This is a genomic window from Neobacillus notoginsengisoli (assembly GCF_003515685.1).
GTDB lineage: Bacteria > Bacillota > Bacilli > Bacillales > Cytobacillaceae > Bacillus_D > Bacillus_D notoginsengisoli.
Window position 1 is genome coordinate 1 of the sequence record NZ_QWEG01000001.1, and the last position, 57,671, is coordinate 57,671.

Sequence of the window (57,671 nt, forward strand, 5' to 3'; positions counted from 1 at the left end):
TATCGTATGCATGAATGATTTTGATTTTATCTTGGAGGGAAAGTGCCCTTTTTGACATAATAAAAACTCCCCTTAAAGTAAACAGATTTTTATTTTTTAATCTGTCTACCTTAAGGGGAGCATATCATTTTCTTCAAGCGTTTTTTCTTTACATTTGATTCTCTTTTGAAAACTGCACAAGTTCATCCTTCTAGTACGTCAGCGCAGCCCGGCAATGCAAGTATTGATCACTTTCTAGTTGTTTGCATGCGAAGTCGGCAGTGTCGTAGATTGAGATGGAAGATGGATTTTCCGGCAGCATATTCCGGCCGACCCGGTAGGTGCCAAGCCGTTCGCCGACCGGCAGGTAAGTCGGGCAGACAGCCGTCCAATCAAGGCCGGACTCTTTGAGGATTAGCCAGGCCTTTAAATGCTCCTCCGCATCCTTCGTCGTTTTCCTGCGAGATTCGGCGGATTGGAACCGGTAAAGCTCCGGTTCTGATCTTGCCTGGGTAATCCCGGCTGTGCTGATGAGAATGATCCGGCGGATGCTGTTTTCCTTCATTGCGTGAATGATATGCGGCATCGAATCGGAAAGTGTTGTTCCGCCTCCCGTATTCAGGGTGCTGATGACGGCATCACAGCCTTTAACTGTAGCACGCACATCGTGTTCATTTATTGCATCACCGTGGAAAATTTTCAGGCGCGGGTTTTTCAACTCCAGTTTATCGGGACTCCGGACAAGCGCGTGAACCCCATGGCCATCCCGAAGATAGTTTTCCAGAATAACTGAGCCAACTCTACCAGTGGCGCCAAACAGACATATTTTCACGAAACGTTCACCTTTCTGTCACGAAAATGAGATATTCCCCCGCTTTTTTCATGGTACTTTTGAAATGAAACACATTTAGAAAAATAGGGGTGTTGGGGATGTTTTCAGTTACACTAACGATTGGCAGTGTCATGATTCTCGTTTATTTTATCGGATATATAATTGCGAAACCATGAATCTGCGGGCAGTTGCCTGCAGGTTTTTATTTTGTCGACTAAACGAACGTATATTCCTATCATCGCCTAAAGAGAAATATTTTGCAAAAGAAAGCCGTGTGGTATTATTTAGAAACAATTGTGGAAGTCAGGGGATGGTAAGAGTGGGTATTAAAATCAGGCAGGAAGTTGCAGAAGATATTCAAGCTGTAGAAGAAGTCATCAAAAGGGCCTTTGCCAACGTCGAAATGAGTGATCAAACAGAACACGAACTTGTTGCGAGATTAAGGAATTCGGAAGCCTTCGTTCCGGAACTCTCGCTAGTCGCGGTCAAAGGTGAGGCTGGCGAAGTTATTGGTCACATCCTGTTTTCAAAAGCAACAATCGGACAGTCGGAAACACTGGCCCTCGCGCCTGTATCCGTTTTGCCGGAGTACCAGAATCAGGGGATTGGCGGGCAATTAATAAACGAAGGGCTGAAGTGGGCAAAAAAAATCGGCTACGGTTCAGTCATCGTCCTCGGCCATCCAGAATACTATCCGAAATTCGGCTTTAAAAAGGCTTCATTATGGGGAGTTAAGGCGCCGTGGGATGTACCCGATGAGGCTTTTATGGCGTTGGAATTGACACCGGCCGCGCTAGAAGGAGTTTTCGGAGTGGTACGCTACTCAGACGCGTTTTAAGTTTTGTTGGAAAGAGGCTAGGTCGTTTATGAGACCCAGCCTCTTTTGGCTGTAATGGCGATTAAAGTGAGATCTAGCGGACAATATGCGTAAAAAAGTAGTCCGTTAAACAACTCAAAGGTTAATCATATTCACTTTTTTCGAATAATCTTATCAATAATCCCATACTCCAAAGCTTCTTCGGCGCTCATAAAATAATCCCGGTCAGTGTCCTTTGCGATTTTTTCGACTGGCTGGCCGGTTCGCTCGGATATGATTTTATTGACATGTTCGCGCAGTTTCAGGATTCTGCGCGCCGAGATTTCGATTTCCGTTGCCTGGCCGCGGGCTCCGCCTAAAGGCTGGTGGATCATGATTTCGCTGTTTGGAAGAGCATATCTTTTTCCCTTTGTTCCCGCCAGCAAAAGCATTGCGCCAAATGAGGCAGCCATCCCGATGCAAATCGTGCTGATGTCGGGTTTGATTAATTGCATCGTGTCAAAAATAGCGAAGCCCGCCGTCGTTGATCCCCCGGGGCTGTTAATATAAATGGAAATATCCTTCTCCGGATTGTCCGCCTCCAAAAAAAGCAGCTGGGCAATGATGCTGTTCGCCACTTGGTCGTTGATTTCATCACCAATCATCACAATCCGGTCCTTCAGAAGCCGTGAATAAATATCATAAGATCGCTCGCCGAGGTTCGATTGTTCAATCACATAAGGCACTGTCGCCATAAAAAGTTCCTCCCTTTGTTAAGCTGCCATGCAGCGATAGCCGAGAGGTGTGCCGGAGTGGTTCGGAAGCGCCAGCTTTGTAACTTTAACCAGAGAGTGAATCCTGTGAACGTTTGAGATTAGCACGGCGGGATCATCTTCCAATAATGCCTCAACCATTAATTCAGACAACAGCTGCCGCTCCTCTTCCTGCCACTCGGCATCCACCGAATGGAGGCGCCGCTCGTTTTCCAACCGTCCCTTTGCCCGGTGGAGAAGCGATTTTACCGAGGTTTCCGTCATCGTAAGCAGCTCTGCTATTTCCTTCGCCTGATAGTTGAATCCTTCTTTCAAAAGGAAAATCACCGCCTGCTTTGGCGTAGTTCTTTCAAGCAAAAGCTTAACAGCATCAAGCCTGCCCTCAACCGAAGAAGAATCAAGCTGGACTGTCTCTTCCGGAAAACCTACAATTTCACGCTTTGCTTTCCGGGCCATGTCAATCCATTGATGGTAGGCTATTTTTTTCAAAAGGGCAGGGCTGATGTCTGCTGGTGCATAATTCTGCAATCCTTTCAGCACAGCGGATTGAAAAAGGTCTTCAGACTCCCAATCGTTTTTCGTCAGGAAGCGGCAATACTTCCGAAGAGAATCAAAGTGCTTTTGCTCCAGTTCAGGCTCGGGCTGTTCACATTTCAAGGCAGGCGGATTCTTGCTGGCTGGCATCTTCGTCACTCCTTTTTCACCACTCTGCCTCTATAACGAAAAACAGGCTGGGAAAGATACGGCAGAGTTCAATTAATTTAATTTATTTTACCACGTATCGCTTTGACAGCCTAAAGTTGGGAACTAAGCCAAGGAGGTTCAGGCTGGCTCTTTTTGCAAAAGAAAAACCTGACAAATAGGCTTGCCTAAGAAAAATAGGGGAAAATGAACAAAGGATGAAGCAAAAGCAGGTCCCGGAATGAGAAATGCTTTTGCCAAAATAAACCCGCCATAAGGGCGGTAAGAATCGGGAGGGGAACGATGGACTACCGGATTGAAAGGGATACACTTGGTGAGGTGAAGGTTCCATTAGACAAGTATTGGGGGGCGCAAACGCAGCGAAGCCTTGAAAATTTCAAAATCAGTACAGAAAAAATGCCGCTTGACTTGATTTACAGCCTAGTAACTGTCAAGCTTGCTGCGGCTATTGCCAACAACGCTTCGGGAAAGCTTGCGGATGAGAAGAAGGATGCGATTGTTCACGTATGCGCGGAAATTCTTGAAGGGAAATACGACGGGCATTTTCCGCTGGTCGTATGGCAGACCGGGAGCGGCACGCAGACAAATATGAATGTAAATGAGGTCATCGCCAACCGCGCGAATGCATTATTGAAAAGTGAGGGCAGCAGCATAACCATTCATCCCAATGATGATGTCAATATGTCGCAAAGCTCGAATGACACTTTTCCGACCGCGATGCATATTGCCGCATACGGAAAAGTCGTGTCAACTTTGCTGCCGGCGCTAGAAAAATTGACCGAAACGTTCCAGCAGAAGGAAAAAGATTATGAAAAACTCATTAAAATCGGCCGGACTCATCTTCAAGATGCAACGCCGCTTACGTTCGGCCAGGAAATCAGCGGCTGGCGGACGATGCTTGAAAAGAGCGGAAGCATGATTAGGGAATCGAGTAAGAGCCTGCTCGATTTGGCGATAGGAGGGACGGCGGTCGGAACAGGGATCAATGCTGATCCCGATTTTGGCGACCAGGTTGCCGAGGTAATTGCCGGGGTGACGGGCCATCCGTTCCGCTCGTCGGACAATAAATTCCATGCGCTCACAAGCCATGATGAAATTGTTTATGTCCACGGCGCATTAAAGGCGCTGGCGGCGGACTTGATGAAGATTGCCAATGATATCCGATGGCTTGCTAGCGGCCCGAGGAGCGGCATTGGTGAAATCACCATCCCGGCGAATGAACCGGGCAGCTCGATCATGCCGGGCAAAGTCAACCCGACCCAAATCGAGGCGCTGACGATGGCGGTATGCCAGGTGTTTGGAAACGACGCAACAATTGGCTTTGCCGCAAGCCAAGGGAATTTCGAATTGAACGTCTTCAAGCCGGTCATCATCGACAATTTCCTACAGTCCGTAAGGCTGCTCGCGGATGGGATGAAGTCGTTCAACAAGAATTGCGCAGTTGGCATCACGGCAAACGAAACGGCCATAAAAGCACAGATGGAGAAGTCTCTCATGCTCGTCACGGCACTTAACCCGCACATCGGGTATGAAAAATCGGCCCAGATCGCCAAACTCGCCTTCAATGAGAACTTGAGCCTGAAGGAAGCGGCTGTCCGGACAGGCTACCTGACCGAGAGAGAATTCGATGAGTGGGTCCGGCCGGAAAACATGGTTTAGGAACTCTCCGGCTTTGCTCCATCCTTGCATGCAAAAATGCCTCCTCGAAACGAGAAGGCATCTTGCTGGTTGGCTGGGCTGGCCGGAATTGCACCGGCGCGCCGGGACAAACGAATGTGCCCAGACTCTAGGAGCCCAATGATCTGTCTTGGCGGACTTGCGAGAGGAAATTGCTACGTAAGTTCGCCAACATTAATGTATTTCAGAGCGTAACATATAAGCGGTTTCTATGCGACATGATTCCGTACCAGCACGGCAATTTTGTCGCATAAGCGGTTTCTATGCGACAGGCTTCCGTACCAGCGCGGCAATGTTGTCGCATAAGCGGTTTCTATGCGACATGCTTCCGTACCAGCACGGCAATTTTGTCGCATAAGCGGTTTCTATGCGACAGGCTTCCGTACCAGCGCGGCAATTTTGTCGCATAAGCGGTTTCTATGCGACAGGCTTCCGTACCAGCACGGCAATTTTGTCGCATAAGCGGTTTCTATGCGACACGATTCCGTACCAGCGCGGCGATGTTGTCGCATAAGCGGTCTCTATGCGACAGGAATCCGTACCAGCGCGGCAATTTTGTCGCATAAGCGGTTTCTATGCGACAGGCTTCCGTAGCAGCGCGGCGATGTTGTCGCATAAGCGGTCTCTATGCGACAGGAATCCGTACCAGCGCGGCAATTTTGTCGCATAAGCGGTTTCTATGCGACAGGAATCCGTACCAGCGCGGCAATTTTGTCGCATAAGCGGTTTCTATGCGACACGATTCCGTACCAGCGCGGCGATGTTGTCGCATAAGCGGTCTCTATGCGACAGGAATCCGTACCAGCGCGGCGATGCTGTCGCATAAGCGCTTGCTATGCGACAACATTCCGTTCCACAGTGACAATATAGTCGCATAAGCGGTTATACATTATTAGTTTGTTCATCAACGCCAACCTTATACGGAAAGCCGGAGGGGAATTTTTGCATAGAAATACCTACTCGGCAAAAACTAACTAAAAAAGGAGGGAATCGGATATGGGCGTCTGTTCGGTCTGCAACGGCCTAAGAAAATTTGAAATAAACTGCGACAACTGTAATGAATTATTGGAAGAGAAGGGGCGGTATATGGACTACTTCGACGACTACAGCCCCTACATGCCCATCGATCAGATGAAACTCGAAGACGGCATACCCGATGACTATAAAAACCGCCAATGCCCCCACCTCTACCGCTGTTCGTCATGCGGAACCGATAGAGTCATCCTTATCAGCGAATAACCTTTTTGACAAAATGAACCATGCCTGCGGTTTCCGGGAGCTCAACTCAGTAGAAAGGGAGAGGTTGCAGTTACCGCATCATTTTTACCAGAATATCGGACCAAAGATAAATAAATATGGTAAAATTATCAAAAGGGGGAGGGGAAATGTCTGAAAAAAATCAAACAAATACTAATGCGGTAATTTCCTTAACGGTTGGTATTCTGTCATTGTTCATACCTTTTATTGGCGTGATTTTGGGGGTTATTGGAATAGTTTGTTCAAGGAAAGCTGTAAAACAAATGAATCAAACAAATGAAAATGGTAGAGGGTTAGCAACAGCTGGATTCATTTGTAGTATTGTTGGAATAATTCTTCAGCTTTTTGTGGTACTTAGTTATGTGGCCTTTTTCTCAGTAACTACTATCAGTGGTTAAATAATAAAAGCAAAAAAAGAGCACGTTGATACCGACCCCCGAAAGTTAGATTTATTACTCTAACTTTCGGGGGTCGGTATCGTTTTGTGCTCTTTTTTAAAGTAAGGTTTCTAAAATTACTTATCCCCAGCTGGGCGGATGCGCTGCTCTGTTTCCACATCGAAGAAATGGACTTTGTTCATGTCAAATGCAAGCTCAAGCTTATCATTTGGATGAATGTCAGAGCGGGAATCTAGGCGCGCGACGAAATCCTGGCCGGCGAGGCTGGAATAAACCATTGTTTCAGCACCTGTCAGCTCGGCAACATCGACAAGCGCATCTATTTTCGAACCGGAAGAAGCATCGATGAAGACTGGCTCATCATGGATGTCTTCAGGACGGACGCCAAGAATAACAGGCTTGCCAACATAGCTCTGCTCGCGAAGGGTTTTCATTTTGCCCTCAGGAACTGCAATCGTGATATCTCCGGCTACGAACTTTCCATCCTCAAGCGAGCCGCGGAAGAAGTTCATCGCTGGTGAACCGATAAAGCCTCCAACGAAAACATTCTCAGGGTTTTCGTATACTTCTTTCGGTGTCCCAACCTGCTGGATCAGCCCGTCCTTCATGACGACAAGGCGGGACGCCATTGTCATCGCTTCCGTCTGGTCGTGCGTTACGTAAATTGTCGTTGTATCAAGGCGGCGGTGCAACTTTGCAATTTCCGCGCGCATCTGGACGCGGAGCTTCGCATCAAGGTTGGAAAGCGGCTCGTCCATGAGGAAGACTTTCGCATCACGGACAATTGCGCGGCCAAGGGCAACACGCTGGCGCTGACCACCGGACAATGCCTTTGGCTTTCGGCTCAGATACGTTTCAAGGCCAAGGATCTTGGCAGCATCTTTTACCTTCTTGTCGATTTCAGCCTTCGGTATCTTGCGGAGCTTCAAGCCGAACGCCATGTTATCGTAAACTGTCATGTGCGGATAAAGGGCGTAGTTCTGGAAAACCATCGCGATATCGCGATCTTTCGGCGCTACATCGTTTACCCTTTTGCCATCAATGTAGAAATCACCCTTTGTGATTTCCTCAAGGCCGGCAATCATCCGAAGAGTCGTAGACTTACCGCAGCCGGACGGACCGACAAACACGATAAACTCCTTATCCTTTATATGAAGATTAAAATCTTCAACAGCCGTAACCTTATTATCATAAACCTTATAAATATGATCCAACTTCAACTCAGCCATTTATAAAAACCTCCCACAAAAAATCTCCTCGCCTTAAGTGTACGCAAAACTAGGCGAAAACGATATGGACAGCCTGCCCAAACATCACCTATCGATTTTTGGGCACACTGCATGGAAAGGCTTTCAATCCCTTTGTTATTCCCTTTTCCGGTCCCGTTCATAGAGCAGGCAGGCGAGGTAGACGGTGAACGCTGAATGGAAATCCTTCAGGCTGACGCCTGTCCTGTCCGTGAATTTATCGATCCGGTACTGGAGAGTATTTCGGTGAATGTACAATTTTTTTGCAGCAAGGCTTGCATTTGAACCGTTCTCAAGAAAGCCTTTTACGGTCAAATACATTTCGTCATCGCTCCTGAATGCTTCCGCAAACTCCCTGTTCAAGGCATCAGCGAGCAGTTCGGGGAGCTCCGATGCAACGTAGGCGGGAAACACCTTTTCAAAGGAATAAAAACCTATTGGACCAATGGCTCTTTTGGCAAAATCAAAATGACGCCGTTCCTCTTGAAAATAATCGGGGAAGCCGGCAGTAACAGGCAGCTGCCTGCCGATATAAGCAGCAGTTTTAAGAAAAAAGTCATTTTCGAAAACATCGGCCATCGATGCGAGATCATTCTCATCGAGCGTGATTTTATCGTGTTCAATGGTTATAGCCCTTGAAGGCCCTTCCCAAACAACAAGAACGTCATCAGGAAAAAAACCTTTAATGGCGGCCTCTAGTTCTTCCCGTTCATAATTGTCCCCGTAAAATTGAACCTGAATAATCCGGACTGCGGAATCTTCCGTCCCGAGCGGCAATGCCCCTTCATGGAAAAGGTAATCCCTCCATTGCTCTAGGAGGGGTGAAAGATTTTCTGCCGGCTCCTCAATCCTTTTGAATAGCGAAGTCAAAAGGTCGACTTCCCTTTCGCTAATCGCCCCAACGGGTATGGCTATCCACTCAGTGGACGTTTCATTTTGAAATAGATAGTATTTGTTATCATCAAGGGCTGGCGGATAATCCGAAATCCACGCCCCTGGATAAAGTTTCATTAAATTCGTGAACATAACCGGTTAGCTCCCACATGAAAAATTTGTCTACCCCAATTATATCAATGAACACCCTGATTGGAAAAAGTGCCAGACACAGCCGGCACTAGCGGTCATACACATGAAAAAGCATGAGTTCGTGAACCATTTTTTCCAGCGCTTTCCGATCAAGTTCAGCGGGCGGGTTCGTCACCCATTCAATCTTTCCGTCTTGAAGGTAATGCCCTGACCGTTTCAGCTTTTTGAAAAAGAACGAAAACTCCCAGCCGGGAAGTTCGGCATTCTTAAATAAAGACTTATATTGGAAATGTGTAAGCATCGCAATTCCCCCTCACTTTATTGTACCCTATAGAGGAAAAGGGGACGAATTCTTAGTGCATCACAGGGCCCAGTTGCCGAAAGATGAAGGCAAAGAGCCAAAGGAGAACGAAAACCGCGGTAACCAGTGAAACCAGCATTTTTACAGGGGCGGCCTTCCAAGCGGAGCGCAATCCTGGCAGGGCTTGCAGTGAAAAGGTTGCCAGAAACACGGCGAAAGGAATCCAGTCCAAAAACGATTTCCGGTGCGAGCCGTCGAGCGCATTGGAAATGGTCCAAGAAAAAAAGGTGAAAAATGCAATAGCATGGATAGCGCAAATGAAGATGAACAGCAGCCATGTCTGTCTTTTCAAAAACATATGAAAAACTCCCTTTGTTTAGTTGTTCTATTATTATGTGAAGAATGGCGTATTGGACAGCGAAAACCTACGATTTTTCCGATATAATAAAAAATAAAGACATGTATAGAAAGAAGGGTTATGTTTGTTGCAAAAAGCGAATGACCTTTTGAAAACATATTTTGGCTACCCTGCCTTCCGGGAAGGGCAGGAGAGCGCGATTTCAGCAGTGCTTGAAAGAAAAAACACGCTTTGTGTCATGCCGACTGGCGGCGGGAAGTCTGTCTGCTACCAGATTCCGGCGCTGATGCTTCCGGGGACGACCGTCGTCATTTCCCCGCTTATTTCATTAATGAAGGACCAAGTAGATTCACTTGTCCAATTGGGCATTGATGCTACTTATATTAATAGTTCGCTTACCAACCAAGAGGCGAGTGAACGGATGGAGGATGCCGCCGCCGGAAGGTACAAGCTCCTTTATATTGCTCCGGAACGTCTCGAGTCTCCTTATTTTACTGGCCAGCTAGGTAAAATGGACATCCCCCTCATCGCCGTCGATGAAGCACACTGTATTTCACAGTGGGGCCATGATTTCCGGCCGAGCTACCGCCATATTACAAAAATGGTCGACGGCCTGGCAGGGGAGCCGGTCATGCTGGCCTTGACCGCAACCGCCACGCCAATGGTCAGGGAAGATATATGCAGTTCGCTCGGAATCCGAAAAGACCATGAGGTGATTACAGGTTTTGAACGAAAAAACCTTTCCTTCTCAGTTGTAAAAGGGCAGGACCGGGGGAAGTACCTAAAGAACTTTTTGAAGCAAAACAAAAGTGAGACGGGGATCATTTACGCCGCCACAAGGAAAACGGTTGACCAGCTGTATGAAAACTTGAAAAAAGGCGGACTTTCGGTTTCCCGTTATCACGCCGGGATGAGCGATGCCGATAGATACAGTGAACAAGACCGCTTCCTTCGCGATGAATCCGCTGTAATGGTCGCGACGTCAGCATTCGGAATGGGCATTGATAAAAGCAATATCCGCTATGTCATTCATTATCAGCTGCCGCGGAATATGGAGAGCTACTATCAGGAAGCGGGCCGTGCCGGACGGGATGGACTGCCGAGCTCCTGCACTGTCCTCTATTCACCGCAGGATATCCAGGTCCAGCGCTTTTTGATCGAGCAGTCAATCGAGCCCAACAGGGCGGCGGCCGAGCTTGAAAAGCTGCAAGGAATGGCGGACTACTGCCATACCGAAAGCTGTCTCCAGGAAACCATCCTTCGCTATTTCGGAGAGACGGAAACAGAACCGTGCGGCCGTTGCGGCAATTGCACCGACACAAGGGAAAGCGAGGATGTAACGAAGGAAGCGCAAATGGTCCTGTCGTGCATCATCCGGATGGGCCAGCGATTTGGCAAGGCGATTACTGCCCAGGTATTGACCGGTTCGCAAAATAAAAAGATCCTTGAATTCGGCTTCGATAAACTTTCGACTTACGGGATTATGGAAAACTGGTCGGCCAAGGATGCGGGAAGTTTAATAGAATTCCTCATTTCTGAAGACATGATTGGTGTGGAGCATGGAACGTTTCCGACGATCTATGTCGCAGCGAAAGGGAAGGAAGTGTTAAAAGGCCTCCGGCAGGTTCACAGAAAGGCTGCCGTCCGTTCCGCGGAAATATCTACAAAGGATCCGCTTTTCGAGGAACTGCGGGCGTTACGGAAACAGCTTGCCGATGAGGCGAGCGTCCCGCCATTTGTCATTTTCTCGGACGCCTCTTTAAAAGACATGTGCCTGAAGCTGCCGCAAGCAAATGACGAATTCCTTGATGTCAGCGGGGTTGGCGCAGCAAAGCTTGAGAAATTTGGAGACCTCTTTATCACGGCTATTGAAAAGTTTATGGAGGAACATCCGGACCGACAGGCCATTTTTGCAAAAGGCGATTCTCCCAAAAAACGTCCTGCAGCGAAACCAACGAGCGATTCTCACCTTGAGACACACAAGCTGCACCTTGAAGGCATGGGTGTGGAAGAAATCGCAAACGTGCGCGGACTTGCCATCAGCACTGTGGAAAACCACTTGATGTCCTGCCACCAGCAGGGGATGCCCGTCCAGTTTGAAAAACTCGTACCTGAGGAATTCATTCCGTTACTCGAAAAGGCAGTCGAAGAAGCAGGAAGGGAAAAACTGAAGCCGATCAAGGAGCTTATGCCAGAAGAAGTTACCTACTTTATGATTAAAGTCTATCTGATTATGGAGAAAAGCCGCATGCTATCTTAGCATGCGGCTCTCAATTTTTCCTCCAACTTTTGTAAATCCGGCTCTTCTGTGTGTTAAAATATTCCTAGAATAACAGAAACGGGGGATCCTTATTTTACATACCGCAGGAGTTGTACTTGCCCTGAAAGGCCTAAAGAAAAATTATGGAGCGAAGGAAGTCCTAAAAGGCATTGACTTAACCGTTACGGGTGGGCAAATTATCGGCTATATCGGGCCGAACGGAGCCGGGAAAAGCACAACAATCAAGCTGCTCCTTGGCCTTGAGGAAGACTATCAAGGTGAAATTGAAATCTTTGGGCAAAAGCTTAATCCAGGAGATTATGATTATAAAAGAAAAATAGGTTATGTACCTGAGATTGCCGAGTTATATGACAATCTAACCGCAATCGAATACTTGACGTTTACGGGGGAGCTTTATGGGATGGAGGCATCAAGAGTCGAAATCAAAGCAAAACGGCTCATGCGCGCATTCGGGCTCGACAATGTCTTTTATAGCCGAATTTCATCCTTTTCAAAAGGGATGAAACAGAAGGTGATGATCATTTCCAGCCTGCTCCATGATCCGGAGCTTCTGTTTCTCGATGAACCGCTGAGCGGACTGGATGCCAATTCTGTGATGATTTTTAAAGAAATCCTTTCACAGCTTGCTGCAAGTGGAAAGACCATTTTCTATTCTTCTCACATCATGGATGTTGTTGAAAAAATCAGCAACCGGATTATTCTGATCAATGGTGGCAAAATTGTCGCCGACGGCAGTTTCGAAGAGCTGAAGGAGCAGAACATTGAGGGCTCACTTGAACAAATTTTCAACCAGCTGACCGGCTTTGACGAATTTAGGGAGTTGGCAGGGGAATTTGTCTCCATTGTCCGGGAGGTGTAGCCGTTGGATGACTTCAGAACGCTGAAGCTGCTTGACAAGGGAAAATGGGTATTTGAGAAACTCGGCGCTGATTATCCAGTCTTGCGGAAAATCCTCGCCATGAAACTGACGATGGACCAAAGAAGAGTTCCGACCATCCTTGGCGGGGCAAGGAGGAAGCAGGAAGACCCTTCCAAGGAAGAGAACCGCTTCATGAAGTCGCTATGGGTTTATTCGATTTTCGGCTTGCTGCTGCTGCCGCTCATTCTTTTGGGCGAGCATTATCTTGTTCAAATGACAATCTTTTTTGCGATTTTGATGTTTATTATTATGACATCGCTTGTATCCGACTTTTCAGCCGTGCTTCTCGACTTGAGGGACAGGCATATTTTATTGGCCAAACCGGTGGGAAGGAAAACGCTCAGCCTTGCAAAAGCAGTCCATGTCGCCATTTATTTATTTTTCCTGACCGGATCGCTTGCGGCCATCCCGCTTATTGCCGGGCTGATCAGGCATGGCCCAGTCTTTTTTCTAGTCTTCCTCGTGGCATTGTTTTTTGCGGATTTATTGATTCTCGCGGCAACGGCAATGGTGTATTATTTTATCCTCCGTTTTTTCGATGGGGAAAAGCTGCGGGATGTCATTAATTATGTTCAAATTCTCTTGTCTGTTTCACTCGCGCTCGGATATCAGCTTGTCGGCAGATCATTTGAACTCATTCAGGGAGAAAAGGCGGTTTCACCGCAATGGTGGCAGGCGTTGCTTCCGCCTGCTTGGTTTGGCTCTTTGTTTGAAGCGGGGCTGAACGGGTTTTGGGCACCCGAGCTTGCACTGTTTGCATTATTGGCCATTGCCTTTCCGATAGCGGCATTCGCGCTTTATATCAAACTGATGCCCTCCTTCGAAGGCAAGATGCAAAAGCTATCTTCGGGAAGCGGTCCGAGCCGGGTGAAAGTACCTGAACTGGATACGACACTATCGAGGATCATCTGCCCGAACAGGGAAGAGCGGGCTTTCTACCGCTTTGCTGCGGCGATGATGAAAACAGAGCGCGATTTCAGGCTTAAAGTGTACCCATCGATTGGCCTGTCGGTTGTACTTCCCGTAATTTTGATTTTAAACCGGCTTCAATGGGACTCTTTTGAAAGCCTGGCCGCCAGTAAACATTACTTATCAATCTATATGGCGGCCATTGTCATCCCGACCTCGATCATCATGCTGAAATATTCGGGACGCTATAAAGCATCCTGGCTATTCCAGACCGCGCCGCTCAGATCCAATTCATTCCTGTACAGCGGAACGTTGAAAGCGTTCCTTGTTCGGCTATTTCTGCCGGTTTTCGCGCTGACCGGAATCATTTTCTGCGGCATATTCGGTTTGAAAATCCTGCCGGATATCGTCGGCGTGTTCCTTGCATCGATTTTCTACTGTGTCATTTGCACGTTTTTGCTGAAAGGGTCGCTGCCTTTTTCGGAGTCATTCGAAGCAAGCCAGGAAAGCGAAGGCTGGAAAACAATCATATATCTCATTCCAATCTTCGTGCTAATGGGCATCCACTATTTGTTTACTCTCTTTCAGTACGGCAATTATCTCTTTGTGCTGCTCATGCTTTTGGCAGCCTCTGTTTCATGGCGGATTGCGGGGCGGAAGATTTGGACCTAGGCAAAAGAAAAGCTGCAGGCACATGGAGTGTCCGCAGCTTTTTTAACGTTATTTATAAATCTCTTCAGGTATTAAAACCGCTTTCTCCGCTAAGTATATGCAGTATTCAACCGTCAATTTCCTTGTCAGGATTTCATAGTTGCGGAGCCCGCTATGATGGAAGATGGATCTTCCGGGTTTTGAATTCACCTCGAAAAGCCAGACAATCCCATCGCGGTCAATCCCAAAGTCAAAACCGAATTCACCTGTGATACCGTCAATTTTTTTCTCAAGTAAATGGCTAAGCTCTAAGGCTGCGGCTGATAATTTCCGTTCCACTTCCTTCGATTTTTTCTCGCTGAACAGTTCCTTCAGAGTATGAATATCCCCGCCGCTTCTGACATGGGTTGTAATACTACCATAACCTGCAACCTTGCCTGCAATGGCAGATACCTGCCATTGTCCATTGCCGTCTTTATTCGTATGGACCCGGAAATCTACAGGCCTGTCATTGACTTTCAAAAGGATAATTCTCTGCTGGACGAGCAGTTTTTTTAGTTTTGCCTCATCAAACATGTTTGATATTAGTGCATCCAGGCTGCTGAATTTCAACAGCTTATTCTTGCCGTTTTTATCACGGAAACGGCAATAGCAGGTGGAGCCGGGGAATTCGGCAATCACATGGCGGATGCCCATCCCGAGCGTCCCGTTTGCGGGCTTTAAATAAACCGCGCCGAATTTATCGAGGAGCCTTCTCGCTTCATCGACAGATGTAAACAGAAGTGTCTCAGGCATATACTTCTGTGCTTCGGGAACATCCTTGAGCCGGTTGAGAATGTCAAACTTATTGAAAAAACCGGGATTGAACCATGGAATCATATAGTCTTTCATCAGTTTCTCTTTTGCAAGGCGGGCCTCAGGCCTGTTCTCACTCCTTCTCGTTGGCAGTCGGTCGTAAATGACATTCGGAAAAGGCACTGTCCGTGTTTCCCATTTTCCTCCTGCAAATAAATAACCTTTTATCAAGTTGTGTTCCCAATCAATTCCATTGCCGGTAAAAAGAAAACCGACTGCCCCTGAAGAGCTGCACGTATCAAGCAATTTTGAGTAAAACCGGGTTCTGTCCCCGGCAGGCTTTTCGGAGGAATCAATCAGGTTGGATGTAAACAGTCCGATTAATGGGGCTAAGTATAATGTGTCCGCATCACAAAAAAGCCCTATTTTATTCAATGTTTCAGGAAGGCGCAGTTTTTCCGCAACGGCTTTGCTAATGACTGCGATGTCCTTTTTTTGCGGCTGGGGGAGAAGGACGGCATCTATCACTGCCGTGCCGAAAGCTACTTTTTTAATGGAGATTCCTGGGGTAAACCCCTTCGGATAATAGAATATGGGCTTGTCATGATCCAAAGTTTCAATAGGATAAACGTTCACCAACGATCTCACGTCCTTTACAGTCTGAAAGCCGTCTATCTAAATTATGTTTATTCCGATACAATGGTTAAAATTTGTGTAAACGGGAATTTTCTACCGAAGGCGAGCCCCAGGACAATTTTGCAAAAAAAGAAAATCGTTATTTTCAAAAAAGAGGGTCAGCCCCTGCTAAATTAGGGTAAAGATGGGCAAAAACTGATATAGTAGCCTATGTGCAGGACAAGTAAAATGTTCGTGTTATTTTTCTTTTCGGAAAGGTTGAATCTTACATGAATATCTTTATCACAATCATATTTATGACGTTAATCGGCGCACTGATTGGCGGATTTACAAACCATTTAGCCATTAAAATGCTGTTTAGACCATATAAGACACTCTATATTGGCAAATGGAGGGTGCCCTTCACGCCGGGGTTGATTCCAAAGAGACGAGATGAATTAGCACGGCAGATGGGCAGGATGGTCGTCGAGCATCTCATTACCCCGGAAAGCATCAAAGGCAAGTTCATGCAGAAGGAATTTCAAGAGGACATGACCGGGCTCGTCAAAAAGGAGCTAAGGACATTCCTTGAATCGGACATAACGATTAACCATCTGCTTGACCAGGCTGGAATTGAACATGGAGCAAAGCGAATTGAAAAGAGGATCGGCCGTTTCGTGGAAAGCGTGTATGAAAAGGCGATGAGTCAGTACAGGGGTATGCCGATTGCTGAGGTCCTTCCACAGCCGCTCCTTCAAGGCGCGGAGAAAAAGATACCGGAAATAAGTTCCTATATCCTTAGCAAGGGTGCGGATTATTTTTCGAGCTATGAAGGCAAGGCGCGAATTCAAATCATGTTTGATGAGTTTTTCAAGGATAAAGGAATGCTGGGCAATATGCTGCAAATGGTGCTTGGAAATGTTAGCATTGCCGATAAAATCCAGCCTGAAATCATTAAGTTTTTCAGAAGTGAAGGCGCACATGGGTTGATCACAAGCATTTTGCGTAAAGAATGGGCGAAACTTCTTGAACGGGATGCCGCTGAGCTAGAGGAAATGGCCGGCAGGGAGAAAATTGTCAACGCCCTAAAGGAGTATGCGGTCAATCTTGCCGGGACTGAAAAACTTCTCGCTACCCCAGCCTCAGAATTGCTCGCTTCGTATAAGGAAACAATTCTTGACAGGATGGCACCGAACATTGTATTCATGCTTGGCGACTGGCTGACGTCGAGAATTGATATGATGATGGAAAAACTCCGTCTTCAGGAGCTGGTCAGTGACCAGGTTGCGACCTTTTCACTTGAACGGCTCGAGGATATGGTGCTTGGAATCACGAGAAGCGAGTTGAAAATGATTACGTATCTTGGCGCGCTACTCGGGGGGATGATTGGGATTTTTCAAGGAATATTTGCAATCCTCTTTTCATAATATATACCGCTATGGCTTTTTGCGCCGGGCATTCCATTCCTAACACAGGTTTGGTATAGTGAACAGGAATGCCACATTGAATAAGGGAGTGTTACGATTGGCAGTAAATTTGTATGATGCCGCTTATGAGCTAGAAAAGGCGATTCGGCAAAGCGCTGAGTATAATAATTTGAAAAGAATTTATGATGAAGTGAATGCTGACGAATCTGCCCGCAGGATGTTTGATAACTTCCGCCAAATTCAAATGAATCTTCAGCAGAAGCAAATGACGGGTCAGGAGATTGGCCAGGATGAACTCGTCCAGGCGCAGCAGTCGGTAGCACTTGTCCAACAGCATCCGGCCATCTCAAGGCTAATGGAAGCGGAACAAAGAATGGGTATGATTATTGGCGAACTGAACCAGCTGATCATGAAGCCGCTTGAGGAGCTGTACGGGGTTCCGAAGCAATAATTGAATAGAAAAATCCCGGTCGAGTGATCAGCCGGGATTTTTTTACAATAATGAATATTGAATGAGATTGTTGCCCGCCATGTTTTGGGAAGGCGGGTTTTAGGGAATAGATCAAATTACTGCGTCCGCCACGGACTCGGGATTTTCCGGTAATTCGTTCAGCTTCTTTACTTAATACCCAAAGGAAACCAAGCACTTGCTTTTTGATTAACTACAGAGGTGAAAGCATTGTCATCTATTATTCTTACTATTATAGGCATCAACATTTTATATGTTTCCTTGTTTACGCTTCGGGTCATGATTGTGATGAAAGGCTATCGGGTATTAGCTTCAGTCCTGTCAATGGGCGAGGTTTTTGTATACTTGATGGGCTTGACGATTGTCCTTGATAATCTGGACAAGCCGCTCAATATTGCCGCCTATTGCTTTGGCTGGGGCCTTGGCGTTTACATAGGCAGCAGAATTGAGGCTTATCTGGCACTCGGGTATGTGGTCGTAGAAGTGATTGTTGATTCCCTCGACACCACTTTACCCGTGCAGATCAGAGAACAAGGCTTCGGGGTGACTTCGTGGCTGGCTGACGGGAAGGATGGCAAAAGGCTTGTGATGAAGATTCTCGCAAGGCGGAACCGTGAGCCTAAACTGCGGAAATTCATTACATCAATCTACCCGAAAGCGTTCATGATTTCTTATGAGCCTACGCGCTTTAATGGAGGCTTCCTGCTTAAGAGGCTTGGTTGATTAAATAGTAGAGAGCAGAGAGCGCAAACGTCGTTTTGCGCTCTTTTTGTTGTTCTGCCACTCCGATGGAAACTATTTTTGCAAGGATTGTTCTAGAAAAATCCGAAATCTCATACAAGTTTAAATAAGGATGATTCCATCAGGACAGGGGGCACCACTATGATTTACCGTTTGCTGGCTTTAAATATAGACGGCACACTTCTTGACAGCGCCGGAAAGCTCCATAAAACAACTAGAGAAGCAATCAGCTACGTCCGGCAGAAAGGGGTAATTGTCACCCTCGTGACATCCCGCAACTTCGCCTCTGCAAAAAAAGTCGCCCGCGTCTTAAAACTGAATGAGCTTTTCGTCTCCCATCACGGGGCTTATATATCCACGCCTGCTGGCAATGCCGAGTTTATTAAACGAATCAACGAGGACGTCACTTACGAAATTGTCAGGTTCCTTGAAGGACTGCAGTGCCAGATTCGCCTAGTCCACGAAAAATTTTCGCTCGCGAATAAACTGCACCTCAATAACAATCTCCTGGCAAAAGCAATCTTTACCTCAGGGGATCCATTGACCTATTCGCATCAATTTACAGCTGACCTGAGCGACTCACTTGTTGATACACCGGTTGCGCCGCCTAAAATTGAGGCGTATTTTGAAACAGAGCAGGAATTACAAGATGCAAAACAGGCAATCAAGACAACGTTTAGCGAAGTGGAAACAGTAGACAATACGGGGCTCAAGTTGGACATTGTGCCGGCGGGCGTGTCTAAATTGTCGGGCCTCCTCTATATTTGTGACCGGCTTGGAGTCAGCCCGAAGGAAGTGGTGGCGATTGGTGACGGGCTGGATGATATTCCGTTCATCGAGGCAGCCGGGCTCGGGGTCGCGATGGGAAATGCCTCATATGAAGTGAAAAGGGCCGCCGACTGGGTCACACGTTCGGAAAATGAACACGGCGTTGCCTATATGGTGAAGGAGCACTTTAGGAGGCAGCACCCAATTGCCTTTTTGAAAAAAATGAACATCATTAAGAAGTAATCAGGAGCGGCAGGGGCGGAAGATATCGCTTTTGCCGCTTTATTATATCCGGTTGATCATGGGGGTCGAAAAACTTTGGTTGCCATATTTTCCACCATATTGACCTTGCATATCCGATTCTGTACACTTAAGGAAGCAAAAATTGTAAAGGTGGATGAACGTGCGAATATCAATTACCGGCTTGTCGGACGAACAGTTCAAGCGGCCGCTGCAGCTGATCGCAAACCTGTTTTTTGAGGAATCTGAGGTCCATTTAAATAGAATAGAAGAAGATGACTTCTCCGTAACATTCACCCTTGAACAAAATGTGGCGGAAATCAACGTTTCCGGCATTTTGGAAAACGACGGAAGACAATTGAATGCGGTACACCAGGCAACTGTTGACACGTCACTTCCCGAAAAGGAACAGTTCAAAGCCGTGAAAAATGCTGTTTCCCATGTATACTTGAAACTGCTTCAGGAACTGACGGGCATCAAGCAAAAATGGGGCATATTGACCGGAGTACGGCCGACAAAGCTGCTGCACAGAAAGCTTAGGGCCGGTGTTAAACCGGAAATTGCCCATAAGGAACTGGCTGAAGAGTATTTAATCACCCCGGAAAAGGCACAGCTGATGCAGCAGATTATTGACCGCCAGCTCGCGGCTGTTCCGGATTTATACGAATTGAAAAAAGAAGTGAGCATTTATATCGGCATTCCTTTTTGCCCGACAAAATGTGCGTATTGCACGTTCCCGGCCTATGCGATCAACGGCCGGCAGGGTTCGGTCAATTCCTTCCTTGGCGGCCTGCACCATGAGATGAGGACAATCGGCCAATGGCTGAAGGAAAGGGGCATCAAGATTACGACAGTTTATTATGGAGGTGGGACTCCGACGAGCATTACCGCCGAAGAGATGGACATGTTGTATGAAGAAATGTACACGTCTTTTCCGGACGCTAATCAAATCAGGGAGATTACGGTTGAAGCGGGGCGCCCGGATACAATCACAGCAGAGAAGCTGGAAGTATTGAAAAAATGGAACATTCATAGAATCAGTGTCAACCCACAGTCGTATATCCAGGAAACGCTAAAGGCGATTGGGCGCCATCATACTGTTCAGGAAACGATCGACAAGTTCAAACTTTCAAGAGAAATGGGCATGGACAATATTAACATGGACTTGATTATTGGACTTCCGGGGGAAGGGACGAAAGAATTCACCCATACGTTGAACGAGACCGAAAAGCTGATGCCGGAATCGCTCACAGTCCATACGCTATCCTTTAAGCGGGCGTCTGAAATGACCAAAAACCGTGACAGGTACAAGGTGGCGGACCGGAATGAAGTGGAAAAGATGATGGAGCTGGCTGAAAATTGGACACGTCAGCATGGCTATGAACCGTATTACTTATACCGGCAAAAGAATATCCTCGGGAATCTGGAAAATGTCGGCTACTCGATTCCTGGCCAGGAAAGTATCTACAACATCATCATTATGGAAGAAATGCAGACGATTATCGGGCTGGGTTGCGGGGCGGCAAGCAAATTCGTCGATCCGGCAAAAGAAGCCATCACCCACTTTGCCAACCCGAAGGATCCAAAATCGTATAACGACAGCTTTGCGCACTATACAAATGAAAAAATAAAAATCCTTGAGCAACTGTTCGAGAATAAAAACGAACCCGCATCGCTCTGATGCGGGTTTTATTTATGCTTTCCTTTAATCCGAACTGTCAAAGGAATAATTTAAAATATTTTGACTACTTTGTTAAAAATGTTACTTCCTGGATGAACAAGCTCTATAATAAAAGGGAGGGAAGCAAAGAGGAGGCGTTGAAATTGGCATTCAATTTTGTCACCGATAACGTTGATGTTTCAGTCAATGGCCGTGTTGCGACAGTTAAAATGAACAGGCCCGAAGCACTAAACGCATTGAATAAGGAAATGATCAAGGGCCTAATCAGCAGCCTGAAGGAAATCAGCGAGTCGGATGGGATCGACATCCTTGTGCTGACAGGAACAGAAAAGGCATTTTCAGCGGGCGGCGATATTAAAGCCATGCTCGTACTTGGCGATGATGAACAGGAGTTTTATTCCATCATGGACTGCATAAACGAGCTTGTCATTACCCTTTACAATTTTCCGGCCATTACGATTAGCGCTGTTTCTGGACCCGCATCTGGCTTAGGTTTCAGCCTTGCTCTGGCAACGGATTATATTTTAGCAAGAGAAGATGCCAAGCTTGCAATGAACTTTATTGGCATCGGACTGATTCCGGACGGGGGCGCGCATTTTTTCCTGGCAAAAATGATTGGCGAATCGATGGCGAAGCAGCTTGTTTGGGAAGGAAAGACACTGAATGCGCACGAAGCGTATACACAGGGGCTTATCCATGAGGTGGCTTCCGATTTGGACACAGCCTTGACGGAGAAGATACATTCTTATCTCAAAAAACCTGTTCAGGCAATGATCAAAACAAAATTGATTCTTGCCGAACTCAATCGTCCCAAGCTGTTGAAAGTATTGGAACTAGAAAAGTATGCCCAGCGCAAAATGTCGGAAACGAAAGACCATAGAGAAGGAATCAAGGCCTTTGTCGAGAAACGGGCGCCCAAATTTACGGGCAGGTAAGAATCGCGGCAAAAAAAGAAGCCGGAGAAATTTCGGCTTCTTTCAGACCGGCACGGTCCGGTGGTTTTCAACGATCTCACTGATTATGAATGAAAGAGGAGCAGTTTTCCGTCAGGAGAAGTGCAGCGGTGGGCCTTTTCCAGGAGCCCTTTTTCCTCCAGAACCTTCCTCCCTATTTCCTGAGCGGCATCGTCATTTTCCGCCTGGAACGATTCATCCAAAAGCTTATTCCCATCCTGTTCAAATGCAGTCAACTTATAGGTTTTCAAGTCCATCCCCCTTTTAATTTCCACTTTACCTACATTTTTACATAGGAAAAATAAATCCGCAAATTCAAATTCTTCAACACAAAGAAATCAGAACGTGCATTCGCTTTTTTAGGGTGATACAATAAAGGAAACGAATGCGAAACAACATTGAAAATTAGCCAGGCTTTCTTGCCTGAAAGGAGGTCATTAAATGAAAAAAGTAACCTTTATCCATGCGGCAGATCTTCATCTGGACAGCCCCATGGCCGGGTTGAAAAACCTTCCAGAACCTATTTTTGCACGGCTCAAAGAAAGCACGTTTAGTTCCCTGAGAAAAATTGTCGATGCGGCAATCAGCAATGAAGTTGACTTTGTCATTTTAGCAGGAGATTTATACGACGGTGAAGATCGGAGCTTGAAGGCCCAATCACGCTTCCGGGCCGAAATGGAAAGGCTTCTTGGAAAAGGGATCCCTGTTTTTGCAATTCATGGCAACCATGATCATTTGGGAGGCTCATGGGTGAAAATGCAAATGCCGGAAAACGTCCATATTTTTGGCAGCAAAACAGAAAGTGTTTTGTTAGAAACCGAATCAGGTGCAGCTGTGAATCTCTATGGTTTCAGTTATCCAACGAGGCATGTAACGGAACGGAAAATCCATACATATGAAAAAGCAGCCGGCGGCGATTTCCACATCGGCATCCTCCACGGCAGTGATGGCTCAACTACCGAGCATGGCAGCTATTGTCCGTTCGCGGTAGGGGAGCTGCTTGAAAAACAATTCGATTATTGGGCTTTGGGGCATATCCATAAACGGGCATTGCTGGCTGAAAACCCGCCAATAGTCTATCCGGGGAATATCCAAGGGAGAAACCGGAAGGAAACAGGTGAAAAAGGCTGTTATTTGGTAAGTCTCGATGAGGCGGGGGCAAACCTTGAATTCATGGAAACAAATGATATTGTTTGGCATGAAGCTGACATTAGTGCAAGGGGAATCACTGATTTCGATGGAATATACCGTTTGCTTTTGAAAGAAAAGGAGAAGTTTCGCAGAGTAGGAAAGGGAGTATTACTCTCAGTCATTTTACGGGACATTGGCCTGGCCGGCCAGGATGAACTGGACAGCCTTCATAGCAACCTTCTGGAGCTTCTTCAGGACGGAGAAGAAGATGAAAGTTCCTTTGTTTGGACAACCAAGGTTCAGGTGCTCGAGGAAGATTCGTGGGAGAGGGGCGATCTTGCCGGGGAAGCGGATTTTTACAATGAACTTTTTCAGGTGGCCGATGGTTTCGGCCCTGCGTCCGAGGTGTTGGAACCTCTCTATGGCCGTCTTCCGGCAAGAAAGCATGTAAGCACCCTGGGCAAGGAAGAGGAAGCTCTTTTGCTCGAAGAAGCAGAACGGTTGCTTATCAGGCTTTTACGGAATTAAAAGACAGGACAGGAAGGAGGATATTTTATGAAGATTGAAGAGCTGCATATATACGGATTTGGGCGCCTTGAAAACTTAGTCATGACCACGATTGAAGATTTTCAAGTGTTTTACGGTGAAAATGAAGCCGGTAAATCAACCATCATGGCTTTTATCCATGCGATTCTGTTTGGGTTTCCGACGAAACAACAGCAGGAACTCCGATATGAGCCAAAAGGAGGCGGCAGGTACGGGGGGAAAATAAGTGTTCGGCATCCGGAGCATGGTTTTGCTATTATTGAAAGAATTAAAGGTAAAGCTGCTGGTGATGTAACTGTTTCACTGGAAGACGGAACAACAGGCGGTGAAGATCTGCTTAAGCGTTTCCTTGGGAATTTTGACAGGAGTATGTTCCAGGCGGTGTTTTCTTTCAACCTGCATGGATTGCAAAATATCCATCATATGAAGAATGACGATTTAGGCCGGTTTCTCTTCTCTTCAGGAACGCTTGGGACAGACAGGCTGGCCAGGGCGGAAACCGAGCTGCAAAAGGATCTTGATGCCCGTTACAAGCCTTCCGGAAGAAAACCACTGCTTAACAGCAAGCTCGCCAGCCTTCGCACCCTCGAAGGGGAATTGAAAAAGGCCGCCGAAAAAAATGGCGGATACGAGGCTTTCATTGCCGAAAGGGAGTCGCTTTTGAACAAAATCGATGAACTGAAAAGCGCCATTCCCGAATTGGCGGATAAAGCAGCGCGCTTAAAGGAATGGGAGAAAATCGAAGAATTGGCGAGGGAAGAGGCGGCTCTGGAAGCTGAAATTGCTGAATGCAAAGAAATAGATTTCCCTGTCAGGGGCATCGAGCGTCTCGAATCGTGCAAGCAGATTCTCCGCCCGTTTTCCTCACAGATTGAAAGTCTAGTAGGGAGGCGGAAAGCTCTTGCCGAAGAGCTTGATAGCTTCCAAATCAATCAAGAACTTCTTGCCCGTGAGCCTGAAGTGAATGCCGCCGCGGATGGGCTTCACGAATATGAACAGGCCGCAAATGAACTGAAACAGCTTGAAGACAAAATTCTCTTACTTGACGAAAAAATAGTGGAAGCGCGCACGAAACTCTATCTGCATCTGAGTGAAGACGAAATCCTGGCAATCAATACGGATATTTTTACAAAAAGACAGGCTGAAACGGCAGCTGACACCCGCAAAAGGATTGATGGACTAAAGCAGCAGCTGGAAACAGCTTTTACGGAAGAAAAAGCAAGCCTTGAGCAACTAGAATCCGAACTTAAGGAAGCAAAACTCAAGTTGCTTACACAGGATGAAAGGTCCCGTTTGGAAAAAGCGGCCCGGACAGGAAGCGAAGCTGAAATAAACTTGCGCCTTGAGGATTGCCGGGAGCGGATTGCCATTCTTGAAAAGGCTGCTAAGCAGGAGGCGGATTCCATAAAGACAACGAGGGCAATCGGATTCTCAGCAGCAGGTGTTGCGCTAGTTCTTCTTCTATTCGGACTATTGGATCGGGTTTGGCTCATGGCCGGAATTGGGTTTCTCATGGCGCTAGTTTCTGCAGCCATTGCATTGCGGGGCTTCAAGGCGTCTAAATCTGATGGACAGGACATGGAGCTTGAACGGCACCGTAAAAAGGAGCAGGAGCTCGAAACGGAACTGTCATCCCTTCAGTCAGGTGGAAGTGCCGGAGCAGCTTTAAAACTTGAGCAGGACAAGCGGGAGAGGATGAAAGTCAACAGCCTTGAGGCGATGCTCGGGCAGCAGAATCTCCAATATGAAAAAGTCCTTTCCAAATTCGAACGGCTTGAACAAGAAGAGGCTGACTGGCGGAACCATGTGACTGAACTATGCAGTGTGTTAAGAATTGGCGATTCAATTGGTTCGTATATGCCTGTTGAATCCTTTCAGCTTATTGAGGAATGTAAGAATGCGATTTTAGAAAAGTCACGGCTTGCCGGCAAAATTCATTCCCTACAGGATACATTGGCTGAGTTTGAAAAAACAATTAGAAGCCTGTCTGAGTTCATTCAAGGCATTCCTGCTAACGATGTTCGGCTTGCATGCCATTTCGCCAAAACAGCCCTCGAGGAAGAAAAGCGGAAAGTCATCCTTCATCGGGAAAAGAAGGCCGCACTTGAAGAGCTCGATTATGATGTACAAAAGCTGGAGAAAGAAAAATCCCTTCATGAAAAGGAATTGAAGGAGCTCTTTGCCCAGGCGGGTGCCGGAAATGAAGAGGAGTATTATCTGCTTGGGGAAGAGGCCAGGAAGCAGGATCGACTGCGGAACCGGCTGAGTGAAGTGAAGAGGGAGCTGGCATTGTCGCGTTTGAAAGGGGAAGAGAGGGCAAAGCTTCTCCCTGTCCGCAATGTTGCGGAACTGATCGAAAAAGCAGCCGAACAGCTCAAGGAAACGGAAAACAAGCTGGAAGCTGCCCGAAGCCGGCTTACGGAAGTGCGCTATGAAATCCAGGTGCTTGAAGAAGGCGGGACCTATTCCGAAATCCTTCACACCTTCAGGCAGGCCCAATCTGATTTCGCAGAGGAAGCGAAGGAATGGGCTGTCCGGATGCTGGCCCGGGAACTCCTTCAAAGAACAGTGAACCGGTTCAGAGATTACCACCTTCCAAAGCTGCTGGAAAAAGCGGGAGAATATCTGGAATTTCTAACAGGAGGGAACTATATGAAACTATTCGTTTCTCCGTCGGGCACCGGGTTCCTGATTGAAAGGGCCGACCATATCCGCTTTGAGGCAGAAGAACTGAGCCAGGCCACGACAGAACAGGTTTATGTCTCTCTAAGACTCGCTTTGGCCGAGACGATTTATGGCAAGTTCTCATTCCCGCTGATCATTGATGATAGCTTTGTAAACTTTGACGGAGAACGGGCAAGAAGGATGATTGAACTTCTAAAAAATATGAAAAATCGACAGGTATTGTTCTTTACTTGCCATGAGCATCTGCTTGGCCATTTTGAACACGGTCAAATCTATCATTTGGGCAGGAAGCCGGCTAACATTCGTGGATAATGGCGCCGTGCTGTATAATATAGTGGTTGTAATGGGAAGGAGCGACTTTAAAGATGGCGAAAAAAATACTAGAACACGAGACTGGTGAACAGGTGGAGCAATATTTACTGATCAAAAGCTCGACGAAGGGGATTGCCAGTAATGGGAAGCCGTTCCTGACCCTGATCCTTCAGGATAAGAGCGGTGATATTGAAGCGAAGCTCTGGGACGCGGGGGAAGAGGAAGAGAGAAATTACTGCGCTCAAGCCATCGTGAAGGTATTGGGTGAAATACAAAATTATCGGGGAAAAAATCAATTGAAGATCCGTCAGATTAGGCCGGCAGCGGCTCATGAAGGAGTGAAGCTGGAGGACTTCCTTGAAACGGCTCCTGTAAGCCGTGAGGAGATGGCCAGCAAACTAACCCAATATATTTTTGAAATGAAAAACCCAAATATACAAAGGATCACCCGGCACCTAATCAAGAAACATCAGCAGGCTTTTATGGAATATCCAGCAGCCACGAAAAATCATCATGAGTTCGTCTCAGGACTCGCCTATCATGTTGTCAGCATGCTTGACCTGGCAAAAGCGATTGCGAACCTGTATCCGAGCCTTGACAAGGATTTGCTGTACGCGGGAATCATCCTTCATGATATGGGGAAAGTAATCGAGCTATCGGGTCCGATTTCGACGATTTACACTGTTGAGGGGAACCTGCTCGGCCATATTACGATTATGGTGAATGAAATCGGCAAAGCGGCTGACGAACTTGGGATTGCAGGGGAGGAAGTGCTCATTCTCCAGCATATGGTCCTGTCCCACCACGGCAAGGCAGAGTGGGGGAGCCCGAAGCCGCCATTAATCAAAGAAGCGGAGATTCTGCACTATATTGATAATCTTGATGCAAAAATGAATATGCTGGATGGAGCGTTGGAGCGTGTAAAGCCTGGCGAGTTTTCCGAGCGGGTTTTTGCTCTCGATAACCGTTCATTTTATAAGCCGGTTTTTCATAAATAAGAGAGCCTTCAGGGGCTCTTTTTTCTTTGGTATCCCTGTTTCTAACGCATATTTTGCCGTGAGCTGCATATGTATACTGTAGTGGACAACCTTACAGTGGAAGGGGCAGGGATTATGACGATACCTTTTTGGATTTATTCGATTATTCTTGGCATAGCGTTTAGCGCGGTTATGGCAGTGAAAACAGGAAAAGAAGAGCGGCAGATTGAACTAGAGCTTATTGAAAAAGAAGGGGAAATTTATATGAAACGCCTCGAACTTGAAAGAGAAAAGAGGGGCCTGACAGGCTGATGACTCGGCGAAAAATCCCATAACACTAAGCGGGCAAACAAAAAAGGGGGCCAAATTGGTCCCCTTTTTAACGTGTATTATTGTTGTGGTACGGCCTCAGTAGTAAGGGCATCTTTTAAATCTTTGTCTTTAATTTTGACATTGGCTGCTTTCAGCTCCCGCTGCATGGCCGCATCCACGGTTTCAGGGGTAAGCTTTTCAGCTTTTAATTTTTGTTCTATTTCTTTTTTCATTTCATCATAGGATTTCTTTTCTTTAATATCAGTAACCTGGATGATGTGGAAACCGTATTCTGTTTTGACAGGACCGCTTATTTCATTTTTCTTCAGCTTGGCCGCGGCATCTTCAAATTCCGGTACCATTTGGCCGGCACCAGGCTGGAACCACGGAAGGTCTCCGCCATTTTCCTTTGTTGTATCGTCTGTGGAGTATTCTTTTGCAAGATCCTCGAATTTCGCGCCTTTATCAAGTTTTTCCTTGACTGTCTTGGCTGTTGCTTCGTCTTTAACAAGAATATGTCTTGATTTCACTTCAGGCTTATAGTTGTCGTAGTATTCCTTCATTTCTTTCTCAGTTACTTTGACATCCTTTAGTGCAGCCTTTTCCTGGAGTGCCATCGTCTTAAACATTTTCTTTATTTCATCCTGGTCATACTGGGCAAGATATCCTTCAGCCTGCGCGCCATACATAGCCTTGAATTCTTCAATTTTTTGTTCAATCTCTTTATCAGTCACTTTATACTTGTCGGATAGCACTTTATCATAGACAAGCTGCTGTAAAGCCTGCTCGCCATAGTTATCCTTCATCAGTTCGTATAATTCATCCTTTGAAATGTTTCCGGCTTTTGTTTCTGCAACAGTTCCTCCGCCGTTACTTGCATTATTACATGCGCCCAGGGTCATGACCCCGCCGGTGAGAGCAAGGGCAACCATCCATTTTTTCATGAGGTATCTCTCCTAAAAAGTAAATTTCCAGCAGGTTGTAAACCCACATCCATAACTATAACATAAATGGACAACAGAACAAAAATTTAATAACAGAAAAATGCAGCCACGCTGGAAGCCAGGATAAACAGCCTGTCATGAATATTATAGGAACTATGGACTCGGGCCTATTCGCAAAAGCGGGGCAATGAATAGTATATGGTAACTTTCCGAAAAGGAGGTGCCATTATGGGTGGAGGAGGATACGGAGCAGGATTCGCTTTAATTGTTGTCCTGTTTATTTTGCTAGTAATTGTTGGAGCTGCCTGGCTTTAATAAAAAGGAACATGGTGCTGGTCGCCCCATGTTCCATTATTATTCACTTTCCGGTGTACAAAAAAACTAGGAAAGCTTAGGTAAAGAGGATTTCTACATAGGACGAAATTAATAGAATCGTTACCAATATATTAATGGTTCTGAACACCTTTTCCTGGTTTTCTTCAGGAATTTCCTTTTGGATACAAAGGGAGGTTGTCAATCTATTAACAGAATATAATATAAAAAAGGCAAAGGCGCCAAAAATAAATACCACTCGGGACTCCCCCCATGCTTTTTCTCATGCTAATTTACAATACCAAATAATAATTAAAAAGAAAAGCTGGAAAACCTCTGAAATCGGGTGCTGCAGGGAGTTTAAGGGTTTACTGTAAGACGGAAAAGGTGAATAATAGAAAGGGAATTGCCAGATGGAGGAGGGGGCTGGAAATGGAACTTAAGAATCTTGTGGAACGGATTGAAATGCTGGAATATCATATGCGTCTTACAGCAGAAGCGCTGGACAGAACACCTTATGAATTGAATAAGCTTGTTATTGCTAACAAATTGTCGGAGAAGGAAGCCGGCCAATTCTTTACTCTTTGTGAGAAGATGCACAAATTAATGGAAGAACAAAAAGCGGAAGGTTTTTTAAATTTTCATCCGCTTTTTAATGAATTTTCATCATTGCTGACCCCCAAGTTAAATCCCGAAGAGGTGGTCCTGGCCTGTATAAAACAGCAATTGTTTTTGCCTTTAATGAATGAGTTTAAGAAGTTTATTTAAATCTTTGAAAATAGGTAAGAAGGTTTCCTCGCTAAACAAGCTCTTCGGATTTGCCATTTTTCCGGAGCTTGCCTTCTTCTTCGACGAATTCGCACTCAATATTATGAAACGATTTTTCGAAAATCTCCATGAAATCATCCCCATAAATATTGCGGACGATTGCCATCATCTCAATGATATCCGGAAACTTTCCATACAGTTCCCGTAAAGGCATTGCACCGGAAAAGACAGAATTGCTGTCTGGATCATAGGATTCCATTAATTCAAGCAAAATGGATTCCCCGTGCTCTGTCAGTTGAATATACGTATTTCGTTTATCATTCTCTTTTTTAGAGAATTGCAGCAGTCCTCTTTCCTCGAGTTTCTTCGAAAAGTTAAAGGCAGTCGATACATGCATGACCCCGAACTTCGCCACATCCGAAATAGACGCTCCATTCAGATGATAGGCTATCCAAAGGATGTGGTGTTCATTAATATTGAGATCATACGGCTTGATCCACTGCTGCCAGTCCTTCTCAACCGATTTCCAAAGGGCCTTGCTTAACTGTGCAATTCTCTGACTAAAAAGCAAGGCTTCCTTCATACTGTATTGTTTTTCAGCCATTCTTCTCCTCACCTCTTTTGAAAATATGGCCGGCAACTCCCCCATAAAAATCCAGTCACCGACAATCCTAAAAGCTAATTGAACGAAAGTAATCGGGAAATCATTCACACTTTTTTAATATTGTGTGTTTTTTCTATATTAACATTATGCCAATAAAATAAAAATTAATAAAGTATAAATTTACTAAATTTTTAGAAATTGATATTTTTTCCCGTAAAAAGGCAGAGATTTTGAAAAAGCCTTCCTTTGCATTTCGCAAAAGAAGGCATATTTTTAGAAACATCATTGGCGGGCGTTGTTGTGATCGACTCCATGCGCGTTACTCGTAGCAGAATGTGCCGAAAGCTCATTTTCCAGATGGCCTATTGCCGCTTCGATTTCACTTATTTCTTTTTGGATTTCAATTTGCTGAGGTAGGGTTTCCGCTTTCCATCTGCCAATTGCAGTATTCACTTCCTGAATAAAGCGGGAAACGTGGACGCGTCCCTCCTTCGTGGCATACGCTGAGGCGTCCTTTACATCCATAATGCTTTGTTTTAAATCTTTCAACTGGCTAATAAACGTATCCTTGCTGTTTTTTAGGGTTTCCCTCGTTTCTCTTCCGGACTGTGGTACCGTAAACAAAGTTGCCAGTCCTGCAGCTGCGCTTCCTAGCAGGAATCCATAAAGGAATCGTTTTGCTCCCATAACAGTCAACACCTCTCTAAGTGGATTGCTTTCCTATATTTTACACAATATGTGAATAGCATGCCAAGTCTCGCCATAATCTTTAATATCACTAATTTCAATTCATAAACCTTCTATTAATAAAACGAACTAAACTTTTAACGTTGTCGTTGATTTGCGCTCCACAAAGGAAAGCTTCTGAGAATAATCATCGCAGTGACAGGCGGTTTTTGCCTGTCACGAGGCACTTCGCTTTCCGCGGGGCGTCAGTGGAGCCTCCTCTGCGCTTGGGCGCCTGTGGGGTCTCCACCTTGCCGCTTCATCCCGCAGGACATTGATTGGCACCCTTGAATCCGCCCACGCACGAAGGAAACGCGTAGCGTTTTCGAGGAGTCTACGTGCCTTCCACTCCAATCAACTATGTACAATTCTTTAGTTCGACCTATAAAATGATTCTCTTTGATGAACAGAATAAGAAAAGGGAGGTATGCGGATGACTGCAGCAGCTGCATTTTTCTTTTTGACAAGCGGCTTACTAGTAGGAGGGATTTTATATAATCTTGCCTTGTATAAAAAACCCGGGATGTATCCTCCGAAGAGGCTATTAATAAAACGGGCCTCTTCTTTAGCATCAGGATTGGGAATTTTTCTCTTTCTTGGCCTTTTGATTATTTTCCTCAAATAATGGAATAAAGAGGGAGATGATTGAGCAATTAAAAAATCCGGGCACTTTGCCCGGATTCGTCGTTTCAATCTTATTTTTGTTCCTGAACGGCTGCTTGAACAGGAGAAAATCCTGTTCTTTTAATGACAGACCGCACAACTGGATACACGACAGAAATCGTAATGGTGTTCAATGCGACCGCTGGGAGGACAACGCCCACAAAGAGCGCGCCAAATGTCATAGAACCCGGAAGGCCGGCAATGAACTGTGCCGAGCCAAGAAATACCGATCCTGATACAATTGTGCCGACAGCAGTCAGAGCGCCTGCTCCAACCAATGTATGGCTGAACTTTTTAAATGCCAGGAACAGCAGGTAAAACACAAACGCAGTCACTAGCTTATCAATGATATTTGGAAGCTGGCCGGCAGGGAAGGAAGTTGTAAGGGCCGATAAAAGACCTGTTACAATTCCGACAAGCAGGACATTCTTCTTATCAGGGAAAAGCATAATTCCCAGGAACATCATTGTCAGCATCATGTCTGGTTTCATGCCATTTCCGATTCCCGGAATGACAGCGTGCAACACTGCGCCAATCCCCATTAATAATGATAGGGCCACAAGGTTTTTCGTATTCATTTCTCATCTCTCCTCTGCTTTACTAAGCTAATTTGGTTCCTCCTGCAGTGCGCTCGTTGCCTGCAGCGAAAAACTTAAAGCCATTATAGCACAAATCTTGTAAAAGAATATAGTGTAAATTTTCAGATTTCTAGTTACCTACCCGATCCGGCTGCCGATACCTTTAGCCATTGCGTTTAAATCATCGAAGGAATAGTCGTCCTGATGGGTTTTCCAAACAGCCCCAAAGCCATCGCCCTTCCCGTAACGCGGAATAAGGTGGAGATGAAAATGGAAAACCGATTGTCCTGCTTCTTCCCCATTGTTATTCAGCGTATTTAGTCCGATGGGGGTAAACTCCTCTTTTAAAGCTTTGGCTATCGCCGGGACAGCTTTATATAAATTAGCCGCAATGTCAGGAGTCAATTCATAAATGTTTTCCTTATGTACCTTCGGGATGACAAGCGTATGCCCCTTTGTGACCTGGCTGATATCGAGAAACGCCAGAACATGTTCATCTTCGTAAACCTTAGCCGACGGGATTTCTCCTTTGATAATTTTGCAAAAAATGCAGTTATCCATCGTACCACAACCCCTTCCTCTTTTACCGGTATTTTAGCACAACCGAGAGGGCAAAAAAAGAAAAGGACAGGATCCGCATAGGAATCCCGCCTTCGTGAAGGGGAAACTTCTTTTAACGTCTAAGTTCAGGAAGTTTCTTTGACAAGCACCTCATTTGACAATGAAATGTACAGGCAAAACCGACTTCGTCCAAGCGAACCATCCCCAAACATTTAGTAGTTGATTACAACGTAAACCTTTGTTTGATGGTTTCTTTGATCAACACCTCATTTGCGAAAATGCTGCCTGCGAATCAGACAGTCCGGTGTGCTGAAGACTTAAAGCCTGTGCAAAACGACCATCCCCTCATTTTGAACGTTAGAAGCAGCTTTTCTTGAATGGAAACTGTCTTTGACAGACACCCCTCTTCAATGAATGGTGAGCTAATTCCCCTTCAATCATTAGAATGGCCTGAAAAGGGAAGGAATATGAATGGCAGGACCTGCCAACTTTTAACGAAATGGTAATTGCTCAACATTTCGCTTAAGGGGCAATTTTTGCTAAAATAGGTGGTATTAAGCAAGGAAGGGCGTTTGCCATGTCTTTATTATCAATTAATGAATTAACGGGCGGTTATACGAAGAATCCTGTATTGAAAAATGTAACCTTTGAAGTTGGGGCTGGGGAACTGGTTGGCCTAATAGGCTTGAACGGCGCCGGCAAAAGCACGACCATCAAACACATTATCGGCCTGCTCGAGCCGCATTCCGGGGAAATTAAAATAAACGGCAAGTCATTTTCCGGAAATAAGGAGGAGTATCGGAAACAGTTCACATTTATTCCAGAGACACCGATTCTTTATGAAGAACTGACCCTTGAAGAACATCTTGAACTGACAGCAATGGCTTACGGCCTTGATCGAGATGAATACAAAAAGAGAATGCCTGGCCTATTGAAGGAATTCAGGATGGAGAAAAGGCTTAAATGGTTCCCTGCCCACTTTTCAAAGGGCATGAAGCAAAAGGCGATGATTATGTGCGCGTTTCTCGTTGAGCCTGCCCTCTATATTGTCGACGAGCCGTTTGTTGGACTTGACCCGCTTGGGATCCAGTCGCTGCTTGACTTAATGTCGAAGATGAAAGCGAATGGTGCCGGAATCCTGATGTCAACCCATATCCTTGCCACAGCTGAACGATATTGCGACCGTTTCGTCATTATCCATGAAGGGCGGATTCGCGCAAAAGGAACGCTCGAAGAACTGAGGCGCGAGTTTAGCATGCCCGGGGCGACATTGGATGATTTGTATATTCAGCTGACGAAGGAAGAGAACCATGTTTGACGGCACGAGGCTTTGGAAAGAGCGGGCAGGGCACAGGGTGAAAGAGCTTGGCCGCTACTTGAAATATATATTTAACGGCCATATTGTCATTGTCCTATTGTTTTTACTTGGGACAGCAGCCTATTACTACCAGGAATGGCTGAAGACTCTGGATACGGGTTTCCCGTCGGAAATGATTGGGGCGATTGTTTTTGGGTTGTTCCTTACTTTAAGCCCTGTCTATAATTTCTTGAGGGAAGCGGACAAGGTGTTCCTTCTTCCACTCGAGGAAAAACTGAGCGGATTTTTCCTGCGCTCAAGTATAGTGAGCGGAGCTTTGCAGAGCTATGTTTTACTTATGCTTCTAGCTTTATTTATGCCGCTTTTTGCAAAAACAGGCGGGATTGGCTTTTCGATGTTTTTGCCAACGCTATTGCTCCTGCTTGCAGTAAAGGCGTGGAATATCGCGGCGCAATGGAAGGTGTCTTTCCAGGCGGATGCGTCATCCATTTTGATAGACAAGGCCATTCGTTTTTTGCTTAATGCTGCTTTCAGCTATTTATTATTTGCAGGAAATGGATTCTTGCTGCTCGTGCCTTTTGTAGGGATCATGTTTGCATACCTTGGTTATTTCCACTCGGCCGCAAGAGGGAAAGGGCTTCAATGGGAGGCGCTGATTGCCGGAGAGGAAAAACGGATGATGGCGTTTTACCGGCTCGCCAATCTGTTTACGGATGTTCCTCATTTAAAGGAAAACGTAAAAAGGCGGAGCTGGTTGGACTTTCTGCTCTCAGGTATTCCTTTTGTGCAAAAAAGGGCGCCGCTCTATTTGCTTGCGCGGACCTTTCTTCGCGCGGGTGATTATCTCGGACTCTCAATCAGGCTTTCAGTCATCGGTTCGCTTGGCATTATCCTGATTTCCTATGGGCCTGGACAGATTTTCTTTGCTTTGCTGTTTCTTTATTTAACCGGTTTTCAGCTCATGCCGCTTGCTTCCCACCATGAAAATAACTTGTGGAGTGAGTTGTATCCAGTGGCTGCAGCCCACAATAAATTAGCATTTCAGCGGCTGCTCAGTATTGTGCTTATAGCGCAAACCGCCATTTTCACAATGGTTATTCTAGTTTCAGGGAAAATGGTAGCTGCAATTGGCGTTTTGGCATTAGGCGCCGCCTTTACATTTGCTTTCGTCAAGTTCTATAGTGTCCGTAAGCTGAAAAATTGATCCCTTTCGCTTTGAAAGGGATTTTTTCATCTAAAGGCATTGATTTTGAAACCGAAGATGTGCTTTTCCGTAAATAGGGTACTACTTTATCAAAAAAAGGTTGTGTGTGCATTGAATGATTATGAATTGAACGTACTTGGAGAGGTAAAAGAATGGAAGCGGAAATGCTCGGCGCGGTCGAGTATGTTCAACAGGTTGTCCAAGAAAGCACAGGGCAAAATCAACAGCCTCATACCGGAAAAGGTCCACAATGCGATGACCGAGGCAATCAAGGGAATGGTCAAGGCGACTCTGGCAGGATCGAATTTTACGACGAAAAAACCCGTTGAGCCTCAGCCGGATCTTATAAAGATGGATGAGGAGGCAAAAAGGAAAGTAAATGTGTTTCAAAAAACGGCAATGATTGAAGGGGCCGGTACAGGTGCGGGTGGAATTTTGCTTGGACTGGCGGACTTTCCGCTGCTTTTGACAATTAAAATGAAATTTTTGTTCGAACTTGCGGCTGTGTACGGTTTCAACACAGAGGAATATGAAGAGAGGCTGTTCCTTCTTCATGTCTTTCAGCTCGCTTTTTCAAGCGATGAGACGAGGTTTGAAACATTGGATGTCATTGATCATTGGGAGGAACGAAAGAGGAATCTGGCTGATATGGACTGGCGGGAATTTCAACAGGAATACCGCGATTATATTGACCTCGCAAAAATGCTCCAGCTCGTACCTGGTATAGGTGCGGTGGTCGGTGCCTATGCGAACAACAAACTACTTGGGCATCTTGGGGAAACTGCGATGAATGCATACAGGCTTCGGATTCTGAAGAGCGGTGGGTCTGCTGAAGGAAAAGGGTAGGGAGATGAAAGGTCGATTGGCAAACGTCCTGATTTTTTTCTGGATCCATTTGTAACAACGCGATACAGGAACGGTATCCGAGGCTTAGGCCGGTTAATAAGACAAAATAAAAACAGCCATGGCGGCTGTTTTTTGTTTTGAAAAGGTGCAGTCAGATTAGGAACATGGCGGCAATCGTTGTAACGGCAAGGCCGATGACAACTGGCAGGAGATTCCTTCTGGCAAGTTCGAAGGGGTCAACATTGCAGATGGCTGCTGCGGGGATTAACGCCCATGGGACGAGTGTTCCGCCGCCGACCCAAATGGCTGCGATTTGTCCAAGGGCTGTGAGTGTTTCCGCTCCTTTGCCGATTGATGCGGCAAATAGGCCCGCTACCGATCCCGCTAGCGAAATACCGGAAAACCCTGATCCGTCCAGGCCGGTAATCGCTCCCACAGTTGTCAGGGTAACGGCGGCGATTTCTTTGCTTAATGGTACAAGGCCCGCCAGAGCGATGCCGAGATCGTTTACGATTCCATGAGAAGTTTTGGGTAGGGAGTCGCCAATGATTGTGCTAAAGCCTGAATCTCCCAGGTAGAAAAATGCGGCAATTGGAATGACGGGGCCGAACACTTTAAAGCCGAATTGAAAGCCGTCAATTAAATAGGCTGTTGTTTTCTCAAGCCCTTTGTTTTTATGGGCGGTAAGAGTGATGGCGAGCAAAATGAAAATGGACGTACCGCCAACGAGTGCTGTCGCGTCCCCGCCTTGCAGATCCAAAACGAACATCGCCGCTACGTCAATGGCGAATAGGATTGGGACGAAGAGGGCGAAGAAGCGTTTTTGCCAAGTGGAAAGAAGGGTTTGGCTGTTATGGGCCGGCTGGGTTGTTCCGCCTGGCACGACCCCTGTTGATCCGGTCAGTTTTCCGCTTCTCATGTCCCGTTTAAGGAAATAGAAAGCGGTCAATGTTGTTACGGTTCCCATGATGAAAACGAGTGGAATACTGGCGCTTAATACGTCCCCAACTGGAAGGCCTGCTGCATCGGCAGTCAGCTTCGGTGCAGCTTGGATGACGAAATCACCGGAAAGCGCGATGCCATGGCCGAAGAGATTCATCGCCATCGCCACGCCTAGTGCGGGCAGTCCAGCTCTAATTGCTACCGGCAAAAGAACCGCGCCGAGAAGTGCGACCGCCGGGGATGGCCAGAAGAACCACGAAATAATCATCATCAGGATCCCAATTGTCCAATAAGCGAGTGTAGAATTTCTGATCAGCTTCGTAAAAGGGGAAATCATGACATCATTAATGCCAGTTGTTGTCAGCGTTTTGCTCATGGCGACAATGATCGAGATGACGAGGATCGTCGACAGAAGTTCCGTTATGGCGTAAATGAAGCTGTTGAACACACTGCTTACCGAGCCGCTAACCGAACCGGTCGCTGTGATCGCAATGAGAAAGATACCGATGATGCAAACAAGCGCGGTATCGCGCCGCATCACCATAAAACCGATAATAAGACCAATAAAGATAACATATATCCAATGGAGAGCCGTAAGCTCCGCAACCATGCGAATATCCTCCCTTCATGCATCCGTATAAGTAGGCGAACGACCCAATTTGGGATGTAATACAGAATATGAAAATCGGGAGAAGTGGTGAAAGGTGCAAACAAAAAAAGAACAGGGCGGCTTGCCCTGTTCCTTTATTCTGAAATATAGTATTTCGTGATGTATGATTTCCCGGAAAAGATGCTTTGCCCGGATTCTTCGGTTTTGGCACCGTGCGATTTGCCGAAAGCGTTAGAGTCTTTCCAGCTCTGGAAGGCAGCCTCATCTTCCCACGCAGTCAAAATGACATACGTATTGGATTTAATCGGCCGGAGTACTCTTATAGCCTGAAAACCAGGTGATGATTCAATTTTGCCGGCGCGGTTTTTGAAGCGGTACTCGAACACAGGCCGTCCTTCCTCGGTTACCGGGATGTTATTCATAACGATAAGCCCCGGGTTGCCAAGGCTTCCAACCGATTCAAGCACCTCGAATTTCCTTGGTGAGGCGAAAACGGTTTTTCCTTCCGTTTCATGGACGAGAAGGGCACTGTCTTCCCCGGTCATTAAAACCATCTTTTCCTTGCTGTGTTTTTCGGCAAGCCTTTCCAAAAAGTCATACGTTCCCGCGGTCATGTAAAGATTCATCGTATCAGCTCCAATTTATTTAATAAAAGACAGCATGAGAAGAACAAAAGGTTTCTCATGTGCTGCCATCCGTACGGAATAATTCCGGCTCGTGAAGCATTCCTTTGGGCGGTCTGCCCGGTCTAAATGGACGGCAGGATATGCTGGGAGTGAGGCACTGGAACCGTCCCCATGCATCATTTTCCCGGTTGTGGCAGAGTTGCAAACGTAATTACGACTTTTTTTTGACAGTTGGCTGGGATGTGTGTACACCTTCTAGATTAACAGATATAGTTTAAACAGACTAAAATTGTAAAGTTTTTATTTTTACGGTGGTTATATTAGAATGGATACTGAGAAGTTGTGAAAGGTGGAAACTGAGATGAGAGAAATCAATGAAACATTTTTGAAGGCAGCGAGGGGTGAAAAGACAGGACATGTTCCAGTTTGGTATATGCGTCAGGCGGGGCGTTCCCAGCCTGAGTACCGGGCGATTAAGGAAAAGTATTCCCTGTTTGAAATTACCCACCAGCCTGAATTGTGTGCATATGTTACCCGCCTTCCGGTAGAACAATATAATGTCGATGCGGCAATTTTATATAAAGATATTATGACCCCGCTTCCTGCACTTGGAGTTGACGTTGAGATTAAGTCAGGAATCGGCCCTGTCATAGACAACCCGATTAGATCGGTGGCTGATGTTGAAAAGCTTGGTGAACTCAATCCAGAGGAAGATGTTCCATATGTCATCGAGACGATCAAAATCCTGACACAGGAACAGCTTTCCGTTCCTTTGATTGGTTTTTCCGGCGCGCCTTTCACCCTTGCAAGCTATATGATCGAGGGCGGCCCTTCAAAGAATTATAATAAAACAAAGGCATTCATGTACTCGGAGCCAGAGGCTTGGTTCGCGCTCATGAATAAGCTGGCTGATACAACGATTACGTATGTGAAAGCACAAGTCAATGCTGGCGCGAGAGCCATCCAGATTTTCGATTCATGGGTTGGCGCTTTGAATGTGGCGGATTACCGCTATTATATTAAGCCTGTCATGGAACGTATATTCACTGAACTAAGAAAAGAGAATGTTCCTTTGATCATGTTCGGCGTTGGCGCAAGCCATCTCGCTGTGGAATGGAACGATCTTCCGCTTGATGTTGTCGGACTTGACTGGAGGCTTCCAATCAGCGAGGCGCGGAAAATGGGCGTTACCAAAACTGTCCAGGGCAACCTAGACCCGGCTCTTCTCCTTGCTCCATGGGAGTATATTGAAGAGCGCGCGAGGGAAATCCTTGACCAGGGAATGACACAGCCTGGCTATATTTTCAACCTTGGCCACGGTGTATTCCCGGCCGTAAATCCGGAAACCTTGAAAAGGCTCACCTCTTTTGTACACGAATATTCAGCGTCTAAATTAAGTAAGTAATAATAAACAATGCAATAGAAGTGTAAAATGGTGGTATACTAGCCTTCTTTTTGGCAAAATAGAATGGGAATGACTTGCGGCAGGGAGAAATCCCTGCCGCAATTGCGGTTGAAAAAACCAATTAATTACATAATGCACTGGCAGAAGCCGGAACAATAAGAGGTGTGGAATATGGCAAAAAAGAAAATGGGCCTCCTCGTCATGGCATACGGGACTCCTTATACACTCGATGATTTGGAGCGGTACTATACACATATTCGCCGTGGACGGAAGCCTTCTCCTGAAATGCTTGAGGAGCTGCGCGGGCGCTATGAAGCAATTGGCGGAATCTCCCCGCTATCACATATCACAGAAGACCAGGCGGAAGGACTGGAAGCCCGCCTCAATTCAATACAGGATGAAATTGAGTTTAAAATGTATCTTGGCCTGAAGCATATCGAACCATATATCGAAGACGCGGTAAAACAAATGCATGAGGACGGGATTGAAGAGGCTGTCAGCATTGTACTCGCACCGCATTTTTCAACATTCAGCGTCAAGTCCTATAATGGCCGCGCAAAAGAAGAAGCCGAAAAGCTTGGTGGCCCTAACATCGTTTCAGTGGAAAGCTGGTATGACGAACCGAAATTCATTACTTACTGGGCAAAAAAAGTAAAGGACATTTTTGCGAAAATGCCTGAAGAACAAAGAGAAAAGGCTGTCCTGATCGTTTCAGCCCACAGCCTGCCTGAACGAATTCTCCAATCTGGCGATCCGTACCCTGAGCAGTTGAAGGAAACGGCCGATTTGATTGCAGCGGAAGCGGGTATAGAACATTATGCTGTCGGCTGGCAAAGCGAAGGCCAGACACCAGAACCGTGGCTCGGACCGGATGTGCAGGATTTGACAAGGGACCTTTACGAAAAACATGGGTATAAAGCGTTCGTCTATGTACCGGCGGGATTTGTATCTGATCATCTCGAAGTACTGTATGACAATGATTACGAATGCAAGGTCGTAACAGACGAAATTGGCGCTGCCTACTACCGTCCGGATATGCCGAACGCGAGGGAAGATTTTATTGATGCCCTTGCAACTGTCATCATGAAAACATTAGGGAAAGAATAGTAGAATAAATGCAAAAAAGAGGCGATGTACGTGGAGGCAGGTAAGAAAAGAGTCCTTATCATTGGCGGTGGCATGGCGGGATTGACGTCCGCCTACTACCTTCAGAAAATAGTGCGCGAAAGGGGACTGCCTCTTGAAGTGATCCTTTTGGAAGCGTCCCATCGCCTCGGCGGGAAAATGCAGACGGTCGTCAAGGACGGATTTATCATCGAACGCGGGCCTGATTCCTTTTTAGCGCGAAAGACGAGTATGTCCAGGCTTGCCGCTGAAGTTGGCATGAAGGATGAGTTGATTAGCAATTCAACAGGGAAGTCGTATGTTCTTGTGAATGACAGGCTTCACCCAATGCCCGGCGGCTCCATTATGGGGATTCCGACCGAGGTGGGACCGTTCATCACGACCGGCCTGTTTTCCGTGCCGGGCAAAATGCGTGCGGCAGCTGATTTTATTTTGCCAAAGTCACCTGCTGGCCAGGACCAGTCATTAGGGCGTTTTTTCAGGCGGAGACTCGGCAATGAAGTTGTCGAAAACCTGATAGAACCGCTTTTATCAGGCATTTACGCTGGTGATATTGACCAGATGAGCCTGATGGCGACTTTTCCGCAATTTTACCAGGTGGAGCAAAAATCCCGCAGCCTGATTCTCGGTATGAAGCAAATGGCGCCGCCACCAGCGAAAAAAACACCAGACAGCGGTGGGAAAAAGAAAGGCGGAGCGTTTCTTACGTTCAGGACAGGGCTGCAGTCATTTGCCGAAGCGATTGAGGCGAGATTAGAACCCAATTCAGTATTAAAAGGGTTAAAGGCAACTAGCATTGAAAAAGTAGATGATGATTACGAAGTCATCTTGAACAATGGAGAGTCGCTGATTGCAGACTGCATCATTTCGGCAGTTCCACACCATATTGCGCAGTCAATTTTTTCGGGTTACAGTTTTTTCGACCCATTAAAAAGTGTTCCGTCCACTTCGGTGGCGAATGTGGCCATGGCGTTTCCGGAAAGTGCGATTAAGCAGGATATTGACGGAACAGGATTTGTCGTTTCCAGGAATGCGGATTACACGATCACAGCATGTACATGGACACATAAAAAATGGTCGCATGCGGCACCCGCGGGAAAAGCTTTACTCCGCTGTTATGTTGGAAAGCCGGGCGATGATACAATCGTTGATTTGTCCGATGATCAAATTACGAGAATAGTTCTTGAAGACTTGAGTAAAACGATGGAAATTGATGGTGACCCTGAGTTTGTCGTGGTTTCCCGCTGGAAAGATGCCATGCCGCAATATACTGTTGGTCATAAGCAGCGGCTTGAAACGTTAAGAGGGCATATTGCTGCCGAACTGCCAGGTGTTTTCCTTGCTGGAGCATCTTATGAAGGTGTTGGGCTGCCTGACTGTATTGACCAGGGAGAAGCGGCGGCCAAGGATGTTTTGGACTATCTTAATTTAGGCGACTGAAAACGGGAAAAGGACCCCCGTTGAAAAAATACACTATATCATAGCAATAGCAATCAAGGATGCGCTGGGAGAACTCGGCGCATTTTTTGGTGTTATATAGTAATGGGGAATCTTAGCTTCCAGTCCGAATAGGAAGAACTAATCAGACGGGCGCTGCTCTCCAAATGTAGCCTCTTGTTTTTTAAATAACAGTCTGTTATACTATTTTTTGTACAAAATGACCGTTTTGTTCAAATGGTCATTATTGATTAAAAGACTGTTATTACTGGAGGTGGGGCATTGTCAATCGACCGAAGGCAGCAAATTATTGAAGCTGCGACAAAGTCATTCTCACTGTTTGGCTACAAGGCTACAACGATGGATCAAGTAGCGAGGCTGGCCAATGTTGGAAAGGGCACGATCTATACTTTTTTCAAAAATAAAGAAGAATTATTCGATGAAATTATTACGTCCCTTATTAAAGAGATGAAGAGGGAAGCGGATGAAGCCTTTGACCCAACCCTTTCGTTCCACGAGAAAGTCCATCGCTCCCTGTATAAAATGCTTAAATTCCGAAAAGAGCATCAGCTGACAATCAAGCTGTTCCAGGAAGAAAAGGAAATGGGAACCCCTGCTGTCCAGGAGGTGCTTGCGGCTGTTGAACAGGCCATCATCAATTATATGAAAGAAAAAGTGGTAGATGGCATCGCGGCTGGGGAAATTGAGGAATGTGACCCGGAAGTAACAGCTTTTATCATTTTGAAGCTTTATGTATCATTGATTTTTGACTGGGAAAAAAACCACCAGCCACTCGAAAAAGAAGAAATCGCCCGCATTTTTGAAAGGTATATTTTTCAGGGCCTGAAAAAGAAGAATTGAGATACACTGAGGGAATAAGAAAAAACCAGTAAAACAGATGGGATTATCAAACCGATTGGTAATCCTTCATTTAAGCTTCAAAATGACCTATTGAACAAAGTGGTCACTTATTATTAGGAGGTCAAACGAGTGAAAAACATCATGATGAAACAGGAACTGGCAGCTATTTTGAAAAACAAGAAGCTTCTGATTCCCATCCTTGCCGTTATGTTCATCCCTGTCTTGTATGCGGGAATGTTCCTTTGGGCTTTCTGGGATCCTTACACTAAACTGGCCGATTTGCCTGTCGCTGTCGTCAACAGTGATATCGGAGCGGAGTTTAATGGCAAGGAGCTTCGACTCGGGGAAGACCTCGTAAACAAGCTAAAAGACAGTAAGGAGTTCAAATTTATACAGGTTGGCAAGCAGCAAGGGTACAAACAATTGAAGAACCAGAAGTACTATATGCTCATTGAAATTCCAACCGATTTTTCCGAAAATGCGACAACCTTGCTTGATGACAATCCGGAAAAACTAAAGCTGATTTACGTGCCGAACGAGAGCTACAATTTCTTGTCCGCGCAAATTGGCGAAACAGCGGTCGAAAAAATTAAAGCATCCCTTTCTGAAAAAGTGACGGAAACATACGCGGAAACAATGTTTGAAAAGATTGGCGACCTTACCGATGGGGTTAATAAGGCGAGTGAAGGTGCCCGACAGGTCAGTGACGGCTCTTTTGATTTGGAAACCGGCTCAGCCAAACTGAATGATGGGCTTAAGACACTGGCCGGCAAAGCAATCGAATTCTCCGAAGGGGCGAATAAACTAAATGCCGGGGCGCGCGAGGTAAGTGAAGGGAACAATCAGCTTGCGAAAGGCATGTCAGAACTTCAGTCAGGTCATGGCAAAATCACTGCCGGGGCTGAACAGGTAAAAAGCGGCGTCGACCAGCTTGCCAGGGGAGCCGTCCGTTCTAGGGAAGGAATGGAGGCCCTTAAAAGTAAACTGCCGTCTATGATGGACGGAATGAACAAGCTTCAGCAAGGTGCCAGCGAATTAAATGCTAAAACAGGTGAATGGCAAAAAGGGTCCCAAGCGGCCGCCTCGGGTGCTGCAACACTTAACGGTGGAATAAACGAACTTGTCCAGGGCCTGAAGCCAATGCTTGCAAGCCTTCCTGAGCAGCAGCGCCAGGTTTATGAGCAAAAGCTGGCTGAGTTGCAAGCAGGCAGTGCTCAGCTAGCCGCGGCTACGGGTCAGCTAAGCGGTGGCGCTGATAAAATACAGGCGGGGACCTCCTCCTTGGCCAATGGACTTGGTGAACTGAAAAATGGACAAGCACAGGCCATGCAAGGGGTCGAAGCGCTCTATAAGGGAAGTTTGGAACTTGAATCAGGTTCGAAACAATTGTCCGAGGGCCAGCAAAAAGTCATTACAGGGTTAAAAACGTATGAAGGAGAATTCGCCAAGGCGAAAGCAGGAGCCGATGAACTTGCAGCCGGTTCTTCCGAGCTAACTGGGGGAGCGAGCCAGCTCGCCGCTGGAACGGATGCGCTTAAGTCAGGAACCGGAAAGCTCGCAGAAGGTTCCGAACAGCTGGCAAAAGGCAGTTCCGAGCTTGCCAACGGCTCTAAAGAACTTGCCGACAAGCTTGCGGATGGCGCAAAGGAAGCATCCGGAGTGAAAGCTAACGACCAGACGTACAATATGATGGCCGACCCGGTCAAAGTGAAAAATGAGAAAATAAATCAAGTGCCGAATTACGGGACAGGTTTTGCTCCATACTTCCTGTCACTTGGATTATTTGTCGGCGCCTTGCTCCTGTCCATCGTATTCCCATTACGGGAAGCGGCGGGAATGCCGAGAAATGGTTTCAGCTGGTTTGCAGGCAAGTTCGGGATACTGGCCGGGATTGGCATGATCCAGGCATTGCTTGCGGATGCCATCCTTCTCGGCGCTTTGGGAATTGAAGTTAAGAGCATTCCCCTCTTCATATTGTTCTCGATTGTGACGAGCCTGACATTCATTACGCTCATCCAGTTCCTTGTGACAACAATGGGCGACCCGGGACGATTCCTGGCGATTATCATTTTGATTCTGCAGCTTACGACAAGCGCAGGAACGTTCCCGCTTGAACTGATCCCAGACTTCCTGCAGCACTTCAATGCATTTTTGCCAATGACTTACTCGGTAGCGGGATTCAAATCGGTCATTTCCAGCGGCGATTTCGCCTATATGGGGCAAAACATGCTCGTCCTTGGTGGGTTCACCGCGGTCTTCATTCTTGGAACACTCGGTTACTTTATCACAATGCATAAAAAGAAATACGCCGTTTTGGTGAACTAACGACGAAGCAGCTGCCTATTAGATTGGCGGCTGCTTTTTGGTGTTTTCGCTATTTTGACTTGTTTGCCGTTTTTTTGCAAAATTGAGCCCTGCCTGTCCACTAACACGCTGAACATGAAAAAGTTTGTATTTTTAAGTATAGTAAATACTAGAAATATTAGAGATAATGAGGTGGAAATACATGAAGTTGACGGTTATTGGCTATTGGGGTGGGTACCCGAAGAAAAATGGCGCAAGCACGGGGTATTTGCTTGAGCATGATGGCTATAAGCTGCTTATCGACTGCGGGAGCGGGGTGTTGGCCAAGCTGCAGAATGTGGTCCAGCCGGAAGAACTGGATGCAGTTATCTTGTCGCACTACCACCCCGACCATGTGGCAGACATCGGTGTTCTATACCATGCCCGGCTTATTCAAGGATTCCTTAAGGGGAAATTGCCGGTGCTCCCTATTTACGGCCACGGGGAGGATGAAGGCGAATTTAAAAAACTGACCCACGATGGGGTTACGAATGGTTTTGCTTACGAACCGAATGTGCCGCTCCAGATTGGCCCGTTCGACATAACTTTCCTGAAAACGGTCCATCCGGTTCCATGTTATGCGATGAGGTTCGAAGCTGGGGGAAAATCACTCGTTTATACAGCTGACACTGCGTTCAATGAAGAATTCATTCCGTTTAGCAAAAATGCCGAAGTGCTGCTCGCGGAATGCAACTTCTATGCGGACCAATCCGGACAGGGGGCAGGCCATATGACGAGCACTGAAGCCGGGAAATTGGCGAAACGCGCAGAGGTAGGGCAATTGATCTTGACCCACTTGCCTCATTACGGGGATATACACCAACTGGTCGAAGAAGCCTCACAAGAATTTAGCGGCCAAATCAATTTAGCCGAGGAATTCATGTCAATCGAATTGTAATCGCATAGGGCAAAAATGCCAAACACCGCGACGGCGGCAAAACAAAAGAAGGGGCATCCTTTTGCCCGGCAAAATAGAAAAGGGGTATTGCCATGCTGTTTATAGATAATAAAGGAATTACAGATCCACGAATCAATTTGGCCATCGAGGAATATGCGCTAAAGAACCTTGATATTAATCGGACCTATCTGCTATTTTACATAAACGAACCATCAATTATTATTGGCAAAAACCAGAATACAATCGAGGAAATCAATACTGACTACGTTGAGGCGAATGGAATTCATGTCGTCCGCAGGCTGTCAGGCGGCGGGGCTGTGTACCACGACCTCGGAAACCTGAATTTCAGTTTCATCACAAAAGATGACGGGGAAAGCTTCCATAACTTCCGCAAGTTCACCGAACCGGTTGTAGCAGCTCTTGGAAGGCTTGGGGTAAACGCGGAATTAAGCGGCAGGAATGACATCACCGTTGAAGGCCGGAAAATATCCGGAAACGCGATGTTCTCCACGAAGGGCAGGATGTTCAGCCACGGTACCTTAATGCTCGATTCGGAGATCGATGCTGTTGTAGCAGCGTTAAAGGTGAGAAAAGACAAAATTGAATCAAAAGGGATTAAATCGATCAGAAGCCGGGTCGCTAATATTGCCGAGTTCCTGGACAGGAAGGTGACCATGGAGGAGTTCCGTACTCTTCTTTTGAGGTATATTTTTGACGGGGTAGAAGATATCCCCGAATATAAACTGACTGATGAGGACTGGGAAAAAATCCATCAGCTTTCAAAAGAACGCTACCAAAACTGGGACTGGAACTACGGACGTTCACCGAAGTTCAACCTGCAGCGTTCGCACCGTTTCCCTGTCGGTTCAATTGATTTAAGGCTTGAAGTCGAAAAAGGCTATATCGATCATTGCAAAATCTACGGCGATTTCTTCGGGGTAGGCGAGGTTTCCGAAATTGAAGAAAAGCTGCAAGGCATCCGCTACGACCGCTCGGACATTGCCCAGGCACTTGAAGATGTGGACATCAAGCATTACTTTGGCAACATCACAAAAGAAGAATTTGTTGAGCTGGTTTATTAATCCTGTTTGCATGTCGAGGAGGGGTGTGGTCCGCGTCAAAGTCTGTTTTAAAATTGGTTTGAATGACGCACAAGACTTCGATTCGCGTCAAAGTTTCGTTTAAAATGGGCTTGAATGACGCGCAAGGCCCTGATTCGCGTCAAAGTCTCGTTTATAATGGGTTTGAATGACGCACAAGACTTTGATTCGCGTCAAAGTTTCGTTTAAAATGGGCTTGAATGACGCGCAAGGCCGTGATTCGCGTCAAAGTTTCGTTTAAAATGGGCTTGAATGACGCGCAAGACTGTGAATCGCGTCAAAGTCTCGTTTATAATAGGCTTGAATGACGCGCAAAGCTTGGATTCGCGTCAAAGTCTCGTTTAAAATTGGCTTGAACGACGCGCAAGGCTGTGATTCGCGTCAAAGTCTCGTTTAAAATTGGTTTGAATGACGCACAAACCTTGGATTCGCGTCAAAGCACCAGGATTCAGGAATACAAATGCATTAGTAAAATCTATCTGTTTGTCACCTCCGCTGCTAAGTCAGCGGGGGTTTTTTACCTGCCTCAGAATCTCCGCAAAGGTACGCTGTAAAACTTGAAGGAGGACGATGCATTCTCTATAATGAATTTAGAATATTTTAAATTTAGCAGGAAGGTGAATGGGCTCCATTCACGCCTCAAGGGGGAGTTGAACTTATCAACAAAGCTTCACGAGACTGCACAAGCCATGCCGGAAAAGGATGCTTATATGTTCATGGGCAAGTCGACGTCCTACGGGGAATTGGATGCCGCGGTTACAAAATTTGCATCTGGACTTGAAAAGCTTGGAATCAAAAAAGGGGACCATGTCGCCCTGCTGCTTGGAAACTCGCCTTATTTTGTCATCAGCCTATATGGCGCCCTCCGCCTCGGAGCCACCGTCATCCCTGTCAATCCCATCTACAGTCCAGACGAAATCGGTTATATCCTGAATAACGGTGATGTGAAAGCAGTCATTTCCCTCGATTTGCTTCTTCCTGTTGCCGAGAAATCCCACCACCTGCTGCCTAAGATTGAACAGTATATTATTTGCGACTCGAACCAGCCGGAAGCTGAGACTATACATAAAGAAGAACTTGGCATCTATCCGAAATTAAAGGCGTTTACAGACGTTCTTGCCTCTGGCCGGCTTGATTACGAAGGATCGGAACCGCATGAAAATGATACCGCTGTCATTCTTTACACATCCGGAACAACCGGTAAGCCAAAAGGCGCAATGCTGACGCACAAGAACCTTTATAGCAATGCGATCGACACCGCTAATTATTTGAATATAAACGAAACGGACAGGATCATTACCGTCCTGCCTATGTTCCATGTTTTCTGCCTGACCGTTGCCCTCAATGCACCCTTGATGAAAGGGGCGACGATGCTCATTGCGCCGAAATTCAGTCCACAGGATCTATTTGACCTTGCGCGGGACTATAAAGCGACTATCTTCGCGGGCGTTCCAACGATGTACAACTTCCTGCTTCAATATGCGAATGCCGGCGGGAATATAGAGGACTTCAAATCGCTTCGCCTTGCTGTTTCGGGAGGTGCATCCATGCCGGTCGCTTTGCTGAATCATTTTGAAAAGAAATTCAATGTACGTGTTTCGGAAGGATATGGACTTTCAGAGGCATCACCTGTCACCTGCTTCAACCCGCTGGACCGGGAAAGAAAGCCGGGTTCGATCGGAATGTCGATTGTCAATGTCGAGAACAAGGTTGTCGATGAGCTCGGCGAGGAAGTGCCTCCAGGCCAGGTTGGCGAGCTGATTGTTCGCGGACCGAATGTCATGAGAGGCTACTATAAAATGCCCGAGGAAACAGCAGCCACAATTCGTGATGGCTGGCTATATACAGGTGATCTTGCCCGGATGGACGACGAAGGCTATTTCTATATCGTTGACCGGAAGAAGGATTTGGTGATCGTTGGCGGCTACAATGTGTATCCTCGGGAGGTTGAGGAAGTGCTGTACGACCATCCGGAAATTATTGAAGCAGCCGTTGTCGGCATTCCGGATCCTGACTTCGGCGAAGCGGTCGTTGCTTATGCCGTTTCAAAAAATCCTAATTTGACTGAGGAAGAACTGCTGAATTATTGCAGTGAGCGCTTGGCAAAATACAAGCTGCCATCGAAAATTGAATTCCTCGAAGAGCTTCCGAAGAATACGACAGGGAAAATTTTGCGCAGGGCATTGAGAGCCCAAATCGAAGCTGCAAAACAGTAATTTGAAAGCAGAACTAATGAATATATTGTATAACGGGGGGCAGGCTGCCAGTGTCTGCCCCTTGCCAATGCCAATAGGAGGTAATAGCGACTATGGACCAAATTTTATTTGAAAAAAGAAACTATATCGGCATCATCACCCTCAACAGACCTGAAGCGATGAACGCCTTCAATTACGATACACTGTGCAGGCTAGAGGAAGTCGTCAAGGAAGTTAGTGAGGATTCTGATGTCCGCGTCGTTATTTTCACGGGCGCGGGGGGCAGGGCGTTCAGTGTCGGAGCTGACTTAAAGGAAAGAAGGACATTGACAGTTGACCAAGTGCTTCGGAATGTTGGCAAAATCAGTGAAGTATTCAATCTCGTCGATTTGATGCCGCAGCCAACAATTGCCGCAATGAACGGCTTTGCATTCGGTGGCGGAATGGAGCTTGCCCTTGCCTGCGATTTCAGGATTGCGGAAGAAGGCATCCAGCTGGGATTGACGGAAACGAGCCTAGCCATCATACCGGGTGCGGGCGGTACCCAGCGGCTGCCAAGGCTGATTGGCCAGGCAAAAGCACTCGAACTCATCCTTGGCGCCCACCGGCTAACAGCAGGCGAAGCAAATAAATACGGGCTGCTCACAAGAATTGCCGGAGAGGGCAGGGCAATGGAACTGAGCCTTGAATTTGCAAAAAATCTCCTCAATAACGGTCCGATTGCCCTCAGACAGGCAAAACTTGCGATCAAGAAGGGAATGGAGACCGATTTGCAGACAGGCTTGAAAATCGAAAGGCAGGCGTACGAAGTCCTGATTCCGACAGAAGACCGCGTCGAAGCGCTCCAGGCATTTAGCGAAAAGAGGAAGCCTAATTTTAAAGGGAAATAGGGATTCGGTAAAAAGAGAAGGCCGGGTTTTTAGAGGGAACAAACTGCGCTGGACAGGCGACAATCTAACTTTAATTGAGATTAACTAGTGAAAAAGGGCCATCATTATATTGCTAAAATAGTAGGCGTCAGACCCGGACTAGTCTCTCAACTATTCTTTAGTGAGAATTCACTAGTTAATTTGGGTTGGGAAGGTGGCGAGGGACTAGTAAACCGCTTGGATTAACTAGTGGAAAAAGGCCATCATTATTTTTTGAATATAGTAGGGGTCAGACGCCTACTAGATAAAAATAAAAAGGTAGTATGTTATCACTAGTGAAAATCGCATGCGGAAGGTTGAATTCACTAGTCGGTCTCCTGCACTTCCCCTACGCCTGCCGAAGAAATGAGCTTGAGATAACTAGCCAAACTTCGGTACTTACCTAGTTAATTTACATGTTTTCCAACTTGATAACTAGTCAGCCTCTGAGGTTAACTAGGTCAAAATAAAAATGTAGTAAATTTTCACTAGTAAAAAGAAATATATTTAGGTTCGATAACTAGTGCTCTCTGTTAAACAAACCGTCATATCAGCTGCAACCTTTAAAATCGACAGAACACATAGAAAGGAGCCTGCTGCCGGTTGAGCAGAGGCTCCTTTATTAGGCAAGAAAGCTCCGGCTTTATTAAACTAAACCCACCGCAGCATAAACCTGCAGCCGCCTTTAATAAACGGGAGCAGCGGCAGGTCCTCTTCAATCACTCTGCCTACCACATTCACTTTATCATCTGCAGTCAAGTCCTTTTTTGTAATCTGTACTTCGCCCTGATAGCGTCCGTATCGTTCATTATCTATTGTAATCGATCCGGTCGGGCGTTCCACTGTATTAAGCGGCGGGACACTTTTGGTGCCGATCAAGGCATACATCCTCGATTCCATTGAGCGGATTACATCTCTTGCCCTGTCTTGGCGGTTTGACTGGGTAGCAGAAAGTGTTTCAAGAAGATGCTGGTCACTTGTAAAAGAACGGGCACGTAGATAAAAAGTCTCATCCCTGTAAGATGAAAATTGCCTTAGTGCTCCCTCCGATAGTTCAGGGTCACCAATCAGGATTTTATCAATCTCTTCGTTCTCCTTCAAATCAAGATAGGCCGTAAAAGGGGAGAAGTGCCTGTGGTCTTCCAAAGTCGGCAATCCTTCAAATAAGGGTCCGCGCCTTGTCTCATCACCGGGGACGAACGCCATAACCGTAATGCCTTCCTCCTTCAGCAGCCGGTTTTTCTCTCTGAAGCTTTCCCGGTCAAGCCCTGTTTCCGGCCTTGGATAAAAATTATGCCAAGCTTCAACGGAGGAAGTGTTCAACCCGCATTTTTTTAAGGCAGTGATTTCCTCCCGGGTAAGCGTGCTCGCATTCAACGCCACTTTCATTTTTTGAGACAGAAGGGCGATGATTTCCGGTTCCACCCCATAATCGACCCGGAGCCCGCTAAGACCCCAATTAAGCAAGGAGTCGGCATTTTCCCAAGTGCAGCCAAGGTGTTTGAGCGAATTTGGTGAAATATCAGGGACAAGTTCCATATCAAGTTCCTTGGCAATTTTGCCGAGCGCCTTTAGCTCATCCCGGTAGCGGGCGGGGTTATCTTCGGGAATATGGAGGGAGGTGAAAATGGAATCGAAGCCATGTTCTTTCATTTTCCGGATATACGGTTCCTGGGCCGCGACAGGTTGTGATAAATAAACTGAAATGCCAAGCATTAAAAAAGCTCCTTTCGCTTTCAAAAGCGTTGTTGATTTCCACTTCGGGCACTCAGCGCCGCGCGGGGCGTCAGGGGAGCCTCCTCGGCGCTCAGGCGCCTGTGGGGTCTCCACCTTGCCGCTGCATCCCGCCGGAGTCGGTGCCCTTCGTTTCAATCAACGCGGTTATAATAACATTTCCTTCAATATAATCTTTCAAAAAAAGACCTGGCACTCTTTTTGCAAAAGTGCCAAGCCCCCTGTGAATCTATTAAATATTATCCGCCATTTCTTCTTTAAAACCAAACAAGTACGTGAAAATGAATCCGAATAGGTATGCAAGTGCGATTCCGATCAAGTAATAAATAAACTTGTTTTCAACGATTAGCGGAGTCAGAGATAGGCCGGAGACCCCAACCGCTGCCGCGGCTGTTTTCATGACTGCCTGGAAGGCACCGCCGACGGCGCCGCCGAGGCAAGCGGTGATGAACGGGCGTCCAAGCGGCAGGGTAACCCCATAAAGTAACGGTTCGCCGATGCCAAGGAAACCGACTGGCAGACCACCTTTGATAATGTTGCGCAGTCTCTTATTCTTTGTTTTTGTGAAAATTGCAATTGCTGCACCAACCTGGCCTGCACCAGCCATTGCCAGTATTGGAAGAAGCGGAGTGTTGCCAATTGAGTTAATGAGCTCCAGGTGAATTGGTGTCAAGCCGTGATGCAGACCGACCATGACGAGTGGCAGGAAGAATCCGGCAAGAATCGCGCCTGCGACAACGCCGCCAACATCAAGGATCGCTTTCAGTCCGGAAGTGATACCGTCAGCAAGGACGCCAGCGACTGGCATAATCACGAACAGGGAAAAGAATCCGACAATTAAAACCGTAATAAGGGATGTAAAAATAATATCAACTGAACTCGGCACAACTTTCCTAACTCGTTTTTCAACAACAGTCATCAGCCATGCGGCAAAAATGACCCCGAAGAGACCACCGCGCCCTGGTATGAGCAATTCGCCAAACAATTTGATTTCCGCAAGGCCCGGGCTGAAAAGGACAATACCGGCGATGGCGCCAAGCACAGGCGTTCCGCCGAACTCCCTTGCTGTATTCCAGCCGACAAGAACGGCCAGGGATGCGAATACCGCTCCGCCTAGGACGAGAAGAATTTGAATCAAGGTATGGGTGCGTTCAACACCAGAGTTTACTGCAAAGTTGGCTGCTCCGTTAATGAGACCGGAAGCAACAAGACCTGGAATAAGCGGAATGAAAATGCTTCCGATTCTGCGGAGCAAGTTCTTTATTGGCGTATTGTTTTTCTTTTTGACAGCTGATTGGTTCAAGGCTGCCCTTTCTTCGAGTGTCAGGTCATCGGCATTTGCTTCTTCCCCGACACGAAGCCCCGTCATTGCACTCATTTCTGCCGCAACTTTGTTAACAGTACCAGGGCCGACAACGATTTGCAGATTGTCATCCTCGACAACGCCCATAACGCCGTCGATTTTCTTTAGATCCTGGATATTGGCCTTGGAATCATCCTTCAAGTTTAGGCGAAGGCGGGTCATACAGTGGGCCACGCTTCTAACATTGTCTTTGCCGCCGATATGCTGAAGGATATCATTGGCCATCCGTTGTTCTTTTTTCACATTTACTCCCCCTATTTTGTCTTTCTTATGAATCCATTCGATTCGTCAAGCTTCTGGGCAGCCTCTTCATAGGAGCAATTGAGAAGGATCATGATGATGGCTGCCTTCACGTTCCGTTGTGCTTTTTCATAATACTTGGCGGCTGTGTCGTAATCTGTTTCGGCTGCCTGCATAATGATTCGCTTCGAGCGTTCAACCAGTTTCTTGTTCGTCGATTGGACATCAACCATAAGGTTTTTGTACACTTTGCCGATGCCAATCATCGATGCGGTCGAAATCATGTTCAGGACAAGCTTTTGGGCGGTGCCTGCCTTCAATCTTGTCGACCCCGTCAGGACTTCAGGACCGGTTTCAACTTCAATGGCAATTTCCGCGTACTTGCTAATCTCGCTGTTTTTGTTGCAGGTGAGGCTCACTGTCGCTGCCCCTTTTGACCTGGCATGCTTTAACGCGCCAATCACATACGGTGTCCGGCCGCTTGCGGCAATGCCAATGACTGTGTCATTTTCGTTGACGGAAATGGCTTTCAGATCTTCAGCTCCCAGGGCTTCATCATCTTCTGCTCCTTCGACTGCTTTTGTGAACGCTTTCATTCCGCCGGCAATAAAACCCTGTACCATTTCAGGCAGGGAACCGAATGTTGGAACGCATTCAACCGCATCCAAAACGCCAAGCCGTCCGCTCGTACCGGCTCCAAGATAAATGAGGCGCCCGCCTTTGCGGAAGGAAGAAATGGCCTTGTTGACAGCCTTTTCAATTTCCTGTATTTCTCCAGCGACGGATTGAGGAACAGTTTGGTCTTCCTTGTTCATTGTTTCAAGGATTTCCTTTACAGACATGAGATCAAGATTCATTGTCTTACCGTTCCTTTTCTCCGTTGTCAATTTATCAAGCATAGAACCACCCTTTTTTGTAGTGATATACTTCTATTTTATGCCTATGAAATTTAAAGTCAATAATATTTTACTAAACATTGAATGTAAATTTCATTTGTTTAAATATTAAATAAACTCATTGTTTCAAATATGCCTGTTGATTTCCACTCCGCAAGGAAAGCTCCTGTGAATAATCATCGCAGAGACAGGCGTTCTTTGCCTGTCACGAGGCACACGCTGTCCGCAGGGCGTCTCAGTGGAGCCTCCTCGGCGCTAATGCGCCTGTGGGGTCTCCACATTGCCGCTACATCCCGCCGGAGTCGTGCCCTCCGTTCCAATCAACATGCCTAGTTAATTAATCAATAATATTCTTTAACAAAGTAAAAAAGCACCTTGCATAGGTGCTTTTGGACAAATTGGATTCAGCGTCTTAGTTTTATGACTTCTTTTCGGGCTTCGTGGTATTGGTCAACCACTTTTTCCCCAACCAGGTTGAACACGCTTAAATAAAGGGCATCAATGATGTTCAACTGGGTCATCCGCGATGAAATGGTACCGACCCGGTAATCCTGCTCGACTGCCGGTGTACAAAGGCGGATGGACGCCATCTTGTAGAGGGGTGATTTATCAAGGTTGGTAATTGCAATGACAATCGCCCCTTTTTCTTTTGCAAAACTGGCAAGCTCCAAAACGTCTTTTGTTTTGCCGGACATTGAAATGGCGACAAAGATATCGTTCGGCGCCAAGTAAGGAATAAGAGACAGCAAGTAGTGGAAATCGTGCGCCATCACCGAATGGTAGCCAAGCTTGGAAAATTTGTAGTGGCCATCGAGCGCAGGGGTTGCGGACCCCCCGACTCCAAAGAAAATCAGCCTGGAGGCATTGGAAATCGCTTCGACAGCCCGCTCGAGTTCTTTCCTGTCAAGCGAGGCGAGTGATGATTCGATAGCTGCTTTGTTCGTATAGGTGACCCGGTGGAACAAATCATAGGGGGAATCCTTTTGCTGTAAAATCGAAAAATCCGTCAAGTTGGAGCCCGACAACGCAATTTGTTTTGCCAGTTCAAGTTTGAATGATTTAAAACTGCCTATCCCGATCGATTTGCAAAACCTGACAACACTTGATTCACTGACCCCGGTTTTCTGCGATAAGTCCTTTGTCGTCATATTTGGGACGAATTGGGGATGCTCAATAATATATTGGCCAATCATTCGCTCAGCTTCAGACAAATTGTCCAATTCGCGCTCAATCCTAATTAAAAGTGTATTCATCAAATCCAGCTCCCAGCTCATAAGCTATTTCAATCATAGAGGGTAAACTGCCCGAAGGCAATAAGGCAGAAATGCCTCGGAAAAAATAAGCTGTCTATTTCCTGAAAATTTGGTAAAATGTATGTTTATAACGGGCTTTGGCTCAGATAATATACCATACATAAAGAACGGGGGATTGGAAATGGCGGAAACCGTCGCGGGAAAAATGTCTCCTGCAACAGACTTTAAATCCGGAACACAAGCCGGGATTAGTATCGGAATTGGCTATTTTCCGATAGCCCTGACTTTCGGGCTTTTGGCAAAATCAGCCGGACTATCGTTTGGGGAAACAGTGATGATGAGCTTGATTGTCTTTGCGGGAGCTTCCCAATATATTTCACTCAGCCTTCTGAGCCTTGGAACGGGTATGTTTGAAATCGTCCTGACAACCTTTATCGTCAATATCAGGCATTTCCTAATGGCCACTTCGCTGAACGAAAAAGCGCCTGAAGGGGACACCGCTGCAAAAGCAGTTTATTCCTTCGGGCTGACAGATGAAACATTCTCGGTTGCCGCCACAAAGGATGGCGAGGTTCGCCCGGGTTATATGTTCGGGCTTGTCCTCATCTCCTATTCCAGCTGGGTAATTTTTTCCGGGGCAGGACACCTCGTTGGAGCGAACCTTCCGAAAACATTGCAGGAGAGCATGGCTGTCGCCTTATATGCAATGTTCATCGGCCTCCTCGTTCCATCGATGAAAAAGAGCGCCAAGGCCATTTACCTGGCGGTCATGGCAGCTGCCTTCAACACCATCTTTACACTCGGAAAGGTTTTGGAAGCGGGCTGGGCAATCGTCGCAGCGACACTGCTCGCCGCAGTCATTGCCGAGACAGTTGTTTTTGTAAAGGAAAGGAAGGTGGCAGGCGGTGAGAAGTGAAATCATTTGGATGATTATCGGGATGGGCATCGTCACCTACGTGCCGAGGATGCTCCCGTTCGTCCTCTTCAAAGGCAAAGAACTGCCGCCTTTTTTGCAAGGAATCTTGAAAAACGTTCCATATGCAACACTCGGCGCGCTCATCTTCCCGGGAATCCTCTTCATTCATGAAGACATCCGATACGGATTGATTGGCGCGGCGGCAGCGTTTATCGCCGCGTTCCTGGGTGCGAACGTCATCATCGTTGTCCTGGGCTCCATCGCAGTATTAACCGTTTTTTCAGGTATATTCTAAACAGTGCCGGTACCTTTAGGGCCGGCTTCTTTTTGCAAAAATTCCTTTGGGCCTACACGCTTTATTTGGCCGTAATCACGTTTTTCGCATATGCCATCATGTCGGATGTTCTAAACAACAGCTTTTTAACTAAACTAATAAGAGAGAGGCTGTACAAAAAGGAGGACAATTTATGGCAAGGAAGATGGGAGTATTCACAATCCTGGCTTTTACGCTCTATGGGCTTTTCTTTTATTGGTATT

Annotated in this window: 56 protein-coding genes (1 of these 56 running past the window's edge); 35 read left to right on the forward strand and 21 right to left on the reverse strand. The window is 46.5% G+C overall.

Features of this window, described 5'->3' with window-relative positions; all coding sequences use genetic code 11:
- Positions 1-190: 190 nt before the first annotated feature.
- Complete coding sequence (locus tag D1B31_RS00005; protein ID WP_118918708.1) at positions 191-811, reverse strand: NAD(P)-dependent oxidoreductase; 621 nt, start codon at positions 809-811, stop codon at positions 191-193.
- A gap of 310 nt (positions 812-1,121) precedes the next feature.
- On the opposite strand from D1B31_RS00005, the gene D1B31_RS00010 reads away from it, so the two are divergent.
- The gene (locus D1B31_RS00010; protein WP_118918709.1) at positions 1,122-1,649 is read left to right on the forward strand and encodes a GNAT family N-acetyltransferase; all 528 of its coding nucleotides are present in this window, start codon (positions 1,122-1,124) and stop codon (positions 1,647-1,649) included.
- 131 nt (positions 1,650-1,780) lie between these two features.
- On the opposite strand, the gene clpP is transcribed toward D1B31_RS00010, so the two are convergent.
- Both clpP and D1B31_RS00020 read right to left on the reverse strand, forming a co-directional pair.
- Positions 1,781-2,362: an ATP-dependent Clp endopeptidase proteolytic subunit ClpP gene (clpP, locus tag D1B31_RS00015; protein ID WP_118918710.1), complete on the reverse strand. Its 582-nt coding sequence runs from the start codon at positions 2,360-2,362 to the stop codon at positions 1,781-1,783.
- Between the two features lie 18 nt (positions 2,363-2,380).
- Positions 2,381-3,064, reverse strand: coding sequence for a sigma-70 family RNA polymerase sigma factor (locus tag D1B31_RS00020; protein WP_118918711.1), 684 nt, complete (start codon positions 3,062-3,064; stop codon positions 2,381-2,383).
- A 300-nt stretch (positions 3,065-3,364) separates the two neighbouring features.
- On the opposite strand from D1B31_RS00020, the gene fumC reads away from it, so the two are divergent.
- The 3 genes from fumC to D1B31_RS00035 all read left to right on the forward strand — a co-directional run bounded on the left by fumC (position 3,365) and on the right by D1B31_RS00035 (position 6,414).
- Entirely contained in the window at positions 3,365-4,741 is a 1,377-nt protein-coding gene (gene fumC / locus D1B31_RS00025) for a class II fumarate hydratase (protein ID WP_118918712.1), read from the forward strand.
- Positions 4,742-5,755: 1,014 nt separating this feature from the next.
- Positions 5,756-5,998, forward strand: a complete 243-nt coding sequence (locus D1B31_RS00030) for a hypothetical protein (protein ID WP_118918713.1) — start codon at positions 5,756-5,758, stop codon at positions 5,996-5,998.
- A 146-nt stretch (positions 5,999-6,144) separates the two neighbouring features.
- A complete protein-coding gene (locus tag D1B31_RS00035; protein ID WP_118918714.1) occupies positions 6,145-6,414 on the forward strand; it encodes a DUF4190 domain-containing protein in 270 nt (89 codons plus the stop codon).
- Between the two features lie 116 nt (positions 6,415-6,530).
- On the opposite strand, the gene D1B31_RS00040 is transcribed toward D1B31_RS00035, so the two are convergent.
- The 4 genes from D1B31_RS00040 to D1B31_RS00055 form a co-directional block, all read right to left on the reverse strand.
- The gene (locus tag D1B31_RS00040; RefSeq protein WP_118918715.1) at positions 6,531-7,643 is read right to left on the reverse strand and encodes an ABC transporter ATP-binding protein; all 1,113 of its coding nucleotides are present in this window, start codon (positions 7,641-7,643) and stop codon (positions 6,531-6,533) included.
- A 135-nt stretch (positions 7,644-7,778) separates the two neighbouring features.
- Positions 7,779-8,687 carry a PucR family transcriptional regulator gene (locus tag D1B31_RS00045; protein ID WP_118918716.1) on the reverse strand — a complete coding sequence of 303 codons (909 nt, stop codon included), beginning with the start codon at positions 8,685-8,687 and terminating at the stop codon, positions 7,779-7,781.
- 88 nt (positions 8,688-8,775) lie between these two features.
- Complete coding sequence (locus tag D1B31_RS00050; protein WP_118918717.1) at positions 8,776-8,988, reverse strand: YheE family protein; 213 nt, start codon at positions 8,986-8,988, stop codon at positions 8,776-8,778.
- 52 nt (positions 8,989-9,040) lie between these two features.
- Entirely contained in the window at positions 9,041-9,346 is a 306-nt protein-coding gene (locus tag D1B31_RS00055) for a hypothetical protein (RefSeq protein ID WP_118918718.1), read from the reverse strand.
- Between the two features lie 124 nt (positions 9,347-9,470).
- Between D1B31_RS00055 and recQ the strand changes: the two genes are divergently transcribed.
- The 3 genes from recQ (at position 9,471) to D1B31_RS00070 (ending at position 14,127) form a co-directional block, all read left to right on the forward strand.
- Positions 9,471-11,606 carry a DNA helicase RecQ gene (gene recQ, locus D1B31_RS00060; RefSeq protein WP_118918719.1) on the forward strand — a complete coding sequence of 712 codons (2,136 nt, stop codon included), beginning with the start codon at positions 9,471-9,473 and terminating at the stop codon, positions 11,604-11,606.
- Between the two features lie 91 nt (positions 11,607-11,697).
- Positions 11,698-12,486, forward strand: coding sequence for an ABC transporter ATP-binding protein (locus D1B31_RS00065; protein WP_118918720.1), 789 nt, complete (start codon positions 11,698-11,700; stop codon positions 12,484-12,486).
- 3 nt (positions 12,487-12,489) lie between these two features.
- Entirely contained in the window at positions 12,490-14,127 is a 1,638-nt protein-coding gene (locus tag D1B31_RS00070; RefSeq protein ID WP_118918721.1) for a hypothetical protein, read from the forward strand.
- Between the two features lie 48 nt (positions 14,128-14,175).
- Here the strand turns inward: D1B31_RS00070 and D1B31_RS00075 are convergent, their stop codons facing one another.
- A complete protein-coding gene (locus D1B31_RS00075) occupies positions 14,176-15,537 on the reverse strand; it encodes a YheC/YheD family endospore coat-associated protein (protein WP_240035133.1) in 1,362 nt (453 codons plus the stop codon).
- A gap of 269 nt (positions 15,538-15,806) precedes the next feature.
- On the opposite strand from D1B31_RS00075, the gene D1B31_RS00080 reads away from it, so the two are divergent.
- From D1B31_RS00080 to D1B31_RS00105, 6 genes are all read left to right on the forward strand, one after another.
- Positions 15,807-16,943, forward strand: a complete 1,137-nt coding sequence (locus tag D1B31_RS00080) for a DUF445 domain-containing protein (protein WP_118918723.1) — start codon at positions 15,807-15,809, stop codon at positions 16,941-16,943.
- 97 nt (positions 16,944-17,040) lie between these two features.
- Positions 17,041-17,394, forward strand: coding sequence for a YlbF/YmcA family competence regulator (locus tag D1B31_RS00085; protein WP_118918724.1), 354 nt, complete (start codon positions 17,041-17,043; stop codon positions 17,392-17,394).
- A gap of 228 nt (positions 17,395-17,622) precedes the next feature.
- Entirely contained in the window at positions 17,623-18,135 is a 513-nt protein-coding gene (locus tag D1B31_RS00090; protein ID WP_118918725.1) for a DUF2179 domain-containing protein, read from the forward strand.
- Between the two features lie 159 nt (positions 18,136-18,294).
- Entirely contained in the window at positions 18,295-19,164 is an 870-nt protein-coding gene (locus tag D1B31_RS00095; protein ID WP_118918726.1) for a Cof-type HAD-IIB family hydrolase, read from the forward strand.
- A 160-nt stretch (positions 19,165-19,324) separates the two neighbouring features.
- Positions 19,325-20,842, forward strand: a complete 1,518-nt coding sequence (locus tag D1B31_RS00100; RefSeq protein WP_118918727.1) for a coproporphyrinogen III oxidase — start codon at positions 19,325-19,327, stop codon at positions 20,840-20,842.
- Between the two features lie 143 nt (positions 20,843-20,985).
- Positions 20,986-21,777: an enoyl-CoA hydratase gene (locus tag D1B31_RS00105; RefSeq protein ID WP_118919191.1), complete on the forward strand. Its 792-nt coding sequence runs from the start codon at positions 20,986-20,988 to the stop codon at positions 21,775-21,777.
- 83 nt (positions 21,778-21,860) lie between these two features.
- Here D1B31_RS00105 and D1B31_RS00110 read toward each other — a convergent pair whose 3' ends face one another.
- Positions 21,861-22,046, reverse strand: a complete 186-nt coding sequence (locus D1B31_RS00110) for a YhzD family protein (protein WP_118918728.1) — start codon at positions 22,044-22,046, stop codon at positions 21,861-21,863.
- Between the two features lie 190 nt (positions 22,047-22,236).
- Here D1B31_RS00110 and D1B31_RS00115 point away from each other — a divergent pair, with 190 nt between their 5' ends.
- From D1B31_RS00115 to D1B31_RS00130, 4 genes are all read left to right on the forward strand, one after another.
- A complete protein-coding gene (locus D1B31_RS00115; RefSeq protein ID WP_118918729.1) occupies positions 22,237-23,454 on the forward strand; it encodes a metallophosphoesterase family protein in 1,218 nt (405 codons plus the stop codon).
- Between the two features lie 27 nt (positions 23,455-23,481).
- Positions 23,482-26,469: an ATP-binding protein gene (locus D1B31_RS00120; protein WP_118918730.1), complete on the forward strand. Its 2,988-nt coding sequence runs from the start codon at positions 23,482-23,484 to the stop codon at positions 26,467-26,469.
- A 53-nt stretch (positions 26,470-26,522) separates the two neighbouring features.
- Positions 26,523-27,467, forward strand: a complete 945-nt coding sequence (gene yhaM / locus D1B31_RS00125) for a 3'-5' exoribonuclease YhaM (RefSeq protein WP_118918731.1) — start codon at positions 26,523-26,525, stop codon at positions 27,465-27,467.
- Between the two features lie 114 nt (positions 27,468-27,581).
- Positions 27,582-27,758 (forward strand): sporulation YhaL family protein, encoded by a 177-nt coding sequence (locus D1B31_RS00130; RefSeq protein WP_118918732.1) that lies wholly within the window; start codon positions 27,582-27,584, stop codon positions 27,756-27,758.
- Positions 27,759-27,835: 77 nt separating this feature from the next.
- Here D1B31_RS00130 and D1B31_RS00135 read toward each other — a convergent pair whose 3' ends face one another.
- A complete protein-coding gene (locus D1B31_RS00135) occupies positions 27,836-28,702 on the reverse strand; it encodes a peptidylprolyl isomerase (RefSeq protein WP_118918733.1) in 867 nt (288 codons plus the stop codon).
- Positions 28,703-28,930: 228 nt separating this feature from the next.
- Here D1B31_RS00135 and D1B31_RS00140 point away from each other — a divergent pair, with 228 nt between their 5' ends.
- Positions 28,931-29,017: a YjcZ family sporulation protein gene (locus D1B31_RS00140; RefSeq protein WP_118918734.1), complete on the forward strand. Its 87-nt coding sequence runs from the start codon at positions 28,931-28,933 to the stop codon at positions 29,015-29,017.
- A 76-nt stretch (positions 29,018-29,093) separates the two neighbouring features.
- On the opposite strand, the gene D1B31_RS00145 is transcribed toward D1B31_RS00140, so the two are convergent.
- On the reverse strand, positions 29,094-29,273 hold the full coding sequence (locus D1B31_RS00145) for a hypothetical protein (protein ID WP_118918735.1): 180 nt from the start codon (positions 29,271-29,273) through the stop codon (positions 29,094-29,096).
- A 191-nt stretch (positions 29,274-29,464) separates the two neighbouring features.
- Here D1B31_RS00145 and D1B31_RS00150 point away from each other — a divergent pair, with 191 nt between their 5' ends.
- A complete protein-coding gene (locus D1B31_RS00150) occupies positions 29,465-29,782 on the forward strand; it encodes a DUF1878 family protein (RefSeq protein ID WP_158587383.1) in 318 nt (105 codons plus the stop codon).
- A 31-nt stretch (positions 29,783-29,813) separates the two neighbouring features.
- Here D1B31_RS00150 and D1B31_RS00155 read toward each other — a convergent pair whose 3' ends face one another.
- Together D1B31_RS00155 and D1B31_RS00160 are read right to left on the reverse strand one after the other, a co-directional pair.
- Entirely contained in the window at positions 29,814-30,386 is a 573-nt protein-coding gene (locus D1B31_RS00155) for an HTH-type transcriptional regulator Hpr (protein ID WP_118918737.1), read from the reverse strand.
- Positions 30,387-30,668: 282 nt separating this feature from the next.
- Positions 30,669-31,073, reverse strand: a complete 405-nt coding sequence (locus tag D1B31_RS00160; RefSeq protein WP_118918738.1) for a YtxH domain-containing protein — start codon at positions 31,071-31,073, stop codon at positions 30,669-30,671.
- Positions 31,074-31,545: 472 nt separating this feature from the next.
- Here D1B31_RS00160 and yhzF point away from each other — a divergent pair, with 472 nt between their 5' ends.
- Positions 31,546-31,737: a membrane protein YhzF gene (yhzF, locus tag D1B31_RS00165; protein WP_118918739.1), complete on the forward strand. Its 192-nt coding sequence runs from the start codon at positions 31,546-31,548 to the stop codon at positions 31,735-31,737.
- Between the two features lie 70 nt (positions 31,738-31,807).
- Here yhzF and D1B31_RS00170 read toward each other — a convergent pair whose 3' ends face one another.
- Positions 31,808-32,353 (reverse strand): tryptophan transporter, encoded by a 546-nt coding sequence (locus tag D1B31_RS00170; RefSeq protein ID WP_118918740.1) that lies wholly within the window; start codon positions 32,351-32,353, stop codon positions 31,808-31,810.
- A gap of 138 nt (positions 32,354-32,491) precedes the next feature.
- Positions 32,492-32,914, reverse strand: coding sequence for an HIT family protein (locus D1B31_RS00175; RefSeq protein ID WP_118918741.1), 423 nt, complete (start codon positions 32,912-32,914; stop codon positions 32,492-32,494).
- Between the two features lie 577 nt (positions 32,915-33,491).
- Here D1B31_RS00175 and D1B31_RS00180 point away from each other — a divergent pair.
- The 3 genes from D1B31_RS00180 (at position 33,492) to D1B31_RS00190 (ending at position 36,282) form a co-directional block, all read left to right on the forward strand.
- The gene (locus D1B31_RS00180) at positions 33,492-34,232 is read left to right on the forward strand and encodes an ABC transporter ATP-binding protein (RefSeq protein ID WP_118918742.1); all 741 of its coding nucleotides are present in this window, start codon (positions 33,492-33,494) and stop codon (positions 34,230-34,232) included.
- Positions 34,225-35,436: an ABC transporter permease gene (locus tag D1B31_RS00185; RefSeq protein ID WP_118918743.1), complete on the forward strand. Its 1,212-nt coding sequence runs from the start codon at positions 34,225-34,227 to the stop codon at positions 35,434-35,436. Before D1B31_RS00180 ends, D1B31_RS00185 begins: the two co-directional genes overlap by 8 nt.
- Before the next feature lie 111 nt (positions 35,437-35,547).
- Entirely contained in the window at positions 35,548-36,282 is a 735-nt protein-coding gene (locus D1B31_RS00190) for an EcsC family protein (RefSeq protein ID WP_118918744.1), read from the forward strand.
- Positions 36,283-36,433: 151 nt separating this feature from the next.
- On the opposite strand, the gene D1B31_RS00195 is transcribed toward D1B31_RS00190, so the two are convergent.
- Both D1B31_RS00195 and D1B31_RS00200 read right to left on the reverse strand, forming a co-directional pair.
- The gene (locus tag D1B31_RS00195; protein ID WP_118918745.1) at positions 36,434-37,834 is read right to left on the reverse strand and encodes a hypothetical protein; all 1,401 of its coding nucleotides are present in this window, start codon (positions 37,832-37,834) and stop codon (positions 36,434-36,436) included.
- 134 nt (positions 37,835-37,968) lie between these two features.
- On the reverse strand, positions 37,969-38,460 hold the full coding sequence (locus tag D1B31_RS00200) for an antibiotic biosynthesis monooxygenase family protein (RefSeq protein WP_118918746.1): 492 nt from the start codon (positions 38,458-38,460) through the stop codon (positions 37,969-37,971).
- A 361-nt stretch (positions 38,461-38,821) separates the two neighbouring features.
- Between D1B31_RS00200 and hemE the strand changes: the two genes are divergently transcribed.
- The 9 genes from hemE (at position 38,822) to D1B31_RS00245 (ending at position 50,714) form a co-directional block, all read left to right on the forward strand.
- On the forward strand, positions 38,822-39,865 hold the full coding sequence (gene hemE, locus D1B31_RS00205) for a uroporphyrinogen decarboxylase (protein WP_118918747.1): 1,044 nt from the start codon (positions 38,822-38,824) through the stop codon (positions 39,863-39,865).
- A gap of 171 nt (positions 39,866-40,036) precedes the next feature.
- A complete protein-coding gene (hemH, locus tag D1B31_RS00210; RefSeq protein WP_118918748.1) occupies positions 40,037-40,972 on the forward strand; it encodes a ferrochelatase in 936 nt (311 codons plus the stop codon).
- Between the two features lie 30 nt (positions 40,973-41,002).
- Entirely contained in the window at positions 41,003-42,430 is a 1,428-nt protein-coding gene (hemY, locus tag D1B31_RS00215; RefSeq protein WP_118918749.1) for a protoporphyrinogen oxidase, read from the forward strand.
- A 279-nt stretch (positions 42,431-42,709) separates the two neighbouring features.
- Positions 42,710-43,288 carry a TetR/AcrR family transcriptional regulator gene (locus tag D1B31_RS00220; protein WP_118918750.1) on the forward strand — a complete coding sequence of 193 codons (579 nt, stop codon included), beginning with the start codon at positions 42,710-42,712 and terminating at the stop codon, positions 43,286-43,288.
- 129 nt (positions 43,289-43,417) lie between these two features.
- The gene (locus D1B31_RS00225) at positions 43,418-45,613 is read left to right on the forward strand and encodes a YhgE/Pip domain-containing protein (RefSeq protein WP_240035091.1); all 2,196 of its coding nucleotides are present in this window, start codon (positions 43,418-43,420) and stop codon (positions 45,611-45,613) included.
- A gap of 181 nt (positions 45,614-45,794) precedes the next feature.
- The gene (locus D1B31_RS00230; protein WP_118918751.1) at positions 45,795-46,529 is read left to right on the forward strand and encodes an MBL fold metallo-hydrolase; all 735 of its coding nucleotides are present in this window, start codon (positions 45,795-45,797) and stop codon (positions 46,527-46,529) included.
- Between the two features lie 92 nt (positions 46,530-46,621).
- Entirely contained in the window at positions 46,622-47,611 is a 990-nt protein-coding gene (locus tag D1B31_RS00235) for a lipoate--protein ligase (protein WP_118918752.1), read from the forward strand.
- A gap of 668 nt (positions 47,612-48,279) precedes the next feature.
- A complete protein-coding gene (locus D1B31_RS00240) occupies positions 48,280-49,845 on the forward strand; it encodes a fatty acid--CoA ligase family protein (RefSeq protein WP_118919193.1) in 1,566 nt (521 codons plus the stop codon).
- A 92-nt stretch (positions 49,846-49,937) separates the two neighbouring features.
- Entirely contained in the window at positions 49,938-50,714 is a 777-nt protein-coding gene (locus tag D1B31_RS00245; protein WP_118918753.1) for an enoyl-CoA hydratase-related protein, read from the forward strand.
- A 669-nt stretch (positions 50,715-51,383) separates the two neighbouring features.
- Here the strand turns inward: D1B31_RS00245 and D1B31_RS00250 are convergent.
- The 4 genes from D1B31_RS00250 to D1B31_RS00265 all read right to left on the reverse strand — a co-directional run bounded on the left by D1B31_RS00250 (position 51,384) and on the right by D1B31_RS00265 (position 56,218).
- Positions 51,384-52,604 (reverse strand): DUF871 domain-containing protein, encoded by a 1,221-nt coding sequence (locus D1B31_RS00250; protein ID WP_338036439.1) that lies wholly within the window; start codon positions 52,602-52,604, stop codon positions 51,384-51,386.
- Between the two features lie 94 nt (positions 52,605-52,698).
- Positions 52,699-54,072, reverse strand: a complete 1,374-nt coding sequence (locus tag D1B31_RS00255; RefSeq protein WP_118918755.1) for a PTS transporter subunit EIIC — start codon at positions 54,070-54,072, stop codon at positions 52,699-52,701.
- An 11-nt stretch (positions 54,073-54,083) separates the two neighbouring features.
- Positions 54,084-54,968, reverse strand: coding sequence for an N-acetylmuramic acid 6-phosphate etherase (murQ, locus tag D1B31_RS00260; RefSeq protein WP_118918756.1), 885 nt, complete (start codon positions 54,966-54,968; stop codon positions 54,084-54,086).
- A 401-nt stretch (positions 54,969-55,369) separates the two neighbouring features.
- Positions 55,370-56,218: a MurR/RpiR family transcriptional regulator gene (locus tag D1B31_RS00265; RefSeq protein WP_118918757.1), complete on the reverse strand. Its 849-nt coding sequence runs from the start codon at positions 56,216-56,218 to the stop codon at positions 55,370-55,372.
- 181 nt (positions 56,219-56,399) lie between these two features.
- Between D1B31_RS00265 and D1B31_RS00270 the strand changes: the two genes are divergently transcribed.
- From D1B31_RS00270 to D1B31_RS00280, 3 genes are all read left to right on the forward strand, one after another.
- On the forward strand, positions 56,400-57,134 hold the full coding sequence (locus tag D1B31_RS00270) for an AzlC family ABC transporter permease (RefSeq protein WP_118918758.1): 735 nt from the start codon (positions 56,400-56,402) through the stop codon (positions 57,132-57,134).
- Positions 57,124-57,429 carry an AzlD domain-containing protein gene (locus D1B31_RS00275; RefSeq protein ID WP_118918759.1) on the forward strand — a complete coding sequence of 102 codons (306 nt, stop codon included), beginning with the start codon at positions 57,124-57,126 and terminating at the stop codon, positions 57,427-57,429. Before D1B31_RS00270 ends, D1B31_RS00275 begins: the two co-directional genes overlap by 11 nt.
- A 172-nt stretch (positions 57,430-57,601) precedes the next feature.
- A protein-coding gene (locus D1B31_RS00280; RefSeq protein WP_118918760.1) for a M48 family metallopeptidase crosses the window boundary here: on the forward strand, positions 57,602-57,671 show its 5' end (the start). Its footprint extends 1,202 nt past the window's final position; the window shows 70 of its 1,272 coding nt (coding positions 1-70); it begins with the start codon at positions 57,602-57,604; its stop codon lies off the right edge, out of view.

What these genes read in the sequence shown, in the direction of transcription:
- yhaM (WP_118918731.1), top strand. Translation starts at nt 26,523, where the DNA reads ATGGCGAAAAAAATACTAGAACACGAGACTGGTGAACAGGTGGAGCAA.
- D1B31_RS00040 (WP_118918715.1), bottom strand. Translation starts at nt 7,643, where the DNA reads ATGGCTGAGTTGAAGTTGGATCATATTTATAAGGTTTATGATAATAAG.
- D1B31_RS00080 (WP_118918723.1), top strand. Translation starts at nt 15,807, where the DNA reads ATGAATATCTTTATCACAATCATATTTATGACGTTAATCGGCGCACTG.
- D1B31_RS00180 (WP_118918742.1), top strand. Translation starts at nt 33,492, where the DNA reads ATGTCTTTATTATCAATTAATGAATTAACGGGCGGTTATACGAAGAAT.
- D1B31_RS00050 (WP_118918717.1), bottom strand. Translation starts at nt 8,988, where the DNA reads ATGCTTACACATTTCCAATATAAGTCTTTATTTAAGAATGCCGAACTT.
- D1B31_RS00185 (WP_118918743.1), top strand. Translation starts at nt 34,225, where the DNA reads ATGTTTGACGGCACGAGGCTTTGGAAAGAGCGGGCAGGGCACAGGGTG.
- D1B31_RS00235 (WP_118918752.1), top strand. Translation starts at nt 46,622, where the DNA reads ATGCTGTTTATAGATAATAAAGGAATTACAGATCCACGAATCAATTTG.
- D1B31_RS00020 (WP_118918711.1), bottom strand. Translation starts at nt 3,064, where the DNA reads ATGCCAGCCAGCAAGAATCCGCCTGCCTTGAAATGTGAACAGCCCGAG.
- D1B31_RS00155 (WP_118918737.1), bottom strand. Translation starts at nt 30,386, where the DNA reads ATGGCTGAAAAACAATACAGTATGAAGGAAGCCTTGCTTTTTAGTCAG.
- D1B31_RS00010 (WP_118918709.1), top strand. Translation starts at nt 1,122, where the DNA reads ATGGTAAGAGTGGGTATTAAAATCAGGCAGGAAGTTGCAGAAGATATT.
- D1B31_RS00270 (WP_118918758.1), top strand. Translation starts at nt 56,400, where the DNA reads ATGGCGGAAACCGTCGCGGGAAAAATGTCTCCTGCAACAGACTTTAAA.
- hemH (WP_118918748.1), top strand. Translation starts at nt 40,037, where the DNA reads ATGGCAAAAAAGAAAATGGGCCTCCTCGTCATGGCATACGGGACTCCT.
- D1B31_RS00265 (WP_118918757.1), bottom strand. Translation starts at nt 56,218, where the DNA reads ATGAATACACTTTTAATTAGGATTGAGCGCGAATTGGACAATTTGTCT.
- D1B31_RS00095 (WP_118918726.1), top strand. Translation starts at nt 18,295, where the DNA reads ATGATTTACCGTTTGCTGGCTTTAAATATAGACGGCACACTTCTTGAC.
- D1B31_RS00055 (WP_118918718.1), bottom strand. Translation starts at nt 9,346, where the DNA reads ATGTTTTTGAAAAGACAGACATGGCTGCTGTTCATCTTCATTTGCGCT.
- yhzF (WP_118918739.1), top strand. Translation starts at nt 31,546, where the DNA reads ATGACTGCAGCAGCTGCATTTTTCTTTTTGACAAGCGGCTTACTAGTA.
- fumC (WP_118918712.1), top strand. Translation starts at nt 3,365, where the DNA reads ATGGACTACCGGATTGAAAGGGATACACTTGGTGAGGTGAAGGTTCCA.
- D1B31_RS00115 (WP_118918729.1), top strand. Translation starts at nt 22,237, where the DNA reads ATGAAAAAAGTAACCTTTATCCATGCGGCAGATCTTCATCTGGACAGC.
- D1B31_RS00175 (WP_118918741.1), bottom strand. Translation starts at nt 32,914, where the DNA reads ATGGATAACTGCATTTTTTGCAAAATTATCAAAGGAGAAATCCCGTCG.
- D1B31_RS00245 (WP_118918753.1), top strand. Translation starts at nt 49,938, where the DNA reads ATGGACCAAATTTTATTTGAAAAAAGAAACTATATCGGCATCATCACC.
- D1B31_RS00120 (WP_118918730.1), top strand. Translation starts at nt 23,482, where the DNA reads ATGAAGATTGAAGAGCTGCATATATACGGATTTGGGCGCCTTGAAAAC.
- D1B31_RS00045 (WP_118918716.1), bottom strand. Translation starts at nt 8,687, where the DNA reads ATGTTCACGAATTTAATGAAACTTTATCCAGGGGCGTGGATTTCGGAT.
- D1B31_RS00140 (WP_118918734.1), top strand. Translation starts at nt 28,931, where the DNA reads ATGGGTGGAGGAGGATACGGAGCAGGATTCGCTTTAATTGTTGTCCTG.
- D1B31_RS00130 (WP_118918732.1), top strand. Translation starts at nt 27,582, where the DNA reads ATGACGATACCTTTTTGGATTTATTCGATTATTCTTGGCATAGCGTTT.
- D1B31_RS00170 (WP_118918740.1), bottom strand. Translation starts at nt 32,353, where the DNA reads ATGAATACGAAAAACCTTGTGGCCCTATCATTATTAATGGGGATTGGC.
- D1B31_RS00135 (WP_118918733.1), bottom strand. Translation starts at nt 28,702, where the DNA reads ATGAAAAAATGGATGGTTGCCCTTGCTCTCACCGGCGGGGTCATGACC.
- D1B31_RS00035 (WP_118918714.1), top strand. Translation starts at nt 6,145, where the DNA reads ATGTCTGAAAAAAATCAAACAAATACTAATGCGGTAATTTCCTTAACG.
- hemE (WP_118918747.1), top strand. Translation starts at nt 38,822, where the DNA reads ATGAGAGAAATCAATGAAACATTTTTGAAGGCAGCGAGGGGTGAAAAG.
- D1B31_RS00160 (WP_118918738.1), bottom strand. Translation starts at nt 31,073, where the DNA reads ATGGGAGCAAAACGATTCCTTTATGGATTCCTGCTAGGAAGCGCAGCT.
- murQ (WP_118918756.1), bottom strand. Translation starts at nt 54,968, where the DNA reads ATGCTTGATAAATTGACAACGGAGAAAAGGAACGGTAAGACAATGAAT.
- D1B31_RS00200 (WP_118918746.1), bottom strand. Translation starts at nt 38,460, where the DNA reads ATGAATCTTTACATGACCGCGGGAACGTATGACTTTTTGGAAAGGCTT.
- clpP (WP_118918710.1), bottom strand. Translation starts at nt 2,362, where the DNA reads ATGGCGACAGTGCCTTATGTGATTGAACAATCGAACCTCGGCGAGCGA.
- D1B31_RS00195 (WP_118918745.1), bottom strand. Translation starts at nt 37,834, where the DNA reads ATGGTTGCGGAGCTTACGGCTCTCCATTGGATATATGTTATCTTTATT.
- D1B31_RS00030 (WP_118918713.1), top strand. Translation starts at nt 5,756, where the DNA reads ATGGGCGTCTGTTCGGTCTGCAACGGCCTAAGAAAATTTGAAATAAAC.
- D1B31_RS00230 (WP_118918751.1), top strand. Translation starts at nt 45,795, where the DNA reads ATGAAGTTGACGGTTATTGGCTATTGGGGTGGGTACCCGAAGAAAAAT.